Here is a 56,724-nt window from a genome sequence, read left to right on the forward strand (position 1 = left end):
ACGACCGCGTTCCTGAAGGGTCTCAAGCAGGTCGACGGCTGGCGCGACATGCCGCTGACCAAGGCCGCCCAGACCGTCCAGGTGTCGGCCTACCCCGACCACTACGCCCAGTGGGAACAGCAGGCCGCTGACCTGGTCGCCGAGCACTGGAACAAGTAAGACGAACAAACAACGAGAGGCCGGCACCCCGAAACGAGGGGTGCCGGCCTTTCCGCGTACCCGATGGGTCAGGCCGGGGGCAGGACGAACGTCCACGTGGTGGTGGTCGTGCTGGCGGCACCGCCGGTCGCGGTCAGCCCGCCGTAGCTGCCGGTCGGCACGCTGCTCGCCGAGTCGGCGAGCAGGCCGGTCACCCGTCCGCCACCGGTCTGCGAGGAGTTGCTGCGCACCGCCACGCCGGACGGCGGGGTGAGCGCGGTGGAGGTGCTGTCGCCGTGCAGCCAGTACGACACGGCCCAGCTCTGCGCCGCGGTCACCGGCGCGTACGGGGTGATCCGGGTGGTGGTGCTCGCCGGGTCGGTGGCCCTGCTGAAGACCGGTGCTCCCGGTGCGACCCCCCGGTACGCGGCCAGCACCAGGTTGCCCTTCGCCTGGCTGTCCAGTGTCACCCGGACCGCCGTGCCGGCGTCGCCCGCGCTCGCCGTCTTCCACCAGGCCGTGGTGGTGGCGAAGCCACCGTCGAGGCGGTCGAGCCTGCTCCAGCCGGTCACGCCGGTCGGCTCACCGGTGGCGGTGTGCGTGTTCTGGCTGAGCACGAGCAGCAGCGTGTCACCGGCCTGCACGCCCGCCGGGACGGTGACCGTGTGGCTGGTCCAGTTGGCGTTAGCGGTGGCCTGGCCGACGAACGAGATCCGCTCCGCTACGGGCGCGACTGTCACCTCGACTGTCGCGGTGCCGGTGGCACCCCGGTCGTCGGTGACGGTGAGCGTGACCGGGTAGGTGCCGGCCGCCGCGTACGTGTGCGACGTGGTCGGCACGGAGGCCGTGCCGGTGGTGTCCCCGTCGCCGAAGTTCCAGCTGTGGTCCTGGATCGCGCCGTCGGCGTCGGTGGAGCCCGCGCCCGAGAACGTGCACACCAGGCCGGAGCAGGTTGGCGTCAACGCGGCCACCGGCGTCTGGTTGGCCGGGCCGCCCGAGCCCTTCAGGATCTTCACGTAGTCGATGTCGCCGGCGAAGTAGTCGCAGGTGACCTTCGTACCGTCGCACTGGCTCTTGCCGCCGACGGACAGCGGCCATGTGTTCGCGATGGTGCCGGTCGGCCCGTTGAGGCGGCTGGTCCGCACGCCGTCGACGTACATCTCCACGTACGCCGACGTGCGGTTGCAGGTGATCGTGTGCCACTGGCCGTCGGAGATCGGCACGTCCGTGTAGCCGGTACGGGAAGCGCCGTCCGCGCCCCGGAACAGGCACTTCGGCTTGCCGTTCGGCGCCTCGAACTTCCAGTAGCCGCCGGCCGTGTTGCCCTGTCCCTTCTGGAGGATGTTGCCGAAGGAGTACGTGGTCCGGTACCGGATGGTCACCGAGAAGTCCCCGGCGTCCGGGTTGAAGTCGGTGGTGTGCGGCACCAGGTCGACGTGGCCCGGGACGGACTGCTGTTCGCTCGGCAGGTGGGTGGCGAAGCGGTGGCCGGTCGCTCCGGCGTAGAGCGCGCCGGTGACCACCTCACCGCCGATCGTGCCGTGGCGGCCGTTGCCGCTGTAGTCGGTCAGCACCGGCGACGACGTCGGCTCGTCCATGCTGAAGAACGCCACCGTCCGCGTCGCGGTGGCCTGCGCGGGCGCGGCCGAGACCGTCACCCCGGCCGCCGCGACGACAGTCGCCACCCCTAATCGGGCGGCCGTCCGCCGCCATCGTCCCCGCTCGATCATGTGCATGTGTGACCGCCTCCCTGCGCATCGGGGCATCACAGTGACACGCGTGGTGGCGGCGGCTGAATAAGCCGCACGGTGGAGCTGAGTGACCGATGTGGCCGGTACGAACCGTCCGGTGGGGTACGTCCGCAGATCGACCGGCGGCGCCGGTGAGCGGGGAGGGTGACTCTCGGTGGGCGATACTGGGTTTGAACCAGTGACCTCTTCCGTGTCAAGGAAGCGCGCTCCCACTGCGCCAATCGCCCGGGCAATCGCGAGCGGACGACGGGATTCGAACCCGCGACCCTCACCTTGGCAAGGTGATGCGCTACCAGCTGCGCTACGTCCGCGTGCCGCCGGTTCGCGCCGGCGACGGGGTGAACTCTACCCGATGCCAAGATCGCCGTGCGGCAGACCCCCGCCGCGCCGGATGGCTGTGTGGTTGCGCTGCTCGCCGCCGGGGTACAGAGGCCGGTGACAGCACAACCATCCCCCGAAGGAGGCTGTCGTGGGTATCGGTACGAGCATTTTCCTGATCGCGGTCGGCGCGATCCTCACGTTCGCGCTCAACGCCAGCGTCGGCGGGGTCAACCTCGACGTCGTCGGCTGGATCCTGATGGCGGCCGGCGTACTCGGCCTGATCATGACCACGCTGGTGTGGGGTCGCCGTCGCCAGGTGGTCACCACCACCGCCGAGCAGCCGGTGGAGTACCGCCGGGTCGAGGAGCGCCGGGACGTCGCCCCGCCGATGTGACCCCTGCGGGGCCGACGGAGCTGATCGGTCCCGGAGAACCGGACCGGCCGGATCACCCGATCCGGCCGGTCCGATCCGTCACGGGCGCTCGCTGTCGTCGGCGCGCAGCCCGTACCAGCCGATCGCGGCCACCAGCGCCACCTGCACCAGATAGCTCACGACGACCACCGCACGCGCGGCGTCCTGCGGCACCAGCACGAACGCCACGACGTAGATGAGCCCGGCGATGACCAGCGGACGCGGCATGGTCCGGCCGACCAGGGTGCCGGCGAGCGCCAGGACCATGCCGAGCACGATCGCCACCTGGCTGCCGAGGATGGCCGGGAGCAGGCCGTCGAGTTGGTCGTTGAACACCTCGAACAGCGCCCGCCCCTGCGACTCCGGCAGGACCGCCGGGTCGCCGGCGTAGGCGAACGGCAGCACCTCCGCGGTGATCACCAACGCGAACACCACGCCGCCGAGACCGGCCAGGAACGCCCCCACCAGGTTCAACACCCCGGCACGGCCCCGGGCCAGCCGGACGATGAACACCGCGGCGGCGATCCAGGAGACGGCGTACGCGGGCCCGCCGAGGTAGAGGTTCATGGGCCAGTAGGCGGCCCCCAGGTCCCGGACGTCGTCGTAGTGGATCGCGCCGTCGAACGGCGGCTCCCACAGCATGAACAGCGTCCGCCCGGCCAGGGCCACCAGGAGCAGGACGAAGAGGGCGACGAGCGCGGCACGGCGCGACTTCGGTACGGGCACGGTGAGAGCCTCCGTCGATCGGATGATGCTCCACCGTGCCGAGAATCGCCGAAACGGGGCATCGGCCTCAGCACCTATCTTCGGAGAAGCCCTGCTCAGCGCCGCTGCCGCGCGTGCTCCAGCCAGATCCGCGCCGCCCGTACCCGCCGGTTCGTGCCACCGCCGGGGGTCAGGTCGAGCTTGACGAAGATCGCGCGCAGGTGGGCGTCCACAGTGCGCTCGGAGACCACGAGCTGCGCCGCGATGCCCGCGTTGCTGGCGCCCTCGGCGAGCGCGGCGAGTACCTCGCGTTCCCGCGCCGTCAGCCCGCCGACCGGCGCCGGACCGGCTCCGGCCTCGACCCCCGTGCCGGACACCTCCGGCGACGCCGCGGCCTCCACCCCACCGGCCGGGTGCGCCGGCTCGGCGACGTCCGCCGTACCCGCTGTGCCGCCGCCGTCCGCCGTACCCTCTGCGCCGCCTCGCGGCGTCACCGCCGGTGCGGCCGACAGGGTCGGTGCAGCAGGCGGTGTCGGTGCAGCGGGCGGTGTCGGTGCAGCAGGCGGTGCGGCCGGCAGGGTCGGTGCGGCGGTGAGCAGCCGCGCCAGGCGGCCGGTACCGGCCCACGTGCCGCCGCCGACGACGACTGTCAGCGCCGACACGACGAGGGCGACCGAGGTCGGACCGAGGGACGAGTCCGGAGCCGCCACGAGCGTGCCGGCGCCGACGACGAGCAGGGCGGCGGCGGCCAGGCCGGCGGCGCGCACCACGAAGCCGACCCGGCGGGCGTCGATCGTGCCCCGGGCGGCGGTGACCGCGCATGCCACGGCGAACACGGCGGCACCGGACAGGGCTACCAGGAAGGCGACCGAGCCGAGCGACGGCTCGACGTCACCGGGGGCGCGGGCGACGGCGAGGAGCAGGCAGAAGACGACGGTCAGCGGCGCCGCGGTGGTGGCCGCGGCGGCCACGCCGAGGCGGGCCCGCACGGTGTGGTGCGAGCCGAGGGCGGCCCGCCAGAGCGTCACCGGCAGGACGAGCAGCGCCGCCACGCCCAGCACGGTGACCACGGCACCAACCGGCGCGAGCGCGGTACGCCAGGACTCCCCCGCGATCGTCGGGAGCCCGGCGAACGGCTCGGTCGCGGTCGTCAGCAGCGCGTTGACGAGCGCGGCAGCACCGAGGACGAGACCCACGTACCGGTGGGTCCCGGGGGTGGCCGCGCCGGTACGGACGGCGGCCGAGGCGGTCAGTTGCAGCAGCGCGAGCGGTGGGATCCACGCCGAGTTCCACACCGCGACGGCCGGCCCGGCCCACTGGTGCCCGGCCGCGACGGTGGCCACCGCCAGGACGGTGAGCGCGAGGTACGCCAGCAGCGAGGCGGCGAGCCCGGTCGCCAGCCGGCCTGCGGCGCGGTGGCCCGACCGGGCGAGCCGGGACGCGGCGGTGGCCGCTGTCACGGCTGCGGCGGCCGGGGCGACGGCGCCGGCCGGCTCGGTCGTGAACCCGCCGTGACCGGCCGCTCCCAGGGCGACGAGCGCGACGGCACACGCCCCCGCCGTGGCTCCCGCGAGGACGGGCAGGCCCAGCAGCGCGGGCACCGGGCGGGCGGAGGCGGTCATCGGCGCCCCCGCCGGCGCCGGGCGGACGAGTGCCGGCCGGCGGCGGCCCGGGTCAGATGCGCGCCCACCGGCACATTCAACCCGGTAACCCGCCCGGAGGTCGATCCCGTGGCGTGCGGCGCCGGTTTGTCACCACCGCGCGGGCGCGGCGACGGCCGGCGGCGCGGCATTGGACTGATCGCTGACGACGAGAAAGGCCGTGTCGAGTGATCGACACGGCCTTTCCGCTGGTGGGCGATACTGGGTTTGAACCAGTGACCTCTTCCGTGTCAAGGAAGCGCGCTCCCACTGCGCCAATCGCCCTCGTCTAATGCCGAGGTGGAGACGGGATTTGAACCCGTGTACACGGCTTTGCAGGCCGTTGCCTCGCCTCTCGGCCACTCCACCGAGGTTGCCCCCGAACTGCGTGGCGGCATCTCCGAGCGGACGACGGGATTCGAACCCGCGACCCTCACCTTGGCAAGGTGATGCGCTACCAGCTGCGCTACGTCCGCACGCCCCGGTGTTATCCGGTGACGGATGAGAACTTTAGCCGAGCCCGGGAACGGTTGCCAAATCGGGTCCCCTTTCCGGCGCGTCCGGGGTGGCCGGGGCCTCGCCCCGCAGGCTTCCTAGGAGCCTGGGTGGCTGGCTCGAAAGGGTAGTCGCGAAGGCCGCGACCTGCCCGAATCCGGGCGGCGCGTCGAGTGTCCGGCATCCGACTGTCCCATCGACGACCGGCCGCTTCGGTAACTCCTCGTGGTCATTCGGATGGGTTACCGTGACCCGGTGACGAGACGAGCCGCCGAGATCCGCCTGGACGCGCTGCTGCGTACGGCCTGCGAGGTGATCGCGGAACGAGGGCTCGCCAACACCCGCACCGCGGACGTGGCCGAGGCCGCCGGGGTCAGCCAGGCGCTCGTGTTCTACCACTTCGCGACGAAGGACCGGCTGCTCGCGCAGGCCTTCGCGTACGCGGTCGAGCAGGATCTGGCCCGCCTCGACGCGGTGCTGCGCTCCTCCGCCCCGCCGCTTGCCAAGCTGCGCCGGATGCTGCGCCTCTACACACCCACCGGCCGGGCCACCTCGTGGTCGATGTGGATCGACGGGTGGGCGGAGTCGCTGCGTACCCCGGAGTTGGAGAAGCTCTCCCGCCGCCTCGACCTGCGGTGGCGGCAGGACCTGGCCGCGGTGATCACCGCCGGGGTCGCCGAGGGCACGTTCGACTGCCCCGACCCGGCGGGCGCGGCCTGGCGGATCAGCGCGGTGATGGACGGGCTGGCGGTCCAGCTCGCGGTGCACGAGCGGGTGATCACCCGCCGGCAGATCGCCGAATGGATCCGCCTGGTCGCCGCCAGGGAACTGGGCCTGGAACCCAGCCAGCTCGACTGACTGTCCCACCCACCCCGCGCCGGTGATCAAGGAGTTCGTGTCTCCGTCCGGGCCGGCGGAGGACACCAACTCCTTGATCACCGGGAAGACCGCCCGAGGGGGTCAGTGCCAGCGGGGGCGGGGGCGTTCGAAGGGGGGTGCGAGCGTCTCCGGTTCGGCCGGCGCCGACGGGCGCAGGAGGCGGCGCATCCGCAGCAGCAGCCCGGCGCCGAGGAACAGCAGCAATCCGCCGAGCAGGAACGCGGCCTGCACCAGGCCGAAGCCGCCGCTGTCCGCCACCGGCCGCCCGGCCAGGCCACCCGGCGGCGGTGGCTCCACCGCGGCGTCGGTCGGCTCGCCGGTGGGTTCCTCGTCGGGCGCCTCGGACGACGGCTCGTCGCTCGGCGACTCCGAGGGCTCCGCGCTGCTCGGCGAGGGCGTCGGCTCGGCACCCTCCCCCACCACCTGACGGGAGGCGGTCCGCCGGGCCAGCAGGCGCAACTGCGGGTCGTACGCCTCGGCGGCGAAGCTCACCCGCCCGCGCCCGACGTCCTCGGCGAAGGCCACCCGGTAGCGGGCGGTCACGGTACGGCCGGGACAGAGCACCCCGGGGTCGAGTTGCCGGTCGGTGAGCCGGGCGGTGTCTCCCTCGGTGCGGATCTCCAGCGGGAACGATCCGCTGTCCTCCACCCGGTCCACCTTGAGCTGGTCCAGCCGCAGGCCCTGCACCCGCACCAGCATCGACCAGCGCACCTTGACACAGCCGCCCCCGTCGGAGCGGGACACCACGGCGGACAGCGTCTCCACCCGGTTCCCGGCGGTGAACTCGTCCGGCAGGCCGCTCAACTCGGTGGAGAAGGCAGCCGCCGCCCGCGCCGGCAGGGCTCCGCCGTACCCGGTCCCGGCCACGAAGGTCAGCACCAGTCCGATCCGCAGCGCGTGCCGCCAGCCGCTCACCACGCCTCCTCCCCCTCGGTCGTGTTCACAGGCAACGCTAGGAGCACGCCGGGGACGCCGGTAGACGGGCGTGTTCGCATCCAACGCCAAGAGAAGAGGGCTGTTTCACCGAGTGTGGTGAACCGGTCACGACGCCGCCGCGACACGCCCGGGATCGGGCCCGGCCGGGCGGTGGGACACAATTCTCCGGTGTCCGAGCTGTCCGCCGCGTTCGTCCGGCTGCACGCCCGCCTCGCCCCGGTCGCCTTCGTACCCGAGGTGCTGCTGCACCAGGCCGACGAGCCGATCGGCCTGTGGGAGCTGACCGAGGGCGAGTTCCGCAGTTCCCAGCCGCCGCCGTTCTGGGCGTTCGCCTGGGCCGGCGGGCAGGGCCTGGCCCGCTACGTCACCGACCACCCCGAGGTGGTCGCCGGCCGCCGGGTGCTCGACCTGGCCTCCGGCTCCGGCCTGGTCGCCGTCGCCGCCGCCCGCGCCGGCGCCGCCGCCGTCCGGGCGGTCGAGGTGGACGAGCGGGCCGTCGCGGCCGTCGCGCTCAATGCCGAGGCCAACGGGGTACGCGTCGACGCCGAACTCGGCGACATCCTCGATGACGACGCCGGGGACGCCGAGGTGGTGCTGGCCGGGGACGTCTTCTACAGCGAGGCGATGGCCCGCCGGATGCTGCGCTTCCTGCTCCGGGCCGCCCGCGCCGGTGCCCGGGTGCTGGTGGGCGACCCGGGACGGGCGTTCCTGCCGCGCGAGCGTTTCCACGAGCTGGCCGCGTACGAGGTGCCGGTCTCCGAGGCGCTGGAGAGCGTACGGGTGAAGCACACCACCGTCTGGGAGCTGGACCCGAACCCGCCCGGGGCCCGCCGCTAGCGTTACCGGGTGCTGTTCCGGGGCTGGGGCGAGTCCGTCGACGAGCCGTGGCCGGACGCGGCCACAGTCGTCGACCACGTCGGCGTGCCGCACCTCGTGGTGACCCGGCACGCGCTCGTACGCGAACTGCTCACCGACCCGGTGACGTTCCAGCCGGACAACGCGCTCGACGCGGTCACGCCGATCCCGGTCGCCGCGCTGCGGGTGCTCGCCGGGCACCGGTTCCGGCTGCCGCCGACGCTGGCGAACAACGGCAGCGCCAGCCACCCGGAGATCCGCGGCATCGTGGCCGACGCGCTGCACCCGCACCGGGTGGACGCCCAGCGCCGATGGCTGACCGGGCTGGTCCGCGAGCGCGTGGCCACCCTGGCCGCGGCGCTGGATGAGGGCCGCCCGGTCGACCTGTACGCGGGCCTCGCCGCCGACCTGCCGCTGCTGGTGCTGGCCCGGCTGGTCGACCTGCCGGACGCCCCGGTGGGCGCGGTGAAGGACTTCGCCCGCGCCGCGCTGGAGCTGTTCTGGGCGCCCCTCGACGAGCGCCGGCAACTCGCGCTCGCCGCCGAGGTGGGCCGGTTCCACACCGTGCTGCGGGAGTTCGCCGCGACCGGGGGCGGGCTCGCCGCGCGGCTGCGCGACGCCGGGCACTCCCCCGACGTGGTCGTCGGTGCGCTGTTCTTCCTGCTGGTCGCCGGCCAGGAGACCACCTCGCAGTTCCTCACCCTGCTGCTGCACCGGCTGTCCCGCGAACCGGCGGTACGGGCCGGGCTGCGCGCCGGCACGGTGGCGGTGGACGACGTGGTCGAGGAGGGGCTGCGGCTGGAGCCGCCGATCGTCACGTGGCGGCGGGTGGCGGCGGTCGACACCACGCTCGGCGGCCTGCCCGTGGCGGCGGGTACCAGCATCGTGGCCTGGCTGGCCCGCGCCGGGCGCGACCCGGCGGTGGTCGAGGCGCCCGGTGAGTTCCGCCCCGGGCAGCCCGGCTCGCGGCGGCACCTGGCGTTCGGCGCCGGGCCGCACCGCTGCGTCGGCGCGCAGCTGGCCCGGATGGAGGCCGCGGTGGTGGTCGCGGAGGCCACCGCGCTGCTCGACGGCGTGACTGTGGTCCGTCCACCGTGGTGCCCGGACAACCTGACCTTCCGGATGCCCGACGCGTTCGTGGTCAGCCGCGCCTGAGCGCTGCGGGTGTTAGGAAGGGACCCTTTACCTACCGGAGGCGTTAACAGGGGGCCCTGCCTTACTCCTCGGCCCAGGCCCGCCAGTCGTCGAGCACGCCGTACAGGGCGGGGGTGAGCCAGCCCGGCGCGGACCGGCGGAACACGCCCGGGTCCATGCCGCCCGCGCCGGCCGGCACCGCGCCGAGCAGGTTCGGCAGCAGCTCGGACAGGTTGAGCCAGTGCACCAGCTCCGGTTCGGCCGGCCAGGCGCCGATCACCACGCCGGCCGGCACGGCCCGCCGTTCCAGCGCCTCCAGCGTCAGCGCGGTGTGGTTGAGCGTGCCGAGCCCGGCCCGCGCCACCACCACCGCGGGCGCGCCGAGCGACACCGCCAGGTCGGCCACCGTCCACGGCTCGCCGGACGGGCGCAGCCCCATCGGTACGAGCAGACCGCCCGCGCCCTCGACGAGCACCAGGTCGTGCTTGTCCGCCTCCTCGCGGATCGCGTCGACCGCGTTGTACAGCTCCAGCGGCGGCAGCTCCGCCACCCGGGCCGCTGCCAGCGGGGCCAGCGGATCGGGATAGCTGGCGAGCGTCCGGCCGGTCAGCGGGGCGGCCAGCCGGGTCACCGCGTCGACGTCGCCGGGCTCGCCGGTGGCCGTACCCGTCTGGCCGGGCTTGACCACGGCGACCCGCAGCCCGGCCGCCTGCGCTGCGGCGGCGACGGCGGCTGTCACCACCGTCTTGCCGACCTCGGTGTCGGTGCCGGTCACCAGCACCGGCCCGGTCCAGGCGTCGCCGAGGCTCATGGGGCACACTCCACGATCACGTCCAGGGCCCGGTCGAAGTCGGCCCGGTCCACGCCGGCGCTGACGGTGAGCCGCAGCCGGGAGCGGCTGTCCGGGGTGGACGGCGGACGGAAGCAGCCGACGGCGACGCCCCGGTCCCGGCAGGCGGCGGCCCAGGCGGTCGCCTCCTGCGGTCCGGGAGCGGTCACCGAGATCACCGCGCCGTCCGGGGCGGACACGGACAGCCCGGCCGCGCCGAGCCGCCGCACCGCAGCGGCGACCCGGTCGGCCAGGTCGGCGCGCAGCGCGTCCCCGTCGCGGGCCAGCCGCACCGCGGCGCGCACCCCGGCCACCACGGCGGGCGGCGGCGCGGTGTCGAAGATGAACGTGCGGCCGGTCTCCACCAGGTGACGGACGAACTCCGCCGGCCCGGCGACCACGCCACCGGCCCCGCCGAGCGCCTTGGAGAGCGTCGCGGTGACCACCACGTCGGGCGCGCCGGCGAGCCCGGCGGCGGCCACCCCGCCGGCCCCGGCCGGGCCGGTGACGCCGAGCGCGTGCGCGTCGTCGACGAGCAGCAGCGCGCCGTGGCGGCGGGCCACCGCGTGCAGCTCCGCGAGCGGGGCCAGGTCGCCGTCGACGGAGAAGACCGACTCGGTCACCACCACCGCCGGTCGGCCCGGCGCGGCGGCCAGCGCGGCGGCCACCGCGGCGACGTCGGCGTGCGGCGTCACGAGCGTCTCGGCGCCGGAGATCCGGCAGCCGTCGATCAGCGAGGCGTGGTTGTGGGCGTCGGAGACGAGCAGCGTACGCGGCTGCGCCAGCCCCCGGACGGCGGCGAGGTTGGCCAGGTAGCCGGAGGAGAACACGAGCGCCCGGTCGACGCCCAGCCAGCCGGCCAGGTCGTCCTCCAGCGCGTGGTGGGCGTCGGTGGACCCGCGCACCAGACGCGACCCGGTGGCGCCCAGCCCGTACGCGGACAGGGCCTCTGCCGCGGCGGCGGTGACCTCGGGGTGGGTGGCCAGGCCGAGGTAGTCGTTGCCGGCCAGGTCGACCACGGCGTCGTCGGCGGCGCGGGGGCGCAGCGTGCGGGTCAGTCCCGCCCGGGCCCGCAGCTCGGCGCGGCGGTCCAGGGCCGCGAGCCAGTCCGCCACCGTGCCGCTCCTCCCCGCCGACCGTCGCCCTTCCGGGCGCTTCCGCGGGGCGAAGTTACCACCCACGCCGAGGGCCCCGGCGTGGCGCGGTCCCGGCTCGCCGGAGGGCAGGCGGCGGCTGTTTCCCGCGCTCATGGTGGCCTGTTAGGTTACGAGCCATGCCAGAGATCCTCGACCAGGCCCGGGAGCGGGTGCTGGGCAACGGTGTCGGCCTCGACGAGGCCGGTGTCCTCGCGGTGCTGAACCTTCCCGACGAGCACCTGCCCGCCGCGCTCCAGCTCGCGCACGAGGTCCGGATGCGCTGGTGCGGTCCGGAGGTCGAGGTCGAGGGCATCGTCTCGCTGAAGACCGGCGGCTGCCCGGAGGACTGCCACTTCTGCTCGCAGTCCGGCCTGTTCACCTCGCCGGTGCGTTCGGTCTGGCTGGACATCCCGGCGCTGGTCGAGGCCGCGAAGCAGACCGCCGCGACCGGCGCGACCGAGTTCTGCATCGTGGCCGCGGTGCGCGGCCCGGACGCCCGGCTGATGAAGCAGATGCGCGAGGGCGTCGCCGCGATCCGCGCCGCTGTCGACATCCAGGTCGCCGCCTCGCTCGGCATGCTCACCAAGGAGCAGGTCGACGAGCTGGTCGAGATGGGCGTGCACCGCTACAACCACAACCTGGAGACCTGCCGCTCCTACTTCCCGAACGTGGTCACCACGCACTCGTGGGAGGAGCGCTGGGAGACGCTGCGGATGGTCCGCGAGTCCGGCATGGAGGTCTGCTGCGGCGGCATCCTCGGCCTCGGCGAGACGGTCGAGCAGCGGGCCGAGTTCGCCGCGCAGCTCGCCGAGCTGGACCCGCACGAGGTGCCGCTGAACTTCCTCAACCCGCGCCCCGGCACCCCGCTCGGTGACCGCCCGGTGGTGGAGGGCAAGGACGCGCTGCGCGCCATCGCCGCGTTCCGGCTGGCCATGCCGCGCACGATCCTGCGGTACGCGGGGGGCCGCGAACTCACCCTCGGTGACCTCGGCACCCGCGACGGTCTGCTCGGCGGCATCAACGCGGTGATCGTCGGCAACTACCTGACCACGCTGGGGCGGCCGGCGACGGCCGACCTGAAGCTGCTGGAAGACCTGAAGATGCCGGTGAAGGCGCTCTCGGCGACCCTGTGAGGCAGCGGTGACCGAATCCTCCCCCGCCACCACGGCGGCCCCCGCCGCGCTCTGGTGCGACAGGTGCGGCGAGTCGGTGGCGGCCGGGCCGCACCCGGCGTGCGAGACGGCGCGGGCGTGGGAGCCGCCGCGCTGGTGCGCGTCGTGCCGGCGGCGGATGAAGGTGCAGGTCGTACCGGCCGGCTGGTCGGCCGTCTGCGTCGAGCACGGCGAGCGGCGGGGCTGAGGCGTGCTGCGCGGGCGAGCGGTGACACTGCGACCGGTGACCGACGCGGACGTGGCCGCGCTGGCCGCGATCCGGGCCACCCCGGAGGTGCGCCGCTGGTGGCGCGGCGGTGACGACCTGGCCGAGTCGGTGCGGGCCGACCTGGCCGACGACGCGCTGACGATGTACGCCGTCGAGCACGACGGCCGGCTGGTCGGCGCGATCCAGTGGTACGCCGAGACCGACCCGGACTACCGCCACGCCAGCCTGGACGTCTTCCTCGACCCGGCGGTACGCGGCGCCGGGCTGGGCGGGGACGCGATCCGCACGCTGGTCCGGCACCTGGTCGACGAGTACGGCCACCACCGGTTCACCATCGACCCGGCGGCGGCGAACACGGCGGCGATCCGCGCGTACGCGAAGGTGGGGTTCCGTCCGGTGGGCATCATGCGCCGCTACGAGCGCGGCGCGGACGGGCGCTGGCACGACGCGCTGCTGATGGATCTGCTCGCCGAGGACCTGGCCGGCTAAGTCAGCCGGCCCAGAGCAGGTTGCCGTCGGGCAGGCGGCGGGCGCCTTCGGCGGGCCGGTGCGGGCTGAGCCGGCCGTCCGGCATGAGGTGCGACACCGGCACGCCGCGGCCGAGCACGGCGACGTCGGCGATCAGCCGCCGGTGGCAGCGCCACCAGACGCTCTCGCTGCACATCACCGCCGTGGTCCGCAGCGCGGCGTCGGCGAGCACCTCGTCCAGGGCCACGTCGAAGTCGGGCGTGCGGGTGTACGCGGCGTACGCCCGGAAGGCCGCGACCGTCCACCAGGTGTCCGCTTCCGGCTCTCCGGCGCGGACGTGCCGGCGGCCGCCGAGGCGCGGCTCCCAGCGGTAGCCGATGCCCCTTCCGGGCAGCCAGCGTTCCATCGCCTCGCGGCGGACGTCCGGGTTAGTCCGGCTGGCCGGGTAGCGGCGCACGTCCACCACGAATGTGACCTCCGCGCCGGCCAGCAGTTCCCCGAGCTGGTCCCGGCCGGCGGCCCCGTGCCCGACGGTCACCAGCGCGCGCTCCATCGACCCAGCTTGCCCCGGGCCGCCGCGGTCCGCCCACCGGCCGGGCACGGTCCACCCGAAAAGCGTGCCCGGCACCACGCGGTGCCGGGCACGCCTCGGTTGTGCGCGGTGGGGCCTAGCGCTGGAGGGTCAGCACACCCGGCCGCCACGGCAGCAGGTTGTAGTCGCCTCCCGCACTGGGGTTCTTGCCCTGGTACAGGAACTGGAGGTTGCAGGCGTCCACGGTCTTGGTCTGGTCGGGGTTGGTGCGGACCAGGTCACCGTGGCTGATGTCGTTCGTCCACGTCGCGCCGCTGTTGGCCTTGCCGGCGAAGGGGTTGCTCTCGCTGGCGGCCTGCGGGGTCCACGATCCGCTCAGGCTGTTCGACGTGAACGACCGGAAGTAGCGGCCCTGGCTCCCGATCGCCTCGACGATCATGAGGTACTGGTTCTGGCCGGCCACCTTGTAGACCTCGACGCCCTCGAACAGATTGTTCGTCGAGTCGGTCATGATCGTCGTGTAGTTCGAGCCGAAGCTGCCCGGGAAGTTCCCGAGCGGCATGCTCGACCGGTAGATCTTGCCGTTGTCCCCGGCGAAGAACAGGTACATGTTCTGGTCGTCGCCGATGAGCGTCTGGTCGATGACGCCGTACGGGGCGTCGGGCAGGGTGGCGGTGGAGAGCGTCTGCGCCGAGGACCAGCCGTTGGCGTTCGTCGGGTCGCTCGACGTCTTGTAGCTGAACGAGGTCGGTCCCCACTGGTACGCCAGCACCCAGATGTTCTTCGGCGCGAAGTACAGCAGCGTGGGCGCCACGGTGCCCTGGCTCATCCCGGTCTGGCCGGCCGAGGCCATGTCGGACCAGTTCGTGAACGGGGTGAAGTTCATCGAGCTGTACTGGCCGCTGCTGTTGACGTACGACCCGTAGACCAGGTGCTTGCCGTTGTGGACCACGTTGGTGAAGTCCTTGAGCGAGACCCAGCCGTTCTGCGGGTTCGCCAGCGCGCCGGTCGACGACCACCGGTAGGTCGACGGGAGCGCGCAGCCACCCGGCGGCGGCGTCGTGGTCGGCGGCGGCGTGGTCGGGGGCGTGGTGCCGCCGAAGTCGGTCCGCCACTGCTGGTTGGTCTGTCCGTGGCAGTCGTACAACTGGACCTGCTGGCCGTTGCCGGTGCCCCAGACGTCCAGGCAGCGGCCGGACTGCACGCCGCTGATGGTGCCGTTGGAGTTGATGTTCCACTGCTGGTTGGACTGACCGTTGCAGTCCCAGATGATGATTCCGGTGCCGTTCGCGGTGGCCGCGCCGTTCGCGTCGAGGCACTTGCTGCCGTAGACCATCAGCTGCTTGCTCGAGGTGTACGTCCACTGCTGGTTCGACTGGCCGTTGCAGTCGTAGAGCTGGACCCGGGTGCCGTTCGTCTGCGTGGCGTTCGGCACGTCGATGCAGCGGCCCGACTGCACGCCGACGATCCGTCCGGCGCCGCCGCTCGGCGGCGGGGTCGTGGTCGGGGTGGTGGTCGGGGTCGTGGTCGGCCCGGCCGCGTTGAGGGCGTTGAGGACCGAGGTGTACGCGGCCTTCTTGTTGCCGCCGCCGTCGAACAGCAACGGGTTCTCGTTCGAACGCCACGAGTCGCTGTCCCGGACACCCCACACGGTGATGCCGATGCAGCGCGGCACGTTCAGGCACGCCTGGGTCAGCCCGGCGTACTGGCTGGTCGACGAGTTGGTGACGTCGACCTCGGTCAACGCCACGTCGACACCGAGGGCGGCGAAGCTGGACAGCGTGGTCTGGAAGTTGCTCGGCAGGGAGCTGCCGCCGGTGAAGTGGGTCTGCAGGCCGACGCAGTCGATCGGGACGCCCCGGGACTTGAAGTCCTGGATCATCCGGTAGACGCCCTGGGTCTTGCCGTACGACCAGTTCTCGATGTTGTAGTCGTTGTAGCAGAGCTTCACCGACGGGTCGGCCGCCCGCGCGGTCCGGAACGCCACCTCGATCCAGTCGTTTCCGGTGCCCTGAAGGTTCGACTGACGACGGCTGCCGTCCTCGTTGAACGCCTCGTTCACCACGTCCCACGCGGCCAGCTTGCCCTTGTAGTGGGCCATCACCCCGTTGATGTGGTTGATCATCGCGTTGCGCAACGTGCTGCCCTGCATGTTCTGCATCCAGGGCGGCTGCTGGGCGTGCCAGGCCAGCGTGTGGCCGCGGACCTTCAGGCCGCGCTGGGTGGCCCAGTTGTAGATCTGGTCGCCGGAGGAGAAGTTGAACTGCCCCTGGTTGGGCTCCGTCGCGTCCGGCTTCATCTCGTTCTCAGCGGTGATCATGTTGAACTCACGCGCCGCGATGGTGCTGTAGGTCGAGTCGTTCAGCCGGCCCGCCGCGATCGCCGTGCCGAAGTACCGGCCCGACTGCGCGGCGGCCGCGCCCAGCGTGGACGCGGCGGCGTTCGCCGACGGCATCATCACCGCGACGGCGGCCACCGTCACGGCGCTCACCGCGCCGGCGAGCAGTGCCCGGACAGCGGGCGATCGCCGTCGCCGACTCCCGCCGCGATGAAGGGATGGACTCATTGCCATCGTGGCCTCCTTACTGGCCGACACCCAGGCCGTCGGGGCGGGACGACTGGACGTTCCGGTTGGGGTATCTAGCTTTGTCGATGCTTTCACCACGCGTCGGTGGGGACAATGGTGTTTCGGAAACGTTTCGGAAAAGTTCTGGCCGGGCGGGGGCGTGGCCGGTCACCCGGCCACGCCCCGCCGACCGGTCAGGAGACGGTGCAGGCGGAACCGTTCAGGGTGAAGGCGGCGGGCCTCGCGGTGCTGCCGGTGTGCGTGCCGTTGAAGCCGAAGCTCGTCGACGCCCCCGCCGCGATCGTCCCGTTGTAGGACAGGTTCGAGGCGGTCACCGCGGCGCCGGTCTGGGTCACGTTCGCCGACCACGCCTGCCCGACCTTCTGCCCGCTGCTCGGGAACGTGAACGCCAGCGTCCAGCCGTTGATCGCCGTGGTGCCGGTGTTGGCGACCGTGATGTTCGCGGTGAACCCGGTGTCCCAGGTGTTCGCCGTCCAGGTCACCGCGCAGCCGCCGCCGACCGGCGGGGCCGTGGTGGTCACCGTGACGCCGGGCGACGGGGGCGACACGTTTCCGGCCGCGTCCACCGCCACCACGGTGAAGGTGTACGTGGTGGAGGCGGTCAGCCCGGTCACCGCCAGCGTGGTGCCGGTGGCGGTGCCGACCAGGACGTTCCCGCCCCGGTAGACGCGATACCCGGTGACACCCACCGCGTCGGTGGACGGGCCCCAGGTCAGCGTCAGGCCGGTCGGGCCGACCGCCGAGGCGGTGGGCGTACCGGGTGCGGTCGGCGCTGTGGTGTCCGGCGCCGGGCCGGCCGGCGTGGTGACGCTGACCGCCGCCGACGACGCGGACCGGTTGCCGGCGCCATCGAGCGCCCGCACGGTGAACTGGTACGTCCGCTCCGGCGCCAGCCCGGTCACGGCCAGGGTGGTCCCGGTCGCGACGGTGACGACCGGGTCGGCGCCGGCCGAGGTACGGGTCACCTCGTACCCGGCCAGGCCGCTGCCGCCGGTGTCGGTGGAGGCAGCCCAGGTCAGCGTGAGCCCGCTGGACGTGACGGCGGACGCCACGGGCGTGCCGGGCACGCTCGGCGCGGTGGTGTCCGGGGTGACCGGTCCCGGCTCCTCGCCCCAGACGCGCACGCCGCCGGAGTAGAGCGGCACCTTGCGGTTCGGCCCGGCCGTGGCCTGGTACGACGGGTCGTTGGTCGGATCCCAGGTGCCGCCCTCCGGCACGCCGATCTTGAACTGGACCTCCATCCGGTGCTGCGACTGGCCGGCGGGCGCGATGGTGTAGCCGGTGCAGTCGACCTCGACGTACCAGATGTCGCCGGAGAACTGCTTCGCGGTGGACGGGGACGGGCAGCCCTGGGTGTAGCCGGGCGTGACTGTCACCGGGCCGGTGCCGTCGGGCCGGAAGAAGTACCGGAACTTCCCGGTGGTCAGCGCCCGGGCCGGGAACGCCGACTTGTTGTAGATGATCGCCTTCAGCCCGGTGGCGCGCGACTCGGCCTGCATGACAGTGGTCTCCACCGTCATCTCGTCCATGTCGGGCGTCTCGGCGGACGGGAAACCGGCGCGCGGGCTGCCACCGTACTCGTTGGCGAGCCGGGCCAGCGCGGAGGTGAAGCCGGCGTTGTAGTCGGTGGCCACCTCGTTCATCACGTAGTCGGACCGGCTGTCGGTGTACGCGTCGTTGGCCGAGGACGGGCCGCCGACCAGCGCGCCGTAGAGCACGTGGCGGGTCTCGACGGGCACGGTCTGGCTGTCCCACCAGGAGCCGTGCGCGGTGCGGTGGTGCGGGTTGCGCGGCGAGTTGGCGCCGAAGCCGATCTGGTAGCTGGAGTTGCGCGGGTTGTCGCCGAGCGCGTAGTTGATCTGCCGGACGGCGAAGTCGTGGTAGCGCGCCTTACGCGTGGTGTCTGTGGTCTTGTCGCTGTAGACCAGCGCGGCGAACGCCGTGTTCGAGGCGTACCGCAGCGCGCCCCAGGAGTCGAGCACCGCCATCCCGCCGGGCGAGTACGGCACCCGCTGCCCGTTGACGCCCACCGTCCAGTAGTCCAGCCACCGGTTGGCGTCGTCGGCGTACTTCTGCTTGCCGGTCAGGTTCGCCAGCAGCACGTAAGCGCCGAACTGCTTGTTGTCCCAGGCGATGGTCCACTTGTAGGAGCGGGTGGTGGACTGCGGCTCGGTGCCGAGCTTGTCGTACTCGCTCTCGGCCTTGGTCAGGTAGGTGGCGTCGCCGGTGGCCCGGTGCAGCCAGATCGCGCCCCACACCAGCTCGTCCTGGTAGCCGCTCCACGACTTGTAGAAGCTCGTCGCGTCGGTGATGCACTCGTGGTAGCTCTTCCGCACGGTGTCGGCGAACGTGTAGAGCTGCTTGGCGTGGCCGAGCAGCTTGTCCGCATAGGCCGCGTCGGTGGGCCGGAAGACCATGGACGAGGCGGCCATCGCGGCCGCCGTCTCCCCCGCCAGGTCCGCGCCGCCACAGCTCGCGTCGATCTTGTACGCGGGCCGCGCCATCGGCATCACCTCGGCCGGGCCCCACCACTTGTGGTCGTCGTCGCCCTTGCCGACCTGTCCGTAGAGGACGTTCGGGGCGACGTGCGCCTTGACGAAGTAGTCGTTGACGAAGCGCAGGTTGTTCAGCAGGTGGGTGAGCTGGCCGGAGGCGACGTACCCGTCGCGGTACTCGACCGCGCCCCACGCCAGCATAGTGGCGCTGAACGCCATCGGGAAGCCGAACTTCACGTGGTCACCGGCGTCGTACCAGCCGCCGGTGAGGTCGACACCGGCGTCGGCGCCGTCGGTGAGCGCCGAGTCGCCGCGCCAGGAGACGCGGTTCCAGGACGGCTTACGGCCGGACTGCTGCGCCTCGTAGAAGAACAGCGACTTCTGCAACGCCTCGGCGTAGTTGAACGCTGGTGCGGCCTGCGCGGCGGCGGACGCGGGTGGCGGGGCGGCGACGGCCGTGGCCAGGCCGACGGCCAGCGCGGCGCCTGCGGCGAACAGCCGGCGGAGCCGGGACCGGCCTCCGGGCGGCGATATCGGACGGGGCATGGCGAGCTCCTGTGGCTGGCGCCGGGGCGGCAGCCGGAGCGGGACGGGGATTCGGGGCTCCGGCTGCCGCGTGGCGGTGGTGGTGGGTATCCGGGAAGCCTCGGGAGCGCTCCCATGGATAAACGACAATGTAATGCGCCGTTCATCACAGGGGAAGAGCGCACTGATCCGGTACGTCCGGGCGTACTCACGGGTAACCATCGGGAGCTGGATCACACTATCGATAGAAATCGATATAGAGAGTGTTCTTTCCCAGCTCAGGGGCATCGCCGACGTGTCGAACGCACCCCCGAGGGGGTCAGCGGCAGCTCGGCCGTCCTGGCATACGAGCGTACGGTTGCCCGGCCGTTCGGCCCCGCGGGACAGTACGCCTCACCTGCGGTGCCATCGACGCCGCCGCTCCCCGGACGACACTGAGGAGATCGCGATGGCTCTACGACTCGCCGAGGGCACCTCCTGGTCCGACACGCTCGCCCGGGCGGTGGCCGCCACGCCCGAGGCGTTCGGCACCGGCCCCGACGGCGCCACCACGCTGCACAACCTCGTCCAGGGCGACTGGCGCGCGCTCGGCACGCCCACCGCCGTCCGTACCCCGGTGGACAACACCGTGCTGATCGGCCTGGCCCGCCTCGACGCCGACACCGCACGCGCCGCCGTCGCCCACGCCGCCGACGCGCACCGGGAGTGGGCGCAGACCCCGCTGGCCGAGCGCATCGCCCGGGTCACCGACGCGCTCGACGCGCTCACCGCGCACCGCGACCTGCTCGCCCTGCTGCTGGTCTGGGAGATCGGCAAGCCGTGGCGGCTGGCCTGCGCCGACGTGGACCGCGCACTGGACGGCGTGCGCTGGTACGTGCGGGAGATCGAGCGGATGCTCGCCGACGGCCGGGAGCCGCTGCCCGGCCCGGTCAGCAACATCGCCTCCTGGAACTACCCGATGAGCGTGCTGGTGCACGCCGAGCTGGTGCAGTTGCTGGCCGGCAACGCGGTGATCGCCAAGACCCCCTCCCAGGGCGGCGCGGTCTGCCTCACCGTCGCGCACGCGCTGATGCGCCGCGCCGGGCTGCCCGCCACGCTGCTGTCCGGCAGCGGCGAGGAACTGTCCGAGGTGCTCGTCCGCGCACCGGAGATCGGCGCGGTGGCGTTCGTCGGCGGGCGCTCCAACGGCGGCAAGGTCGCCGCCGCGCTGCTCGACTGCGACAAGCGGCACTTCATCGAGCAGGAGGGCCTGAACGCCTGGGGCATCTGGAACTTCTCCCAGTGGGACACGCTCGCCGCGCACCTGCGCAAGGGCTTCGAGTACGGCAAGCAGCGCTGCACCGCGTACCCCCGGTTCGTGGTCCAGCGCGACCTGGTCGACGAGTTCCTCGACATGTACCTGCCGGTGGTTCGCTCGATCCGCTTCGGCCATCCACTCGCGGTGGACGAGACGTGGCGGGCCGGCGACCCGTTGCCGGAGCTGGACTTCGGGCCGCTGATCAGCGGCGCCAAGGCCGACGAGCTGCGGCGCAAGGTCGACGAGGCGGTACGCGGCGGCGCCGTGCCGCTGCACCGCGGCAAGCTCGGCGGGGCGCCGTTCCTGGACGGGCAGGACACGTCCGCGTACGTCGCCCCGGCCGTGCTGCTGGCCCCGCCCGGCCGGTCCCGCCTCATGCACGCCGAGCCGTTCGGCCCGGTCGACACGATCGTCGTGGTGGACACCACAGACGAGCTGCTGGCCCAGATGAACGCCTCCAACGGCGCGCTCGTCGCGTCGCTGGCCTGCGACGACGAGGAGCTCGCCGGCAAGCTGGCGGTGGACCTCCAGGCCTTCAAGGTGGGCATCAACAAGCCGCGCTCCCGGGGCGACCGGGACGAGCCGTTCGGCGGCCGGGGCGCGTCCTGGAAGGGCGCGTTCGTCGGCGGCGACCTGCTCGTGCAGGCGGTCACAGTAGGCGGCGACGGCCGGCTCTACGGCAACTTCCCCGACTACAGCAGCTACCCGGCCACCTGATCGCGAACAGACGGGCGGGGCCCCCGCATCGGGAGCCCCGCCGTGTCACCGTCCTCCGTATCGGAGGTCGGCCCTGGTGGCGCGTGACCGCGCCGGTTGCGGCCGTCCGTCCGTACCCCTCGGGTGTGCCGCGCCGTTGCGGCGCACCTCCGTGGTCCGGCCGGCGGCCGTCAGCTCAACTCGACCGCTGTGCCGGCACCGCGGCCTCGGCGCGCGCGAACTGATCCGTCGGCTGCCGCACGGTCAGCGGCAGCGTCGCGGTCAGCACGGCGCCGTCGCGTTCCATCGCCACCGGCCGGTCCAGCCGGCGCAGCGTCCGCAGCATCGGCGTGTTCTCGGACTGCACGTGCAGCAGCACGGCGGCGTACCCGGCCCGGTCGGCGTGGCCCAGCAGGCGGCGCAGCAGCGCCGAGCCGAGACCCCGGCGCTGCCAGTCGTCGCGGACCAGCAGCGCCGCCTCGGCCTCGTCGCCCTCGCCGAGCAGGTTCGCCATCGCCACGACCGGCTCCGCCGCCCCGCCGGAGCCCGCCGTGGCGAGCAGTGTCACGCCCCGGGCCGGTTCCAGCAGCCGGCGCAGCCGGGCCGGCGACGGGTCCGCCGCACCGCTCAGGTAGCGCCGCTGCCGGCTGCGCGCCGAGCAGGCGGCGTGCAGGTCGCGTACGCCGGGGACGTCCTCGGCGGTCGCGGCCCGCACCGACACCTCGCCGCCGTCCGGCAGCACCAGCGTGATCCGGTCGGCGTCCCGCCGGGCGAGCGTGGCCGCCAGCTCGACCAGGGCCTGCGCGCGGGCGTACTCGGCCGGGGTGAAGCTGGGCTCCCGGCGGTGCAGTTCGTGGGCGCCGCCAGCCGGGTCGGCGAGCACCATCGTGGTGCCGCCCACCCCGCCCGGCGCGGCGGCGGGCGTCGGACGCCAGCTCACCGCGTCCGCGCCGAGCAGCGTCCGCAGCACCGCGCCGGTCGCCTCCGGGTCGCGGACCAGCCGCCCGGCGAGCCCGAGCACCCGGGTCGGCTCGTCGGCCAGCCCGCGCGCCTCGCTGCGCGCGACCCAGCAGTCCCGGCCCCGGCCCCGCTCGACGGCGGCCCGCAGCTCCGCCTCGGTCACCTGCTCGGGCGCGTCGACCAGAAAGTCGTCGACCGCGCCGGCCTCGGTGGTGTGCACCTGCACGCTGAGGATGTTGACCCCGCGCAACGCGAGGCTCGCCGTGAGCACCGACAGATAGCCGGGCCGGTCGTCCACGGTGGCTCGGATCCGCCACAGCGCCATGGTTGTCTCCCTTCCTCGGCACCGACCATGCCGTCCGCCTGTTGCGGGCCCGTTGCCCCGGGGTGACGCGGGCCGTCCGGTCAGGTGACGGTGGTCACGGGCGGCGTGCCGACCAGGTCCAGCCGGTCACCGAGGATCACCGCGCTGGCGCGGACGAGCTGGGCGAGTCGGTCCACCTCGGTGGAGTGGAACCCGGCGGCGGTGAGCGGTTCGCTGTGGTCGCGGGCGACCACGAGCACCAGCCCGGCCCGGCCGAACGGCGCCACCGCGTAGTGGTGGCCCTCCGGGCTGGTCATCGCGCGTGCCCGCAGCGGGGTCACCTCCGGCAGCCGGGGCGGCGCCGGCGCCCGCCAGCTCGCGTGCCCGACGGCGGCGACGCCGGCCCCGCCGCTGCGTGAGGCCCAGTCCAGGGGTACGACGGCGGCCACCGCCCAGTCCGCGGCGAGGAGCCCCGGCACCGCGTCGACGAGCGTGGCCATCCCCTCCACCGGGTTGGCCGCCACCTGGGCCAGCAGTTCGGCGTCCTGCCCGGTGGTGGTGGGCGCGCCGATCGCACGCCACACGCCGTCCACCCGGACGCCGGGGATCGCGGCCAGCCCGGCGAGCATCCGCTCCACCCGCGCCGCACCGGGCCAGACCACTGTGAAGTCGTCCACCGCCCGGCCGCCGAGCCGTTCCAGCACGACCACCTGCACGATGTCCGCGCCGGAGACGCCGAGTGTGCGGGCCACCTGGCCGAGCGTGCCCGGACGGTCCGGCAGGGTCACCCGAACTCTCAGCAGCATGTCTGATCCCCTCCGCTCGGCGGGCCGGCGGCGCGCCGGCAGGCTGGGGCCCAGCCTGCCGGTTGACCATTTCGCCCCTGTTGCAAGGGCATGTCCCGCCGGGAAAACCCGACCTTGACAACAAAGCTGAGCTGCCATCAACTAATCGGATGACCGATCCGGCCGCCGATGTCGCCGCGCCCTCGACCGGTCCCGCCCCGCGCGGGCTCGACCTCGACCGGCTCGCCGCCCATCTGGCCGTCCACCGGCCGGACCTGAGCGGGCCGCTGTCGGCCCGGCTGATCGCCGGCGGCAAGTCCAACCTCACCTACCTGCTGCGCGCCGGCGACCGCGAGGTGGTGCTGCGCCGGCCGCCGCTGGGGCACGTGCTGGCCACCGCGCACGACATGGTCCGCGAGCACCGGGTGATCTCGGCGCTCGCGCCGACCGGCGTACCGGTGCCGGAAGCGCTGCTGCTCTGCGCCGACGACCATGTCATCGGCGCGCCGTTCTACCTGATGGCGAAGGTCGACGGCGAGGTCTACCGGCGGCGGGAGCAGACCGACACGCTCACCGACGCGCAGCGGCGCGACCTCGCGATGGCGATGATGGACACGCTCGCCACGCTGCACCGGGTCGAGCCGGCCGAGGTGGGGCTCGCCGACTTCGGCCGCCCGGCGGGCTACCTGGCCCGGCAGGTACGCCGCTGGGCCGGCCAGCTCGACCGGTCCCGCAGCCGGCCACTGCCCGGCATCGACCAGCTGCGCGACGCGCTGGCCGCCAGCGTGCCCGAGGGCGCCAACGCCGGCCGGATCGTGCACGGCGACTACCGGCTGGACAACCTCCTCGCCACCGTCGACCCGGTGGCCGTGCGGGCCGTGCTCGACTGGGAGATGGCCACCCTCGGCGACCCGCTGGCCGACCTCGGCCTGCTGCTGACGTACTGGGACGTGCTCGGCGACAGCGACCACGGCGAGGGCAACCCGGTGGCCGACGGCATCGGGCCGCGCGCCGGCTTCCCCACCGGCGCCGAACTGATCGAGCGGTACGCCGGGCGCAGCGACGTCGACGTCGGCCCGCTGCACTGGCACGTGGCACTCGGCTGTTTCAAGCTCGCGGTGATCTGCGAGGGCATCCACTACCGGCACACGCTCGGGCAGACGCTGGGCGAGGGTTTCGACCGGATCGGCGACATGGTGGCGCCGCTCGTGGCACACGGGCTGCGCGCGGTGAGGGAGAGCTGATGGAGTTCGCGTACGACGACCGCACTGTCGAACTGCGGCAGCGGCTGGAGGCGTTCCTCACCGAGTGCGTCTACCCGGCCGAGCCGGTGCACCACGAGCAGGTGCTCGCGGCCGGCGACCCGTGGGCCCGCCCGCCGGTGATGGAGGAGCTGAAGGCGCAGGCGCGGGAGCGCGGGCTGTGGAACCTGTTCCTGCCGGACGCCCGCTACGGCGCCGGGCTGACCAACCTGCAGTACGCGCCGCTGGCCGAGCTGACCGGCCGCAGCCCGCACCTGGCCCCGGAGGCGCTCAACTGCGCCGCGCCGGACACCGGCAACATGGAACTGCTGGCCGAGTTCGGCTCGGAGGAGCAGCGCGAGCAGTGGCTCATGCCGCTGCTCGCCGGCGAGATCCGGTCCGCGTTCTGCATGACCGAGCCGGACGTGGCCTCCTCCGACGCGACGAACATCGGCACCCGGATCACCCGCGACGGCGACCACTACGTGATCAACGGCCGCAAGTGGTGGTCGTCCGGAGCGATGGACCCGCGCTGCGAGATCTTCATCGTGATGGGCAAGACCGACCCGGACGCCGAGCGGCACCGCCAGCAGAGCATGATCCTGGTCCCCCGGGACACCCCCGGCGTGACGGTACGGCGCGGGATGCGGGTCTTCGGCTACAGCGACGCCCCGCACGGCGGCCATGCCGAGATCGACTTCACCGACGTGCGGGTGCCGGCGGAGAACCTCGTCGGCGAGGAGGGCACCGGGTTCGCCATCGCCCAGGCCCGGCTCGGCCCCGGCCGCATCCACCACTGCATGCGCCTGGTCGGCATGGCCGAGCGGGCCCTGGAACTGCTCTGCCGCCGGGTGCTCGACCGGGTCGCGTTCGGCCGCCCGCTCGCCGAGCAGGGCGTGGTACGCGAGTGGATCGCCGAGTCGCGGGTCCGGATCGAGCAGGCCCGCCTGCTGGTGCTGAAGACCGCGTGGCTGATGGACACCGTCGGCAACAAGGGCGCGCACACCGAGATCCAGGCCATCAAGATCGCTACGCCGCTGATGGCCGAGTGGGTGATCGACAAGGCGATACAGGCGTACGGCGGGGCCGGGGTCAGCCAGGACACCCCGCTGGCCGAGCTGTGGGCGCAGGCCCGCACGCTGCGCCTGGCCGACGGTCCGGACGAGGTCCACCGCGCGTCGCTGGCCCGGCGCGAGCTGCGCCGCTGGGCCTGACCGGCTCAGCCGAGGGGGTTTGTCAGGCGGAGGCCCGGTGGATCAGTTCGGTGTCCAGCAGCACGTGCGGGGAGGGGACCTCCTCGCCGCGGATGCGGGAGACCAGCAGCCGGGCCATCTGCCGGCCCATCTCCTCCACCGGCTGGAACACGGTGGTCAGCGGCGGCTCGGCCTGGCGCGCGATCGGGGCGTCGTCGAAACCGATCACCGCCACGTCCTCGGGCACCCGGCGGCCGGCCTCGCGCAACGCGCGCAGCGCGCCGAAGGCCATCAGGTCGGAGGCGACGAACACGGCGTCCAGTTCCGGGCAGACGTCGAGCAGCCGGCGCATGGCCGCGGTGCCGCTGCCCTCGCTGAAGTCGCCGTACGCGATCAGACTCGGATCGACCCGGCCGCCGGCCGCGCGCACGGCCTCCTGGTAGCCGGAGAGCCGGGCCAGGCCGGCGCCCATGTCCTGCGGGCCGGCGATGGTCGCGACCCGCCGGCGGCCCTTGCGGAACAGGTGCTCCACCGCCTGCCGCGCGCCACCGACGTTGTCCATGTCGACGAACCACGCCGGCTGCGCGTTCGGGTGCAGCATCCGGGCCGGGCGGCCGCCGAGCACCGTCGGCAGGCCGCGCTCCTCCAGCAGCGTGGGCAGCGGGTCGGAGTCGTGCAGGGAGAGCAGGAGTACGCCGTCCACGTGCTGGTTGGTCAGGTGGTGCTCGACCCGTTCCCGCTCGATCGGCGACTGCACCATGGCCAGCCAGAGCTGCATCGGCGTCTCCACCAGCCCGGAGCTGACACCCCGGACGATGGCCGCGAAGAACGGCTCGGTGAAGACCCGCTCCCCCGACTCGGACACGACCAGGGCGACCGAGTCGGTCCGCTGGGTGACCAGCGCACGGGCGGCGCGGTTCGGCACGTACCCCAGCTCGGCGATGGCCTGCTGGACCGCGGCCCGAGCCTCCGGGCTGACCTGCGGCGACCCGTTGACCACGCGGGAGACCGTGCCGCGCCCGACGCCGGCGCGGGCCGCGACCGCGTCGAGGGTCGGACGCCCGAGCGAGCGGGTGCGCTGCGTTGTCATCGTCTGTGCTCCTCCGACGGTCGGGCGGGCCCGGCACCGATTGGGGCGTCGGCGCCGGGCCGCCCGTTACTGGCTGGCCCAGCTTATTGTGCGGGCAGTCCGTTGCGTCGGATCACGTCGGCGTACCACCTGGCGCTGGACTTCGCGATCCGGGCCTGGCTGTCGTAGTCGACATAGACCATGCCGAACCGCTTCGTGTAGCCCCAGGCCCACTCGAAGTTGTCCATCAGCGACCAGGCGAAGTAGCCCTTGAGCGGCACACCGGCCTCGATCGCGGCGTGCGACGCGCGCAGGTGCGCGGCGAAGTAGGCCAGCCGGTCCGGGTCGTCCACCCGGCCGTCGACCACCTCGTCGACGAACGCCGAGCCGTTCTCGGTGACGTAGATCGGCAGGTCGGTGTACTCCCGGTGGACCCGCTCCAGCGTCTCCACCAGGCCCGGTGCGTCGATCTCCCAGTCCATGTCCGTCACCGGGACACCCCGGGTGACGAACCGGACGTCCTCGCTGCCCGGCCAGCAGGACGGCGCCCGCCAGTAGGGCTCCGGCTCCGCGCCCTCGACCGGCGCGGCGACCACGTGCCGGCTGTAGTAGTTGACGCCGACCATGTCCAGCGGCGTGGAGATGGTGGCCAGGTCGCCGTCGCGCACGTGCCCCATGTCGGTGACACCGCGCAGGTCCGCCACGAGGTCCGCCGGGTACGCGCCGCGCAGCACCGGGTCGAGGAAGAACCGGTTCGCCAGCGCGTCGATCCGCCGGGCCGCGTCGGCGTCCGCCGCCGACTCGCTCGCCGGGGTGACCGGGTAGAGGTTGACGGTGATGCCGAGCTGCGCCTCCGGGCGGGCCGCGCGTACCGCCTGCACGGCCAGGCCGTGACCGAGCATCAGGTGGTGCCCGGCCCGGACCGCGTCCGCGCCGTTCCGGCGGCCCGGCGCGTGCACGCCGGAGCCGTAGCCGAGGAACGCCGAGCACCACGGCTCGTTCAGCGTGGTGAAGTACTTCACCCGGTCACCGAGCGCCTCGGCGACCAGGTGGGCGTACTCGGCGAAGCGGCCGGCGGTGTCCCGGGCCGGCCAGCCGCCCGCGTCCTCCAGCGGCTGCGGCAGATCCCAGTGGTAGAGCGTCAGCCACGGCTCGATGCCGTGGCCGAGCAGCTCGTCGATCAACCGGCGGTAGAAGTCCATGCCCTCCTGGTTGATCCCGCCCGTGCCGCCCGGCTGCACCCGCGGCCAGCTCACCGAGAAGCGGTACGACCGCAGGCCCAGGTCGGCCATCAGCCGCACGTCGTCAGGCATCCGGTGGTAGTGGTCGCACGCCACGTCGCCGGTGTGCCCGGCCACCGTCCGGCCCTCGGTGTGGCTGAAGGTGTCCCAGATCGACGGGGCACGGCCGCCCTCCGTCGCCGCGCCCTCGATCTGGTACGCGGCGGTGGCCGCGCCCCAGAGGAAGTCGGGCGGGAAGGTGAGGGCCGGACCGGCGTCGAGGACGCCGACGGCGGGTGGGCTTGCTGGGTTGCTCACGACTTGACGGCGCCTTCCATGATGCCGCCGATGATCTGGCGGCCGAACAGAACGAACACGACGAACAGGGGCAGGGTCGCGATCAACGTACCGGCGAAGATCTGCGAGTTGTCGGCGAAGTAGGCGGTGTTGAGGCTGCGCAGCGAGATCTGGACGGTCGGGTTGGACGGGTCCGCCAGCACCACGAACGGCCAGAAGAACTGGTTCCACTGCTCCATGAAGGTCAGCAGACCCAGCACCGCGGCGGCCGGACGCAGCGCGGGCGCCACCACGTGCCAGTACACCCGCCAGGTGGAACAGCCGTCCACCCGGGCCGCCTCGATCAACTCGTTCGGTACCGCCTGCTCGGCGTACTGGCGCATCATGAAGATGCCGAAGCCGCCGATCAGGAACGGAACGGTCACCGACGGCATGGTGTTCAGCCAGTCGAGCTTGGCCATCAGGATGTACAGCGGCAGCACGCCGAGCTGGATCGGCACCATCATCGAGGTGAGGATGATCAGCAGCAGCGCGTTCTTGCCCCGGAAGCGCAGCTTGGCGAACGCGAAGCCGGCCAGCGAGCCGAAGAACACCGTCGCGACGGTGATCGTCCCGGAGACCAGGAACGAGTTCATCAGGCCCTTGACGATGTTGGCGTCGCTGTTGGCGAGCACCCGCTCGATGTTCTCGCCGAGCTTGCCGCCGGGCAGGAACGGCGGCGGCCAGGAGTTGGCCGCGTCGTTCGTCCGGCTGGCGATCACGATCATCCAGTAGAACGGGAACAGGGAGAGCAGCACGCCGAAGATCAGGCCGATCATGGTGAGCGGGCTGGCCTTCCAGAGCCGCTCGGCCCGGTGGGTGGTCTTCACCGGCGGGTTCTGCCGGGTGGGCGGGCGGACGGCGGTGGTCGTCATCTCGTCACCTCACTTGTCGGAGCTGATGCGGCGGGCGAGCAGGTAGTTGATCGCCGACATCAACGCGATGAGCACGAAGAGCACGAGCGCGACCGCCCCGGCGTACCCCCACCGGAAGCGCTGGTTCATCACGTCGAGCAGGTACATCGTGATGGTCTGGAACTGGCCCTCCGAACCGCCGGAGAGACCACCCGAGCCGCTGGTGAACAGCAGGGGCTCGGTGAACAGCTGCAGGCCGCCGATGGTGGAGATGATCAGCGTGAAGATGATCGTGGGGCGCAGCTGCGGGACCGTGATGGACCAGAACTGACGCCGCCGGGAGGCGCCGTCCAGCGCCGCGGCCTCGTACATGTCCTTGCTGATCGACTGCATGGCGGCCAGGTAGATCAGCGCGTTGTAGCCGACCCAGCGCCAGTCCACCATGGTGGAGATGGCGAACCAGGAGGCGAAGCGGTTCGCCCGCCAGTCGATCGGGTCCAGGCCGACGCTGTCGAGCAGCCAGTTGACCAGGCCGAAGTCCTTGGCGTAGATCATCGAGAAGATCAGCGCGACCACGGCGGTCGAGGTGATGATCGGCATCGCGATCGCCATCCGGAAGAACGTCTGCGCGCGCAGCTTCCGGTTCAGCGCGTTGGCGAGCATCAGCGCCAGCAGCAACTGCGGCACCGTGGAGAGCAGGAACATGCCGAAGGTGTTGACCACCGCGTTCCAGAACTGCGGGTCCTGGGTGATCAGTTCGACGAAGTTGTCCATCCCGACGAAGGAGATGGTCGAGTTCAGCGGCGACCGGTCGGTCAGCGCGATCCAGACCGTGTACGCGATCGGGTACACGCCGAACACGGCGAAGATCACGAAGAACGGCAGGACGTACAGGTACGGCGAGTACTTCAGGTCCAGGCGCGTCAGTGAGGCGGAACGGCGGCGCGTGTGACGAGCGGCGCGCGGCGGGCCGGGTTCGGGCGGCGCCGCGGCGTGCAGGTCGAGGCTCATGGGGAGTCCTTCTCCTCGGCCGGCGTCACCCGCCACACGGGCGACGCCGGACTCTGCGGGCACCGCGGGTGGCGCCGGCAGCCGGGGCTGCCGACGCCACCCGCGGGCGGCTCAACCGGTCACTTACCGGCGGCCGCACCGTTCTTCAGGGCCGCCTGCCACTGCTCGCCGGCCGACTTGCCCTGCTCCACGGCGCGCAGGCTGTTCTCCACAGCGGTGCGGACCGCGTTGTTCTTCGGGCCGAGGTAGACCGGCTTCAGCTCGGTGGCGCCGGCGGCGAAGATCTTGCCGACCGGGGCCTTGCTGAAGTAGTCGTTGGTCGAGTCGGCCACGGCCGGGTCGGTGAGCGCCTGCGGGTTCGAGGGCAGGTTGCCGACCGCCTTGTACGCGCCGATCTGACCCTTGGCGCTGGTCAGGAACTTGGCCAGCTCCGCGGCCTCCTTCTGGTGCTTGCTCGACTTCGGCACGCCGAGGAAGGAGCCGCCCCAGTTGCCACCGGCGCCCGGCGCCTTGGCGATGTCCCACTTGCCGGCCGCCGCGTCACCGGCCTGGCCCTTGATGACACCGGTCATCCAGGCGGGGCAGGCGATGGTGGCGAAGGTGCCGTTCTTGAAGCCGGCGTTCCACTCGTTGGAGAACGACTGGAGGTTGTTGGACAGCCCCGCGGCGATCATCTTGGTGGTGAGGTCGTACGCGGTCTTCACGTCCGGGTTCTGGTCGATGACCATCTTGTTGCTCTTGTCGTAGTACGTGTAGCCGCTGCCCTGGCCCGCGATCTGCATCAGCACGACGTTGTAGAAGTTGGTCGCCGAGTCGACGAACTTGTGCTTCTTGTCGGCGGCGGCGAACGTCTGGCCGGCCTCGATGAACTTGTCCCAGGTGGGCCAGAGCGCGCCGACCTGCTCGCGGTCGGTGGGCAGCCCGGCGGCCTTGAACAGGTCGCTGCGGTAGCACAGCGCCATCGAGCCGACGTCGGTGCCGAGGCCCAGCACCTTGCCGTCGGGGGTGGTGCCCTGCTCCCACTTCCACGGCAGGAAGTTGCCCTTGAGGTCGTTCGCGCCGTGGTCGGCCAGGTTCACGAACTTGTCGGCCTGGGCGTAGAACTGGACGATGGTGCCCTCTTCCAGGGCCACCACGTCACCGGCGCCCGAACCCGCGGTGATCTGCTGGGTCAGGCGGGTGTTGTAGTCACCGAGGCCGAGGCCCTTGCCCCGCTCCTGGATCTTGACGTTCGGGTGCTCCGACTCGTACTGCTTGTACAGCTCTTCGTAGCCGAAGCCCTGGTCGCCGAAGACGTCGACGACCAGCGTGACCGGGCCGCTGCCGCTGCCGCTGTCGCCGCTGTCCGAGTCGTCGCCGCAGGCGGCGGTGGTGCCGAGCACGACGACGGACGCGAGCGCGATGGCCGCGAACCGCCGACGACGGATTGGGACGCTCATCCGAGACCCCTCTTTCGGTGGTGAGGCGATATCTGCTGTGTGGTGGGGGGTGCGTGTCGCGCGGGCCGGAGCGGGCAGGAGGGAGATCCGCACCACTCTCGGGAGCGCTCCCATGAGGTTGCCGGGAGGTGACAGGGGTGTCAATAGACCGTTGGGAGCGTTCCCATTTCGTTACCGCGTGGACGCCCGGGCCCTCGGCGGAGGCCGCTGTCAGCGGCACTGCCTGCCCCGTCGTCAGCGGCGGGCGGCGCCGCGGGTCAGCAACGGCCGGCGCTGCGGCGGCTCGGCGGCGCTGCGTTCAGCGACTCGGCGGCTCGGCGGCGCTGCGGTCAGCAGCAGCGGCGCAGCAGGACTGTGGCGCGGGCCGGATCGAATGCGGCCGGGTCGAACGCCGAGCCGGCCCACTCGCGCATGGTCAGGTGCTCCGGATGCCCCGGATCGGCGAGCGCGGCCAGCATGACCGCGTAACCGGCCGGACCGCCCACGTCCTCGGGCGGGCACGCGCGCTCGCCGTCCAGGCAGACCGGGTAGCTCTCGTCCGGGTCGGCGGCGCAGGCGTCCTCCACCACCAGGTCGTGCTCCCACCAGTCGCCGAAGTCGTAGGTGTAGCGGAACCGGTCGCCCTTGCCGACCAGCGCGTCCAGCCGGACGTCCAGCTCGTCGCGCAGCGCCGGTTCGCCGTCCGGGTCGGGCTCGCCGTACTGCCGGCCGCCGACGTCGAACGAGTGCAGGTGACAGTCGCGCCAGCCCATCGCGTGCTGGATCACCCGGTGCAGCCGGTCCAGGGTGTAGCCGCCGGGCACCAGAACCCGCCGCCACACCGGCGGCCGGACACCGGCCAGCGACACCGTGAGCTGGAAGATCTGACGCGACACGACGTCCCGTCCTTCCTGGGCATAGGCTGCCTGCATGATCTGCCGAGCCTGCCGGGAACGGCGGCACGACGACTGTCCCGGCCGGAAGTGGTGCGACTGCCAGCACCGTACCCCCGAACCCACCCCTCCGGTCACCGGTCCGGCCGGCGAATGAGCGTCGGAACCCCGATCGAACGGATCTGGCCCGCACCCGCCACCGGCGCGCTCACCGATCCGCAGCTCACCGCGCTCTACGACCGGGCGGACCACCCGCACCTACGGGTCAACTTCGTCGCCAGCGCCGACGGCGCGGTCACTCTGGACGGCTACTCCGCCGGGCTCTCCGGCGAGCCGGACAAGCGGGTCTTCGGGCTGTTGCGGATGCTCTGCGACGCCCTCGTGGTGGCCGCCGGCACGCTACGGCACGAGGGCTACCGGGCGGTGCGGCTGAGCCCGGACCGCCGGGCCTGGCGCCGCGAGCGAGGACTGGCCGAGTACCCGACGCTCGTGGTCGTCTCCGGCTCGCTCGACCTCGACCCGGCGCAGGCCGCCTTCGCCGACGCCCCGGTCCGGCCGATCGTGCTCACCCACGCCGACGCCGTACCGCCGCCCGGCCTGACCGACGTGGCCGACGTCATCCGCTGCGGCACCGACGAGACCGGCCGAGGCGACAGCTCCGGCCGGACTGGCGGTGCCGCCCGGCCGGACGCCAGCGGCCGCGCCGACAGCTCCGGACGGACGGGCGGCTCCGGACGGACGGGCGGCTCCGGGCAGGGCGACGACGCCGGGCGGGCCAGCGGCTCCGGGCGGGTCGATCTCGTCGCCGGGCTGGCCGAGTTGCGCCGGCGCGGGCTCGACCAGCTGCTCTGCGAGGGCGGCCCGCACCTGTTCGGCGCGCTCACCGCCGCCGGCCTGGTGGACGAGCTGTGCCTGACCGTGGCGCCGCTGCTCGCCGGCGCCGGCCCGGGCCGGATCACCGCCGGTGACGCCAGCGTCCCGCGCCACCTGCCGCTGCGGCACGTGCTGGCCGCCGCCGACGGCGTGCTGATGCTGCGCTACGCACGCGACCCCGCCCAGACACCACCCGCAGGCGCCGCCCCCGCCGCCTGATGGCAGACGGCACGCGGGACACGACTCCCGCTCTTCAGGAAGATGCGGGCGGAAGCGGTGCATGCCGGGTGGGCGGGCGACGGGTGGAACGCGATGGGTGTCATGGGCCGGCGGAGACACCCCTGTGTTCCACCCGCGCGACTGGATCTGACCGCGCGACGCCCGACGCCCTCTCGGTGGACCCGGCGGCACTGCTGACCGTCAGCGGGCGGGCCGTCCGGGAGCCGGCGGCGACGGCGGCGGCCGGCCGGCGACGGAGGGGCGAACGTGGAGGAAACGCACGCACTGTGGTCGGGCGGATTCGGGCGGCTACCGTTCGGCGCACGGGTGGCGTGGCGTCCGCCGCGTCGCGTGGCAACCTGTCGCATCCCTCGGGCAGGATGCACGACGTGCACCGCCAACGGTACGACCAGCCGACCGGAGACCGCCGATGACCGACGACCAGCTCGACGGGCCCGGCGAGGGTGTCGGCCGGGTGCTCGGCACCGCCGACGCCACCCCGCTCACCTTCTGGACCGCTGTCGCGCCGGGCAGCTACCTGCAACTGGACGACGTGGTCGTGACCCGCCGCGACCTGCCCGACCGTGAGCCGGTGACGATCGCCGGGGTGGTGACCCAGGTGCGTGCCCGGCACGAGGGGGCGCAGTTCGACTCCGACGTCTTCGCCATCGCCGACGGCACGCTGCCGGCGCAGGTGCAGGAGGCGGCCGAGGTGACCACGACGCGGGTCGACCCGGAGTTCTACGTGCCGCCCACGCCGGGCGCGGTGGTGCACCGGGCCGAGGGCGACGCGCGGGCCCGGGCGCTGCACTTCGACCGGATGGAGCGGCGGATCCCGATGGGGATGGGCCGCGACGGCGTGCCGGTCTACCTCAACGCCGACTTCCTCGACGGCACCCGGGGCGCGCACGTGTCGATCTCCGGCATCTCCGGTGTCGCCACCAAGACCAGCTTCGCCACGTTCCTGCTCTACTCGGTGTTCCGCTCCGGCGTGCTGGGCGGCGACGCGGTCAACGCCAAGGCGCTGATCTTCAACGTCAAGGGCGAGGACCTGCTCTTCCTCGACCACCCGAACAGCCGGCTCGACGATCCGACCCGGGCGGCGTACGCGAAGCTGGGCCTGGACGCCGGGGCGTTCCCGGACGTGCGGGTCTACGCCCCGCCGCGGGTCGGCGACTCCTCGGGCACGCCGGATGTGAGCAGCCGGCTCACCGGGGTGGACAGCTTCTACTGGACGCTGTCCGAGTTCTGCGCCGATAGGCTGCTGCCGTACGTGTTCGCCGACGCCGACGACGAGCGCCAGCAGTACACGATGGTGGTCCACTCGGTGGCCGCGCACCTGGCCCGCTACGCCCAGCCCGCCGACGGCGGGGTGAGCATCGACGGGGTGCGGCTCGGTTCGTACGCGGATCTGGTCGACCACGTGGTCGAGCAGCTCAACGACGACGAGACGCGCGGCGAGTGGGCCGGCAGCGCGGTCGGGCTGGGCACCGTGAACGCGTTCGCCCGCCGGCTCATCGGCAGCAAGAAGGACCTGGGCCGGCTGATCCGGGGCGACCTCGCGACCCGTCGCCCGCACTCGATCAACACGGCGGAGAGCGCCCAGGTCACTGTCGTCGACCTGCACAACCTGCCGGACCGCGCGCAGCGGTTCGTGGTCGGCGTGACGCTCAAGAGCGAGTTCGAGCGCAAGGAGAAGGCCGGCACCGCCAAGCCGCTGCTGTTCGTCGTGCTCGACGAGCTGAACAAGTACGCGCCGCGCGAGGGCTCGTCGCCGATCAAGGAGGTGCTGCTCGACATCGCCGAGCGGGGCCGCTCGCTGGGCGTGATCCTGGTCGGCGCGCAGCAGACCGCGAGCGAGGTGGAACGGCGGATCGTCACCAACTCGGCGATCCGGGTGGTCGGCCGGCTCGACCCGGCCGAGGCGTCCCGCCCGGAGTACGGCTTCCTGCCGCCCGCCCAGCGGCAGCGGGCGCTGCTGGCCAAGCCGGGCACCATGTTCGTCAACCAGCCGGACATCCCGGTGCCGCTGTGCCTGGAGTTCCCGTTCCCGGCGTGGGCCACCCGGGTCTCGGAGGCGGGCCGCGCGCCCTCGGAGACGCTACGGTCGATCACCCAGGCCGCCGACCCGTTCGCGGTGGTCGGTTCCGGCTCCTCCGACGACGACATCCCGTTCTAGGCGGCACCCACCATGAAGATCCTGCACACCTCCGACTGGCACGTCGGCAAGGTCCTCAAGGGGCAGTCCCGGGCCGAGGAGCACAAGCAGGTCCTCGCCCAGGTGATCGAGATCGCCCAGCGTGAGCGGCCCGACCTGGTGATCGTGGCCGGTGACCTGTACGACACCGCCGCGCCCACCCCGGAGGCGACCCGGCTGGTCACGCGGGCGCTCACCGCGCTGCGGCGGACCGGCGCGGACGTGGTGGCGATCGGCGGCAACCACGACAACGGCGCGGCGCTGGACGCGCTGCGGCCGTGGGCCGAGGCCGCCGGGATCACGCTGCGCGGCAGCGTACGGGAGAATCCGGACGAGCACGTCGTCGACGGGGTCACCGCCGGCGGGGAGCGCTGGCGGATCGCCGCGCTGCCGTTCCTGTCCCAGCGGTACGCGGTGCGCGCGGTGGAGATGTACACGCTCACCCCGGCCGAGGCCAACCAGACGTACGCCGACCACCTGGGCCGGGTGCTGGACCGCCTCGCCGAGGGCTTCACCGAGCCGGACCGCGTGCACCTGGTGACCGCGCACCTCACAGTGGTCGGGGCGAGCACCGGCGGCGGCGAGCGGGACGCGCACACCGTGCTGGGGTACGCGGTGCCGGCCACCGTCTTCCCCGGCAACGCGCACTACGTGGCGCTGGGCCACCTGCACCGCTCGCAGCGGGTCATCGGCCCGTGCCCGATCCGCTACAGCGGCAGCCCGCTCGCTGTCGACTTCGGCGAGCAGGAGAACGTCGGCTCGGTGACGATCGTGGAGGTCACCGCCACCACCGCCGCCCGCGTCCGGGAGGTGCCGGTGCCGGGCGCGGTGCCGCTGCGCACGGTGCGCGGCACGCTCGCGCAGCTCGCCGAGATCGAGGCGCCGGAGGGCTGGCTGCGCGTCTACGTCCGGGAGCAGCCCCGGGCCGGGCTGCGCGAGGAGGTGCAGGAGCTGCTGCCCCGGGCGCTGGAGATCCGGATCGACCCGGAGCTGGTGCCCGCGCCGGGCAGCGGGACCCGGACGGCTCAGCGGGCCGGCCGGTCGCCGGGCGAGTTGTTCGGCGACTACCTGGACAGCCGGGGGCACGCCGACGAGGGTGTCCGGGAGCTCTTCGACGAGCTGCTCGAGGAGGTGGAGCACTGATGCGGCCGATGCGGCTGGACATGGCCGGGTTCACGGTGTTCCGCGACGAGACGACTGTCGACTTCACCGACGCGGATTTCTTCGCGCTGGTCGGGCCGACCGGTTCGGGCAAGTCGACGGTGCTGGACGCGATCTGTTTCGCGCTCTACGGCACGGTGCCGCGCTGGGGCGGCACCCGGGGGCTGGCCAACGCGCTGGCACCGTCGGCGACCGAGGCGCGGGTGCGGCTGGTCTTCGAGTCCGCCGGTGACCGCTACGTGGCGACACGGGTGGTGCGCCGCGACGGCCGGGGCACTGTGAAGACGGCGAACGCCGGCCTCCAGCTCATGCCGCCGGGATTCGACATCACCAAGCTCGACACCGGGCTCAGCCCGGAGGACCTGGGCGAGGTGGTGGCGGGCACCCCGGCCGAGATGGAGCAGGCGGTGCTGGACGCGGTGGGGCTGCCGTACGAGCAGTTCACCTCGTGCGTGGTGCTGCCGCAGGGGCAGTTCGCCGACTTCCTGCACGCCAAGCCGGCCACCCGCCAGCAGATCCTGGTGAACCTGCTCGGGCTGGGCGTCTACGAGTCGGTGCAGAAGAAGGCCGTCGAGCGGGCCGGGCAGGCCGAGGCGAAGCTGGAGACCGTCGACAAGATGCTCGGCGGGCTCGCCGACGTCGACGACGACAGCCTGACCGCCGCCCGGGAGCGGGTGGACGCGATGCGGGAACTGGCCGCCGCTGTCGCTGCCGCCGTACCCGAATGGGAGCTGGCCCGGGCCACGGCGGGTGAGCGGGCCGCGGCGCTGGCCGCCCTCGACGCCGAGCTGGGTGTGCTGGCCGGGGTGCGGCCGCCGGACGGCACGGCCGAGCTGGCGCGGGCGGTGGCGCAGGCCCGGGTGGCCGCCGACGAGGCGGCGGGCGCGGTCGGGCTGGCCGAGGAGCGCGAGGAGAAGCTGCGCGGGGAGCTGGCCGCCGCCGGTGACGAGAGCGCGCTGCGGCTGCACCTGAAGGCGTACGCGGACCGGGACCGGCTGACCGCGGAGGCGGCGACGGTCCGGGCGGCGGTGGACGCGGCGCGCGCCGAGCACGACGCGGCGGTGGCGGCGCTGGCGGCGGCGCGGGCGGACGCGCAACGGGCCGAGACGGAGCTGGACTCGGCGTTCCGCGCGCACGAGGAGGCGAAGGCCGCCGACCAGGCGGTGGCGCTGCGGGCGCACCTGGTCGGCGGCGCGCCCTGCCCGGTGTGCGAGCAGACAGTCACCACAGTGCCGGCGGTGCCGGAGGGCTCGGCGGTGAGCCGGGCGATCGAGGCGGGCAAGACGGCGCGGGCGGCGAGCGAGGCAGCCAAGCGGGTCGTGCAGGAACGCGACACCGCGGCCCGTGACTCCGACCGGGTGCTGCTGCGCGCCCGCACCCAGCACGACCAGCTCGGCACGCGCCTGGCCGAGCTGGACGAGCAGCTCGCGGACGCGCCCGCGCCGGAGCGGCTGCGCGAGTCGCTGGCCGAGCACGCGCGGCTGCGGACCGCGCTGGAGGAGGCGGCGGGCGCGGTGCGGGCGGGCCGGGAGGCGGCCCGGCGGGCGCGGGGCGCGCTCGACGCGGCGCAGGAGCGGCTGCGCCGGGCCTGGCGCGACTTCGACGCGGTACGCGACGGGCTGGCCCGGTTCGGGCCGCCCGCCGCCGACCGGGACGACGTGGCGGCGGCGTGGGCGGCGCTGGCCGGCTGGGCCGGCGAGCAGGCGCGGGCGCGGCGCGCGGAGCGGGACGGGCTGGCCGACTCGGTGGAGGCGGCGCAGCGGGCCGCGGCCGAGGTGGCCGACGGGATCGCCGCGTTGTTCACCGCGGCCGGGCTGGACGCCCCGCGGGACGCGCCGCGCGACGTGGCGGTGGCGGTGGAGCGGGCCGAGGCGGAGTTGCGCCGCCTGGACGAGCGCCGCGAGCAGGCCGCCGGGCTGCGGGAACAGCGGGCCGGGCACGAGCACGAGGCGCGGGTGGCGCGGGCGCTCGCCTCGCACCTGCGGGCCAACAACTTCGAGCGCTGGCTGCTCACCGAGGCGCTGGACCTGCTCGTGGACGGCGCGTCGGGGATCCTGCGGGAGCTGTCCGGCGGGCAGTACGACCTGGTCCACGACAAGGGCGAGTTCTTCGTGGTCGACCACCACGACGCCGGGCTGCGGCGCGGGGTGCGGACGCTGTCCGGCGGGGAGACGTTCCAGGCGTCGCTGGCGCTCGCGCTGGCGCTGTCCGAGCAGCTCGCCGGCATGTCCACCACCGCCGCGAGCCTGGAGTCGATCGTGCTGGACGAGGGCTTCGGCACGCTCGACGCGGCGACGCTGGACACGGTCGCGGCGACGCTGGAGAACCTGGCCGCCCGGGGCGACCGGATGGTCGGCGTGGTCACCCACGTGCCGGCGCTGGCCGAGCGCATCCCGGTCCGGTTCGAGGTCCGCAAGGACGCGCGGACGGCCCGCGTGGAACGGACCGGCCTGTGACCGGCACGTCCCGGCGGAGCGCCGCGTGACCGGGCCGTCGCCGGCGTTCTACGTCGACGCCTGGGATCCGTCGTACGGCGCGTCGTTCGAGGCGGCGGGCGGGTCCGGGCCGGCCGCGCCGAGCAGCGCCCAGGTCGAGGCCGACGTCGAGCTGCCGGCCACCGACTGGCGGGCGATCGGCCCCCGCGCGGACGTGCGGTCGCCGGACGTGGTGCTGCTCGTCGACGGGGTACGCCGGATCGACGCCAGCGTCTGGACGGCTGAGGAGGACGGCGGCTCGTTCCCCGGCATCGCCGCCTCGTACGCGGCCGGTGTGGTGCGCTGCGACCTGGACCGGGGCGCCGCCGAGCTGGCCGGCGCCCGGGTGGGCCGGGGCCTGTTCACGGCGAGCCCGTCGGCGCAGGACGTGGTCGCCGGGACGGTCCGCTACCCGGTGCACCGGGTCAGCGGCACCGGTGAGCTGAGCAAGCTGCCCGCGGCGGTGCAGGCGCCGCTGACCGCGCTGGAGGTGGCCGTCTCCGACGCGGTACGCACCGACGGCGACCTGCTGGTGGTGGACGGCCCGCTGCGCAGCCGGCGAAACCTGCCGCGCACGCTCGGGTACATCAAGACGCAGCACAGCCAGTATCTCGACGCCCGGCTCACCGCCGTGGTGACCGGGCTGGCGCCGGGTGAGCGCTGCCCGGTGTTCCGGCTGGGCACGGCGTGGGGCGGCTGGTCGTGGTATCTGCGCCTGCCGGTGCGCGCCGGAGCGCCGTGGGCGGGCATCGTGCGGGTGGAGTGCTCGGCCGACCTCACAGTGCCGGAGGCGGTGGCGCTGGCCGACCTGTCGCTGGTGACGCTGCCCCGGTTCGCCTCCACCCCGTACAAGGATCCGCGTGCCCCGCAGAACCTGGTGCCGATCGCCGGGCTGGAACGGCGGCTGCGCGGGATGCTCGGCGACGCGCGTCTGCTGCACCGGGTGCTCACCGGCGCGGCGCGCGGGATGCGGCGCTGATGGGCCGGCGACGCGACGCCGACCGGGTGGTCGCCGACGTCGACACCGGGCGGGCCGAGCTGGTGCCGGACCCCGACCGTCCGGGCTCGTGGACGCTGCTGCTGGACGGCGCGCCGCAGTCGCACGTGGACCTGACCGACCCGGCGCACCTGGAGTTCGAGTACGTCCGGCGGCTGGCCGCCGCACTGGACCTGGTGGCGCCGGCCGGTGCGCCGCTGCGGGTGCTGCATCTGGGCGGCGGCGCGCTGACCCTGCCCCGGTACGTGCGCGCCACCCGGCCGGGCTCGTCGCAGCGGGTGTCCGAGGTGGACGGCGCACTGGTGGAGCTGGTCCGCCGCGAGCTGCCCTGGCCGTCGGATCCGCGCCTGAGGGTCCGGGTGGCCGACGCGCGGGCGACGCTGACGTCGAGCCGGGACGGCGCGTACGACGTGATCGTCGCGGACGTGTTCGCCGGCGCCCGTACCCCCGCGCATCTGACCTCGGTGGAGTACGCCGCCGAGGTGGCCCGGGTGCTCGCGCCCGGCGGCAGCTATCTGGCGAACGTGGCCGACGGCCCGCCGCTGCGGCACGCCCGGGCGCAGGTCGCCACCGTGCGGACCGTGTTGCCCCGGGCCTGCCTGGTCGGCGACGCGGCGGTGCTGCGCGGCCGGCGCTACGGCAACCTGGTGCTGGTGGCGTCCCGGGTGGAGCCGCCGGTGCCGGAGCTGACCCGGCGGGCGGCGGGCGACTGGTTCCCCGGCCGGGTGCTGGCCGGCGCCGAGCTGGACCGGTTCGCCGGGGGCGCGCCGGTGGTCCACGACGCGGACGCCGTCGACTCCACTCCCCCGCCGCCGGGAATTTTCTCGGTCAAACGTTGATCCGATCGGCTGGCCGCTGCGTATCACCGGGCGGCCATGCCCGTGGGGGGCCGGCTGATGTCATTGGACAGCGGAGGTCTGCATGCATGCGGTGGCGGCCGGCTGGCACGGCGAGGTGGCGCGGCCCGAGTGGATGTTCGCCCGGGCACAACCACACTCGCGCGCCTCGCGTTCGGGCCGGGGGGTCGACGCCCGGTCCGCCGATCGCCAGAATGACCCGGTGCCGCCGCGACCCGCCCCCGGACGCCACCAGGCGACCTCGGCCGAGGCCAGCCACTCCGACCAGCTGATCCGCCTGCTGTACGCCGAGCACGCCGGCCCGCTGCTGATGTTCGTGATGCGGCTGACCGGCGGGGACCGGCAGCGCGCCGAGGACATCGTGCAGGAGACGCTGCTGCGGGCGTGGCGCAACGCGCACCGCCTCGGCGTGCAGGGCCAGGGCTCGCTGCGTCCGTGGCTGGTCACTGTGGCCCGGCGGATCGCCATCGACGAGCACCGCAGCGAGCAGGCCCGCCCGCCCGAGACGTACGACCGGGATCTGACCATGTTCGCCGAGTCGGACAGCACCGACCGGGTGCTGCGCACGATGACCGTCGCGGACGCGCTGCGTACGCTGAGCCAGTCGCACCGGGAGATCCTGGTGGCGACGTACTTCCGGGGGCGCACCGTGCCGGAGGCGGCCGAGGAGCTGGGGCTTCCGCTCGGCACCGCCAAGTCGCGGGTCTACTACGCGCTGCGCGCGCTGCGCACGGCTCTGCAGGAGAGGGGGGTGACCGAATGAGCCGGGCCGATCACATGGACGTCGCCGCGTACGCGCTCGGCGTGCTGGATCCGCAGGACACAGAGCGCTTCGAGGAGCATCTGGCCACCTGCTGGGCCTGCGCGGCGGAACTGGAGACGATGGTCCCGGTGGTGGGGCTGCTCTCCGGCATCGACGGCGAGGCGATGGCCGCGCTGGAGCAGACGCACACCGATCCGGCGCTGCTGGACCGGACGCTGATGGCGGTGCGGCGGGACCGCCGTCGTACCCGGGTGCGGCAGTTGCTGGCGACCGCGGCGGCAGTGGTGGTGTTCGGCGGCGCGAGCGCGGCGGCGGCCGGGATGCTGGGCGACGATCCGGCGCCGCCGCAGGCGGTGCCGACGCAGGCCGCGCCGACTGTGGCGTCCAGCGGCGAGCCGGGCAACCCGAACGACCCGGGCGTCGGCGGGCCACAGGACATCGAGGGCGACAAGCACAACGCGACCGATCCGGCGACCGGCGTGCAGACCACCATGTGGCTGGCCCGCAAGGAGTACGGCACGCAGATCGCGGTGCAGCTGAGCCGCCTGCCGGGGCCGCGCACGTGCCGGCTGGTGGTGGTCCGCAAGAACGCCACCAGCGAGGTGATCAGCACCTGGTCGGTGCCGGTCGGCGGCTACGGGACGAACCAGAACCAGCTTCCGCTGGAGCTGAACGCGTCCACCTCGGCCCCGGTGCGCGACATCGACAAGCTCCAGGTGCAGTCGGTCGACGCGAACGGGGTGGCCAGTCCGCTGGTGACTGTGGACGACATCTGATCGAACGCTGAGCGGCGCCGGGTGGCTGAGCCACCCGGCGCCGTCGCGTCGTGCCCGGCCGGCGGACCCCCTCGTGCTGACGCACGCGCGGCGACGCCTGTCGGTTCAATCGGTCCACTGTGAAATGTGCCACCCGTACGGGTTCAACCTTGACAGCGCAGCGCCCGTACTACTCGGCGAACTGCCAAGAACGAGGAGGGCACGTGGCACACCACATGCGGACGACCGTCATCGTCGCGAGCGCGATGGTCGCACTTACGGCCTGCGCCCCAGCAGGCTACAACGGGGCGAACTCGGGCGCGGCCGAGCCGGTCGCCGTGGCCGCGGCCGAACCCACAGCGGCGGCCGAACCGGAGGCGTCGGCGGCTCCCGAGGAGGAGCCGGTCGCGGACAAGGCGCCCCCGTCCAACGTGAAGATCACCGACGAGTTGGTCGGCAAGAAGCTGCCCCGGATGGGCCGCGTCGTCACCGACCAGGACGGCTGGGTGCTGTACCGGTTCGACAAGGACTCCGACGACCCGCCGCAGTCCAACTGCGTGGACAAGTGCGCCGAGGTCTGGCCGCCGTCGCTCACCGACGGCAACCCGAAGCTGCGGGGCGTCTCCGACGACAAGGTCGGCACCATCACCCGCCAGGACGGCACCCGGCAGCTCACCATCGGCGGCTGGCCGGTCTACCGCTACATCGGCGACAAGAAGCCGGGCCAGTGGAAGGGCCAGGGCGTCGGCGGCACCTGGTTCGTGGTCGACCCGAACGGCAAGAAGAACCTGACCTGCCTGCCGACCGGCACGCCCAAGCCGGTCGCGCCGCCCGCGGCGGGCAGCTCGAACAGCTCCGGCGGCGGCTCGGACTACTCGTACTGAGCCGCCAGGACACGGTGACCGGTCGCCGCCGGGGAGGGCGCGGCCGGTCACCGTCGCGGACCCGGGAGGCGGGGCGTACCGGCATCGGCCCGCCTCCCGGCACGCGGGGCGTGCCCGGCGTCACGGCCGGGTCGCGTGGCAGAGTGGCCGGGTGACCTCGCCCGACGCCCGCCGTACGCTGCGCCCGCCGGCCGGCTACCGGCTGGCCGCGTCGGTGCGGGCGCTCACGTTCAGCCCGTACGACCCGTGCGCGCGGATCGCCGCCGGCACGTTCTGGTGGGCCACCCGCACCCCGGACGGCCCGGCCACGCTGGCGCTGCGCCCGGAGGCCGGCGAGCTGACCGCCGAGGGGTACGGCCCGGGCGCCGGCTGGGTCGTCGAGCGGGCCGACCGGATCGCCGGGCTGTGCGACGACCTGACCGGGTTCGCCGCGCTCGCCGCCGTGCACCCGCTGGTGGCCCGCCTCGCCCACACGCACCACGGGCTGCGGATGCCGGCCACCGGGCAGATCTTCCCCCGGCTGCTGCGGGCGGTCTTCGAGCAGAAGGTCACCGGCAAGGAGGCGTACCGGGCGTACGCCGCGACGGTGCGGCACTTCCGGGAGCCCGCGCCCGGCCCGCTGCAACCACTGCTGCTGCCGCCGGAGCCGGGCGCGGTGGCGGCCACGCCGTACTGGGTGTTCCACCCGTTCGGGGTGGAACAGCGGCGCGCCGACACGCTGCGCCGCGCGGCTGCCGTCGCGGACCGGCTGGAACGCTGCGCCGACTCGGCGGAGGCGACCCGGCGGCTCACCGCGATCCCCGGGATCGGGCCGTGGACCGCCGCCGAGGTGGTGCGGATCGCGTACGGGGACCCGGACGCGGTGAGCGTCGGCGACTACCACGTGCCGAACACAGTGGCGTGGGCGCTGGCCGGTGAGCCGCGCGGCGACGACGCCCGGATGCTGGCGCTGCTGGAGCCGTTCCGGGGGCACCGGGGCCGGGTGTGCGTGCTGCTGGAGGCGGCGGGCGTCCAGGCACCGAAGTACGGCCCGCGCGCCCCGATCCGCTCCTTCGCCCGCTACTGACCGTCTCAGCTCCGCCGGCACAGCCGCCGCAGCGTCCGCCCCAGCCACCAGGCGTACAACCGCTGGAATCCCAGCACGACGGGCCCGCCGGCCCGCACGTACCAGTGGGCGGGGCGGCTGAACGCGGTCACCTCGAACCAGACGCCGTCAGCGCCCCGGGTCACCAGGAACGCCTCCTCGCCGACCTCCGGGTGCCCGGGCAGCGTGCCGTAGCCGAACCCGGCCCGGTCCGGCTCGTCCACCGTCCAGACCACCTCGGTCGGGCCCCACAGCCGCACCGGGCCGACACCGACGCCCGGCGTGACCCGCACCCCGGGGGCGGCGCGCGGCGCGTCCGCGCGCATCACCACGCCGGCCGCGCGGTGCAGCCGCCAGCCCAGCACGGCGTCCGCCGCCAGCGGGAATCCGCCGTCCGGCAGCCGGACCCGGTGGCGCAGGTGGTGGTAGCCGGCCGGCAGGCCGCCGTCGCGGGTCGCGCCCACCTCCGGGTACGTCAGCTCCGGCACGCCGGTCACCCCCTCGCTCGTGGAGAACACCCCGCCAGGGTACGGCCGCCCCGGCGGGCTGTGGTGAGCTGAGCCGGTGACCGACGTGACCATCGCCCCCGCCGGCCTCGCCGACGCCGGGGAGATCCTCACCGTGCAGCGTGCCGCGTACCTGGTGGAGGCGCAGCGCTACCGCGACGTCTTCCTGCCCCCGCTGACCGAGACGCTGGACGAGGTGCGGGCCGCGCTCACCGGCCCGGACGTGGTGCTCGCCGCCCGGTGCGGCACCCGCCTGGTCGGCTCGGTACGCGCCCGCGTCGACGGCGGCACCGCACACGTCGGCCGCCTCTCGGTCGCGCCCGACCAGCAGGGCCGGGGCGTCGGCGGGCGGCTGCTGGACGCCGTCGAGCACGCCTGCGCCGGCCGGGTGACCCGGTTCGCGCTGTTCACCGGCGCGGACAGCGCGGCGAACCTGTCCCTGTACGCGGGCCGTGGCTACCGGGTGGTGGCGCACCGGCCGGACGAGAACGGCAACCGCCTCGCCGTGCTGGAGAAGACGGTCAGTCCTGCTCGCAGCGGCGTCTGAGGCCGTCCGCCTCCTGGCGCAGGTAGCGGCGCATGGTCGAGCCGCCGAGCAGCCCGACGAGCCAGGCCAGCGGACCGGTCTGTACAAGCACCAGCTCGGCCCGGGTCCGCCCGTCCTCCAGCGGTATCAGCCGGTGCTCACCACGGGTGCGCACGCCGGGACTCGCCGACTCCCACGCGAACGAGTACGGCGGATAGATCTCCACGACCCGCCACACCGCCGGGCGCAGTCGTGGCTGCTCCAGCCGGGCTGTCGAGCCGAGGATCAGCGGACCGGGCTCCAGCCGGCGCGCGGCGGTGACCGAGGGCGTCCACTCCGGCCAGCGCTCGACGTCGCTCTGCACGTCCCAGACCCGCTCGACGTCGGCGGCGATCTCGACGGACTCGGCGAACCGCATGGGCTTTCCCTCCCCCGTGGACGGTCCCCTCAGCCTATGCCCGAGCCCCACCCCGCGCCGCCCTGCTCCGGGCGACCCCGGCCGACGGGGAGCGGGTGGGGGTCAGGCGGCCTCGTGGGGGTCAGGCGGCCTCGTGGAGGTCGGCCAGGGTGACCGGGGCGTACCGCGTCAGCAGGCGTTCCAGCTCGGTGACCGAGCCGACCTCGCCCAGGACATTGACGCCGCCGCCGCGTTCGGGCGGGTAGCGGTGCGCCAGCCGGTAGCGGTAGCGGCCACGGATCAACTCGACGCTGACCCGCCAGCGCCCGCAGCATCCGCAACTCCACTCCGGCACGCCGCGACGGTAGCTCTGACCTGCGGTTTCACCATTCGGGCGGCGGTGACGAACACGGCCGGGACGGGACACGCCGCCCGACGACCGGCGGTGATCTGCCTCACCACTGTCGGTGGGGTCTGGTTGACTGGTCGCCGTGGACCTGCCGATCAACCCTCCGGTCGAGCCGATGCTGGCGAAGAGCGTGGCCGAGCTGCCCACCGACCACGGCCTCACCTACGAGCCGAAGTGGGACGGCTTCCGCTGCATCGTGTTCCGCGACGGCGACGAGGTCGAGCTGGCGAGCCGGGGCGGCAAGTCGATGACGCGCTACTTCCCCGAGGTGGTCGAGCAGGCCCGCCGGCAGCTCCCGCCCCGGTGCGCGGTCGACGGCGAGCTGATCGTGATCCGGCGGGACGGGCCGGGCGGGCAGCCGCGGCTCGACTTCGAGCTGCTGGCCCAGCGCATCCATCCGGCCGCCTCCCGGGTGAAGCTGCTGGCCGAGACGACCCCGGCCGACTTCGTCGCGTTCGACCTGCTGGCGATCGACGACGAGCTGCTCACCGAGCAGCCCTACCCCCGCCGCCGGGAGCGGCTGGAGCAGGCGCTGTCCGGGGTGCGCCCACCGGTGCACGTGACCCAGGTGACCACCGACCCGGAGACGGCCCGCCGCTGGTTCGACGTGTTCGAGGGCGCCGGGCTGGACGGGCTGATCGTCAAGCCGGCCGACCTGCCGTACGAGCCGGGCAAGCGGCTCATGTTCAAGGTCAAGCACGCGCGCACCATGGACGCGGTGGTGGCCGGTTTCCGCTGGCACAAGTCCGGGCCGGTGGTCGGCTCGCTGCTTCTCGGTCTCTACGACGACGACGGCGTGCTGCACCACATCGGCGTCAGCTCCTCGTTCACCATGGCCCGCCGCAAGGAGCTGCTCGACGAGCTGGAGCCCTGCCGCGACGTCGGCGACGAGCACCCGTGGGTGCACGGCGACCACGAGCGGGGCCAGCGGATCCCGGGCGGGGTCAGCCGGTGGACCGGCGGCAAGAACCTGGAGTGGGAGCCGCTGCGCCCGGCGCTGGTGGTCGAGGTGGCGTACGACGCGATGGAGGGCGACCGGCTGCGGCACACCGCCCGCTTCCTGCGGTGGCGCCCCGACCGCGATCCCCGCTCCTGCGACTACGGCCAGCTCGACCGCCCGATCCGCTACGACGTCGACGAGGTGCTGCGCGGCGATCCGGCGGCGACGGTCGGTGACGCCCGCGGCCGGGCGTAGCCTGACCGTCGACACGATCATGGAAGGCGCCGACGTGACACGCTTCCCCGACCGGACCCGCCGGTTCCGGCCCGTCCTGGCCGCGTTCGTCGCGGCGGTGGTGCTCACCGCCGGATGCACGCTGCCGGCGTTCGCTCCGCGCGCCGAGAGCGAGGGCGAGGCCGCCCCGCCGGGGGCCGCCGCGAACTGGCGGGCCTGCCCGGAGGTGCCCGACGAGCTGGTCGGCCGGGGCGCGACGGACATGCGCTACGAGTGTGCCCGGATCGCCGTGCCGCGCAACTGGGGCACCGGGGCCACCACCGGCGCGACCGCCGGGCCGGGCGCGGGCGAGACGTTCGAGATCGCGCTGATCCGGGCACGCTCGACCAAGCAACGCGACCGGATCGGGTCGCTTGTGGTCAACCCCGGCGGTCCCGGGGCCTCCGGTGTCGACACCGCCGTCTACCTCTCCTTCGGTCCGGCGTTCGGCGGCCTGCCGACGGCGATCACGGACCGGTTCGACATCGTCGGCTTCGACCCGCGCGGTGTGGCCCGGTCCAGCCCGGTCAAGTGCATCTCCGACGCCGACCTCGATGCGAGCTTCGGCTACGACCCCGACCCGCGGAGCCAGTCGTCGTTCGACGGCTTCGTCGACCTCAACCGGCGCATCGGCCAGCGGTGCGGCGCGAAGTACGGCGACCAGCTCCCGCTCTACGGCACCGAGCAGGCCGCGCGGGACATGGACGCGGTCCGCGCGGCGGTCGGCGACGACAAACTGACCTACCTGGGCTACTCCTACGGCACGCTGCTCGGCGCCACCTACGCGCAGCTCTACCCGCAGCGCGTGCGCGCCCTGGTGCTCGACGGCGCGGTCGACCCGCAGCAGAAGCTGATCGCCGGGTCGGAGAGCCAGGCGAAGGGCTTCGAGCGGGCGTTCGACAACTTCACCAAGTGGTGCGCGACGAACGCCGGCGGCTGCCCGATCGCCCCGGACGCCCGGGGCGCGATCACCGCCGAGATCGACAAGGCGAGGACCTCTCCGGTACGCGGTCAGGGCGGCCGGGAGGCCACCGCCGGCTGGATCTTCTACGCGGTGATCTCCTCCCTCTACACCGAGCAGGGCTGGCAGGAGCTGGCCCGGGCGATCGACGACCTGCAGGGCGGCGACCCGGACGGCGTGTTCAAGCTGGCCGACTCGTACGCGGGCCGCGAGCCCGACGGGCACTACTCCAACCTGTTCGACGCCAACCTGGCGGTCAACTGCGCGGACGAGACCGAGAAGCCGACCCTCGATCAGGTCCGCCAGTTGCAGTCGCAGTGGCGGCAGAAATACCCGCTGTTCGGCGCCGCCCTGGCGATGGGCATGCTGGGCTGCGTGGAGTGGCCCGGCGAACGGGACCCGTACCCGACCGGCCGGGCGAACGGCGCCCCGCCGATCCTCGTGGTCGGCACCACAGGCGACCCGGCGACGCCGTACGAGCAGACGCCCGCGCTCGCGTCGATGCTCGGTGTGGGACGGGTGCTCACCTGGGAGGGCGAGGGGCACACCGCCTACCCGCAGACCTCGTGCGTGACGGCTGCCGTCGACGCGTACCTGATCTCGCTCACCGTCCCCCGGGAGGGGCTGCGCTGCCCCGCCCGGTGACGGCGCGGCCGGCGGCGTGAGCGAGCCGGCGGCCACGGGCGTGATCAGCCGGCGGCCGGGGGCGTCCAGCCCTGCGGGATGTGCCCGACGCGCACGCGCTGGGGGTGGTCGCCGACCGGCACGCTGGCGACCTTCTGCCCGGTTGCGAAGTTGATCGCGGTGACCTGGTCCGCGCCGGATTCGGAGATCACGCAGTCCCGGCCGTCCCCGCTGACGGTGGCCCAGTACGGCTTGCTCGCGGGCACCAGCGGGCCCTCGCGCAGCGTGGCCCGGTCGAGCACCGTGGCGTAGTCGTCCATGGTGCCGGCGACGCAGATCCGGGTGCCGTCGGGGCTCATCGACAGGCCGTGGTGCCGGGAGTCGTTTACCCAGGTGGTGCGGTCCTCGCTGGTGGCCGGGTTCTTCGGCAGCGTGGCGACGCGGGTGACCCGGTCGGTGGCCACGTCGTACTCGACCACGCCGTTGAAGAAGGACACCTGGAAGTAGAGCCGGCTGCCGTCCGGGGTGAACACGGCGGGACGGACCGCGTCGGAGAGGTCCTTGCGGCCGGCGGCGTCCAACCGGTCGCGCATGTCGATCACCTTGACCACCTGGTACGTGCTGGTGTCGGCGACGGTGATCCGGCGGTCGCCCTTTGTCCAGTCGAGCCACGGCGCGTCCAGGTCGGTGTTGACCTCCCCGATGGACATGTTCCACAGCCGGGTGCCGCCGTCGGTGTAGATGTTCTCGTGCGGCTTGTCACCGGCGCCGAACGAGCCCAGTTGCGCGCCGGTGCGGATGTCGAGGACGTGCACCGTGTTGGAGGTGGAGGCGGAGACCGCGACGCGGGTGCCGTCGGGTGAGACGGCCATGTGGTCGGCGCGGTAGCCGGAGACCGGGAACCGCCAGCGCAGCGCGCCGGTGGCCAGGTCGATCGAGACGACGTCGGCGAAGCTGGGCCGGGACACCACGAGCGCGGTGCCGTCCGGTGTGGTGTACATGTCGTCGATGAGCTGGTCGTGGCCCTCTCCGGGGCCCTGCCGGATGCCGAGGAAGAACGCCAGCTTGACCGGGTTGAGGTAGATCTCGCGCAGTCGGGCGGCGCGGTCCGGGATCACGTTGATCCGGCCGAGCCTGGCGTAGTCGCCGCGGGACCTGATGACGTCGGCGGTGCCGTCCCAGTTGTTGCCGACGAACATCACCTCCTGGAGCGTGACCGCGGCGGCGGCCGGCGCGGGCACCGTCACCAGGGGCGCCGGTGCGATCAGGGCGAGCGCGGCCAGCACGGCCAGGCCGGCGCGGCGGCGGGTACGGGACGGGTGCTGTGGCACGGGGGTCATGGACGCCTCCTGGCAGCCGGTACGGCATCGACGTTTCTCAGTGGCGCGAGCGGTGTTACCTTGCGGTAACAACCAGGAGAGCAACCGGCCGCCCGCCGGGGCTAGGGATCCGACGCCAACGTCCGCGCGGCCCGGTTGTGCCGCGTCGACAACGGAGGGCGGCGGGGTGCCGATGACCCGGACCGGACAGGCCCCGACGTTCGGGGCCTTGCTGCGCGACCTGTCCGCCGATCCGGCCGCCGTCGACGAGGTGGCGCGGGCGGCCCGCGCCGACTCCCCCGAGGTGGCCCGGCTTCCCGCCGAGGAGGTACGCCGCCAGGTCGTGCTGCTGCTGACAAGCGGCCTGGGCGCGCTGGAACGCCGCGAGGACCCGGCCGGACGCGACTTCACCGAGGCCCGTCGGCTGGGCGCGGAACGGGCCGCGCAGGGCGTCTCGGTGGCCGGCCTGCTGAGCGGCGTGCAGGCCGGGCGGGACCGGGCGGTGGAGCTGGTGGTCCGGCACGGGCGGGCCGCCGGCATCCCGGACGAGGTGCTGCTGGAAGGGCTGCTCACCATCGGCCGGTACGCCGCGGCCGTGGAGCGGGCCGTGGTCGACGGGCACCGCGGCGCGGAGCGGGAACTGGTACGCACCGGCGCGGCGGCCCGGACACACCTGCTGCGGCGGCTGCTGCGCGACGGACCGGCGGGACTGTCCACGGCCGAGCTGACCCGGTTCGGGCTGCGGCCGGACGGGCGCTACCACTGCCTGGTCGCCGCGCCACCCGACCCGGTCCGGGCGTACACGCTGCACCGGCAGCTCACCACGCGGGGCGGCCTGCTCGGCACGGTCGAGGACCGGCTGGCCGGGTTGCTGCCGCGACCGCCCGACGCCGTACCGGCCGACGTGCTGACACTTGTGGCGCCCGCGCAACCGCTGGCGCGGGCCCCCGACATGTACGCGCTCTGCCTGGCGGCGCTGGCCACGGCGACCGACCGCCGGCTGCGCGGGCTGCGTCAGGTCACCGACCTGGCCGGGGAGACCGCGCTCGCCGCCCAGCCGCTGCTCGCCGAGCTGCTGCGGGCGAGCCTGCTCGGCGCGCTCGACCCGGCCGACGACTTCCACCGGGAGCTGGCAGTCACCGCGCTCGCCTGGCTGCACCACGGCCAGCGGCTCGACCAGACCGCCGCCGAGCTGCACGTCCACCCGAACACGGTGCGCTACCGGCTGCGGCGGCTGCGGGAGCTGACCGGCGGGCCACCGGTCGAGGAGGGGGCCCGGTGCACAGTGCCGGAGACCGTGCACTGGTGGTGGGCGCTGCGGAGCTGGCTGGACGTCGGCTGACGCCGCCCGGGCCGTACCGGGGCGCGGCGCTGTGCCAGGCTGGCCCGGTGACCGAGGTGATCTTCCGGGAGGCGGTCCGCGCCGACCTGCCCGCCGTGCTCGCGCTGCTCGCCGATGACGTGCTGGGCCGCACCCGCGACCTGCCCGAGGTGGACGAGGCGTACGAGCGGGCCTTCGCCGACCTCGACGCCGACCCGCGTAACCACCTGATCGTCGCCGACGACGGCGGGGAGCTGGTGGGCTGCTTCCAGCTCACGTACATCCCGGGGCTGGGCCGGCACGGCGCGCAGCGGTGCCTGATCGAGTCGGTGCGGGTCCGCTCCGACCGGCGCGGCCGTGGGCTGGGCCGGACGATGATGCGCTGGGCGATCGACCGGGCCCGGGAGCACGGCTGCGCGCTGGTGCAGCTCACCACCGACAAGCAGCGCGCCGACGCGCACCGGTTCTATCGTGACCTGGGCTTCGTGGCCAGCCACGAGGGCATGAAGCTGGCGCTCTGATCCGGCACCGGGCCGCCACCCGAAGGCGAGCGGCCCGGCACCCCGGGTCAGTCCTCCGGCACCAGCCGGCCGTCGCGCAGCGTGAGCGTACGGTCGGCCAGCTCGATCAGCGCCGGGTCGTGCGTGGCCACGAGCGCGGTCATGCCCCGGGCGTGCACCACCGCCCGGAGCAGGTCCATGATCGACCGGCCGGTCTCGGAGTCGAGCTGACCGGTCGGCTCGTCGGCGATCAGCAGGTCCGGCTCGTTCGCCAGCGCCCGCGCCACCGCCACCCGCTGCTGCTGCCCGCCGGACAGCTCGTACGGGCGCTGCGCGGCGTGCCCGCCCAGCCCGACCAGTTCCAGCAGGACCGCCACCCGCTGCTCCCGTTCGGCCGCCGGCACCTTCGCCAGCCGCAGCGGCACCCCGACGTTCTCCGCGGCGGACAGGATCGGCACCAGCCCGAACGTCTGGAACACGAACCCGACGGTGCCCCGGCGCAACGCCAGCAGTTCCCGCTCGCCGGCCCCCGTGACGTCGTGCCCGGCCACCCGGATCCGCCCGGCGTCCGGCCGGTCCAGGCCGCCGACGAGGTTCAGCAGCGTGGTCTTGCCGGCGCCGGAACGGCCCCGGACGGCGACCAGCTCGCCGCGTCCCGCCGTGAACGAGACGTCCCGCACGGCGTGCACGGCGTGTTCCCCCTTGCCGAAGGTGCGGCTCACCCCCTCGACCCGGACCACGTCCTCGACGGCGCTCACCGGCGCCGCCGGCAGCACCTCGGTCTGGTCGGTCATCACTCACTCTCCTCGGCGTGCGCCCGGTCGCCGGGGCGCACCTCGACGTGGTCGGGTTCCAGGTTGAGCCGAACCCGGTCGCGCAGGGACAGCGCCTCCACGAACTGCGCGGGCAGCTGCATCCGGCCGGTGCGGTCCAGCACCGCGTACTCCTCGCTGACCATCTCGGTGCCGCCGTCGGCGGTGACGCGCGCGGTCCGGCGTACCTCGGAGGCGGTCCGGCCGTCGCGGATCGCGACGGTACGGCGGACCTGGCCGGCCACGGCGTGGTCGTGGGTGACCACCACGATGGTGACGCCAAGTTCGGCGTTTATGGTGCGCAGCGCGGCGAAGACCTCCGCGCCGGTGGCCTCGTCCAGCTCGCCGGTCGGCTCGTCGGCGAACAGGATCTCCGGGTCGTTCGCCACCGCCACGGCGACCGCGCAGCGCTGCTGCTCGCCGCCGCTCATCTGGCCCGGCCGCCGGTCCGCGCAGTAGCCGACGCCCACCATCTCCAGCAGCTCACGGGCCCGCTCCCGCCGTTTGCGCCGCCCGCCGGCCCGCCCGGCCAGCTTCATCGGCAGCTCGACGTTCTCCAGCGCGGTCAGGTACGGCAGCAGGTTGCGGCCGGTCTGCTGCCAGATGAACCCGACCACGTCCCGCCGGTACGCCAGCCTCCGCTTGTTCGACAGCGACAGCAGGTCGTAGTCGGCGACCCGGGCGATGCCGGCGGTCGGGGTGTCCAGGCCGGACAGGATGTTCAGCAGCGTCGACTTGCCGGAGCCGGAGGCACCGACGATCGCGACCAGTTCACCCCTGTCGATCACCAGGTCGAGGCCCTGGAGGGCGAAGACCTCGACGCCCTCGGTCTTGAAGATGCGCACCAAACCGTCGCAGACGATGTGCCCGCGCAGCCGGTCCCGCCCGCCGGCCCGTTCGGCGGCACGCTCGGCGGCACGCTGTTGCAGGGACGCCAGATCCGGTACGGACGCCTCGGCGGTCGCGGTCATCTCAGCTCTCCTCTCCGAGCCGCAGCACCTCACCGAGGCGCAACCGGCGGTTGTTCACGGCTTCCACGGCGATCGCGAAACCGAGGGCCAGCATGGCCAGCACCGACACCCCGGCCACCAGGCCGGGTTCGAAACCCGGGCGCACGTCCACGCCGCCGGTGAAGGCGGGCAGTCCGAGCACCGGTGTGAGCAGCAGCGGCAGCAACGCGCCGACCACCGCTCCGGTGAGCACCGACACCAGCACCAGCGGGGTCAGCTCCACCATGAGCAGTCCGCGCCACTGCCGGCGGGACAGGCCCATGGTGCGCAGCCGGGACAGCACCTGCCCGCGCGAACGGGCCCCGGCGAGCACCGCGAGCGCGAGCCCGAGCAGCCCCAGCACGGCGCCGCCCCCGGCCCCGAGGGCGAAGCCGAACACCAGCAGGCCGTTCACGCCGGTGCCGCCCAGGTCGGCGCGGACCGCCGACCTGGTCGTCACCTCCGGCGCGCGGGCCTGGTCCCCGGCGTCGACGCCGCCGATGCGCAGGTAGCGTCGCTGTCCCTCGCCCGCGACCCGGTCCACCTCGGCCGGGTCCACGCCGGAGCCGGCGAGCACGAAACCGGTCGGCGCGAGCTGGTGCGGGGCGTCGGCCGGCAACGCCGGCCACGGCAGCACCACGAACCGGCGTACGCCCTCGCCCACGAGCGCGAACCCGTCGACAGTGGCGGCGGTGCGCACCGGCAGCCGGTTACCCTGCACGTCCAGCCAGGCGGGTCGCTCGCCCCGGGCGTCGGCGAGCCCGGCGTCGGCCAGGTCCCCGGCCACCGCCGGGGACACCAGCGCCGGCAGCGGCGTGCTCCCGTCGGCGCGGGCCCGCACCGGGTCGGGCACGTCCACCGGTACGCCGGCCTGCCGCGCCACCTCGGCGAACCGCTCCCCGTCCACGAGCACCACGCGCAGCTCGGTGACCGGGGCGGGACGCCCGGCCTGGTCGGCGTAGGGGCGTTCGGCCGGGATGGTCAGCACCGGCGCGACAGCGCGTACCCCGGGCAGCGCGGCCAGCTCCCCGGCCGTGTCCGGCGTGAAGCGCTCCCCGCGTACCAGCAGGTCACCGGGCACGGCCTGGGCGGCGGCGGTGTCCCGGCCGGTCTCGATGCCGGTCGCCACCACGCCGCAGAACGCGGCGGTGGCGACGGCCAGCACCACCACGACCAGCGGCCCGGTGGTCGCGGCCCGGCCCGCGCGGGCGGTGCCGAGGAAGGCGACGCTGCCGCGCGCCCGGGCGGCGACGCGGCTGGCCAGCCGTAACGGCCAGGGGTACGCGCGCAGCGCCAGCAGCGCCGCCGCGATCGCCAGCAGCACCGGTACGGACACCAGCAGCGGGTCCACCGACCCGGCGGTGAGCCCACGGCGGCGCAGCAGGAACGCGCCGAGCACGGCGAGCCCGAGCACCGCCACCTCGACGGTGAGCCGGACGGCGGGCGACCGGCCGCCCAGGTCGGCGCGGCCACCGGCCCGGCGGCCCACGGCGAGCGCGGCGAGCGGCGGCAGCAGCGTGGCCAGGAGCCCGGCGATCACCACCCAGTACCACGACGCCCCGGCGCCGGGCAGCAGCCCGCCGAGCAGCCAGCCGATCCCGGCGGCGGCCGGCAGCACCAGCAGCGATTCGGCCAGGCCGCGGCGCAGCACCGCGCCGGTCGAGCCGCCGCGCGCCCGGATCAGGTGGAACTCGGCGCGGCGGCGGCGCGCGGCCAGCCGGGCGGCGAGCAGCGTCAGCCCGGCCAGCGTGGCGAGCAGCCCGGCGGCGATGACAGCGAGCAGGGTACGCGCGGCGGCCAGCGAGTCGGCGAAGCGCCGCAGCGGGATGTCCACGCCCTGGCTGAGCGTCACGGTGACCTCGGTGGGCAGGGCGCGGTTCAGCCCGTCGACCCCGGCGATCAGCTCGTCGAGGCGGCCCGGTTCGAGCCGTTCCGGGGCGATCCGGTAGCGCCAGCCGAAGCTCACCGGCCAGCCGGTCGCGGCGGCCTCGTCGACGCCGCCGTCGGCGGTGTAGGCGACGCCCACGAACGGTTTGCCGTCGCCTTCCGGCGGCGTGAGCTTCAGCATCGACGGCAGCGTGTCCCAGACGCCGTCGGCCGGGTCGTTCGGCCGCCACACGCCGACCAGCTGGACCGGGAGGGACTTCAGCACGTTGCCGTCCGGATCGAGGATCAGGAGCAGGAACCGGTCGCCGGTCGTCACGCCGAGCGTGCCGGCGATCGTCTCGGCGAGCGTCACCTCGACGGTACGGGCCGGGGCGACGGGACGTTCCGGCCACCGCCCGTCGACAAGGGTGGCCGCCTCCCTGATCCCGGTGCCGGCGCGCAGATGCACGTCGATCAGTCCCTTGTCGGCGCTGAGCGTCGGGCCGCGCAGCCGTCCGGGCA

Annotated in this window: 49 protein-coding genes and 5 tRNA genes (1 of these 54 only partly in view); 25 read left to right on the plus strand and 29 right to left on the minus strand. The window is 73.7% G+C overall.

Translation table 11 applies throughout. The features are described 5' to 3' along the window. Positions 1-227: 227 nt before the first annotated feature. The 3 genes from AB0C17_RS00005 to AB0C17_RS00015 all read right to left on the minus strand — a co-directional run bounded on the left by AB0C17_RS00005 (position 228) and on the right by AB0C17_RS00015 (position 2,200). Positions 228-1,874, minus strand: coding sequence for a PKD domain-containing protein (locus AB0C17_RS00005; RefSeq protein WP_357389939.1), 1,647 nt, complete (start codon positions 1,872-1,874; stop codon positions 228-230). Between the two features lie 170 nt (positions 1,875-2,044). Next, positions 2,045-2,116: transfer RNA gene (locus tag AB0C17_RS00010), tRNA-Val, on the minus strand. Between the two features lie 11 nt (positions 2,117-2,127). Continuing rightward, positions 2,128-2,200: transfer RNA gene (locus AB0C17_RS00015), tRNA-Gly, on the minus strand. A 158-nt stretch (positions 2,201-2,358) separates the two neighbouring features. Here AB0C17_RS00015 and AB0C17_RS00020 point away from each other — a divergent pair. Next, positions 2,359-2,604 carry a DUF6458 family protein gene (locus AB0C17_RS00020; protein ID WP_357389941.1) on the plus strand — a complete coding sequence of 82 codons (246 nt, stop codon included), beginning with the start codon at positions 2,359-2,361 and terminating at the stop codon, positions 2,602-2,604. Positions 2,605-2,682: 78 nt separating this feature from the next. Here the strand turns inward: AB0C17_RS00020 and AB0C17_RS00025 are convergent, their stop codons facing one another. The 5 genes from AB0C17_RS00025 to AB0C17_RS00045 form a co-directional block, all read right to left on the minus strand. After that, a complete protein-coding gene (locus tag AB0C17_RS00025; RefSeq protein ID WP_357476074.1) occupies positions 2,683-3,348 on the minus strand; it encodes a hypothetical protein in 666 nt (221 codons plus the stop codon). A gap of 95 nt (positions 3,349-3,443) precedes the next feature. Further along, positions 3,444-4,949 carry a helix-turn-helix transcriptional regulator gene (locus AB0C17_RS00030; protein ID WP_357476076.1) on the minus strand — a complete coding sequence of 502 codons (1,506 nt, stop codon included), beginning with the start codon at positions 4,947-4,949 and terminating at the stop codon, positions 3,444-3,446. A 228-nt stretch (positions 4,950-5,177) separates the two neighbouring features. Continuing rightward, positions 5,178-5,252 (minus strand) — tRNA-Val (locus AB0C17_RS00035). Between the two features lie 13 nt (positions 5,253-5,265). Next, a tRNA-Cys gene (locus AB0C17_RS00040) sits at positions 5,266-5,336 on the minus strand. Positions 5,337-5,370: 34 nt separating this feature from the next. Next, a tRNA-Gly gene (locus tag AB0C17_RS00045) sits at positions 5,371-5,443 on the minus strand. 274 nt (positions 5,444-5,717) lie between these two features. Here AB0C17_RS00045 and AB0C17_RS00050 point away from each other — a divergent pair. Then, positions 5,718-6,320 (plus strand): TetR/AcrR family transcriptional regulator, encoded by a 603-nt coding sequence (locus tag AB0C17_RS00050; protein ID WP_357389947.1) that lies wholly within the window; start codon positions 5,718-5,720, stop codon positions 6,318-6,320. A 102-nt stretch (positions 6,321-6,422) separates the two neighbouring features. On the opposite strand, the gene AB0C17_RS00055 is transcribed toward AB0C17_RS00050, so the two are convergent. After that, positions 6,423-7,256: a hypothetical protein gene (locus AB0C17_RS00055; RefSeq protein ID WP_357389949.1), complete on the minus strand. Its 834-nt coding sequence runs from the start codon at positions 7,254-7,256 to the stop codon at positions 6,423-6,425. Positions 7,257-7,445: 189 nt separating this feature from the next. Between AB0C17_RS00055 and AB0C17_RS00060 the strand changes: the two genes are divergently transcribed. Together AB0C17_RS00060 and AB0C17_RS00065 are read left to right on the plus strand one after the other, a co-directional pair. Then, on the plus strand, positions 7,446-8,114 hold the full coding sequence (locus AB0C17_RS00060; RefSeq protein ID WP_357389951.1) for a 50S ribosomal protein L11 methyltransferase: 669 nt from the start codon (positions 7,446-7,448) through the stop codon (positions 8,112-8,114). 9 nt (positions 8,115-8,123) lie between these two features. Next, positions 8,124-9,287: a cytochrome P450 gene (locus tag AB0C17_RS00065; protein ID WP_357389952.1), complete on the plus strand. Its 1,164-nt coding sequence runs from the start codon at positions 8,124-8,126 to the stop codon at positions 9,285-9,287. Positions 9,288-9,348: 61 nt separating this feature from the next. Here AB0C17_RS00065 and bioD read toward each other — a convergent pair whose 3' ends face one another. Further along, a complete protein-coding gene (gene bioD, locus AB0C17_RS00070) occupies positions 9,349-10,077 on the minus strand; it encodes a dethiobiotin synthase (RefSeq protein WP_357389954.1) in 729 nt (242 codons plus the stop codon). Beyond that, the gene (locus tag AB0C17_RS00075) at positions 10,074-11,210 is read right to left on the minus strand and encodes an 8-amino-7-oxononanoate synthase (RefSeq protein WP_357476078.1); all 1,137 of its coding nucleotides are present in this window, start codon (positions 11,208-11,210) and stop codon (positions 10,074-10,076) included. The genes bioD and AB0C17_RS00075 overlap by 4 nt, the downstream gene beginning before the upstream one ends. 158 nt (positions 11,211-11,368) lie before the next feature. Here AB0C17_RS00075 and bioB point away from each other — a divergent pair, with 158 nt between their 5' ends. From bioB to AB0C17_RS00090, 3 genes are read left to right on the plus strand one after another with little or no spacing between them, the layout of a single operon-like run. Then, complete coding sequence (bioB, locus tag AB0C17_RS00080) at positions 11,369-12,364, plus strand: biotin synthase BioB (RefSeq protein ID WP_013284870.1); 996 nt, start codon at positions 11,369-11,371, stop codon at positions 12,362-12,364. A gap of 7 nt (positions 12,365-12,371) precedes the next feature. Beyond that, positions 12,372-12,590, plus strand: a complete 219-nt coding sequence (locus AB0C17_RS00085; protein ID WP_357389959.1) for a hypothetical protein — start codon at positions 12,372-12,374, stop codon at positions 12,588-12,590. A 3-nt stretch (positions 12,591-12,593) separates the two neighbouring features. After that, positions 12,594-13,100 (plus strand): GNAT family protein, encoded by a 507-nt coding sequence (locus tag AB0C17_RS00090; protein WP_357389961.1) that lies wholly within the window; start codon positions 12,594-12,596, stop codon positions 13,098-13,100. Position 13,101: 1 nt separating this feature from the next. Here AB0C17_RS00090 and AB0C17_RS00095 read toward each other — a convergent pair whose 3' ends face one another. The 3 genes from AB0C17_RS00095 to AB0C17_RS00105 all read right to left on the minus strand — a co-directional run bounded on the left by AB0C17_RS00095 (position 13,102) and on the right by AB0C17_RS00105 (position 19,239). Further along, positions 13,102-13,632 carry a DUF488 domain-containing protein gene (locus AB0C17_RS00095; RefSeq protein ID WP_357389963.1) on the minus strand — a complete coding sequence of 177 codons (531 nt, stop codon included), beginning with the start codon at positions 13,630-13,632 and terminating at the stop codon, positions 13,102-13,104. A gap of 115 nt (positions 13,633-13,747) precedes the next feature. Continuing rightward, complete coding sequence (locus tag AB0C17_RS00100; protein WP_357476080.1) at positions 13,748-16,183, minus strand: non-reducing end alpha-L-arabinofuranosidase family hydrolase; 2,436 nt, start codon at positions 16,181-16,183, stop codon at positions 13,748-13,750. A 188-nt stretch (positions 16,184-16,371) separates the two neighbouring features. Beyond that, positions 16,372-19,239, minus strand: coding sequence for a glycoside hydrolase family 9 protein (locus AB0C17_RS00105; RefSeq protein ID WP_357476082.1), 2,868 nt, complete (start codon positions 19,237-19,239; stop codon positions 16,372-16,374). A gap of 427 nt (positions 19,240-19,666) precedes the next feature. Between AB0C17_RS00105 and AB0C17_RS00110 the strand changes: the two genes are divergently transcribed. Continuing rightward, the gene (locus AB0C17_RS00110) at positions 19,667-21,232 is read left to right on the plus strand and encodes an aldehyde dehydrogenase family protein (RefSeq protein WP_357467539.1); all 1,566 of its coding nucleotides are present in this window, start codon (positions 19,667-19,669) and stop codon (positions 21,230-21,232) included. A 175-nt stretch (positions 21,233-21,407) separates the two neighbouring features. On the opposite strand, the gene AB0C17_RS00115 is transcribed toward AB0C17_RS00110, so the two are convergent. Further along, positions 21,408-22,496, minus strand: coding sequence for a GNAT family N-acetyltransferase (locus AB0C17_RS00115; RefSeq protein ID WP_357389971.1), 1,089 nt, complete (start codon positions 22,494-22,496; stop codon positions 21,408-21,410). Between the two features lie 80 nt (positions 22,497-22,576). Next, a complete protein-coding gene (locus AB0C17_RS00120; RefSeq protein ID WP_357389973.1) occupies positions 22,577-23,281 on the minus strand; it encodes an amino acid-binding protein in 705 nt (234 codons plus the stop codon). A gap of 149 nt (positions 23,282-23,430) precedes the next feature. Between AB0C17_RS00120 and AB0C17_RS00125 the strand changes: the two genes are divergently transcribed. Both AB0C17_RS00125 and AB0C17_RS00130 read left to right on the plus strand, forming a co-directional pair. Then, positions 23,431-24,504: a phosphotransferase family protein gene (locus tag AB0C17_RS00125; RefSeq protein WP_357476084.1), complete on the plus strand. Its 1,074-nt coding sequence runs from the start codon at positions 23,431-23,433 to the stop codon at positions 24,502-24,504. Beyond that, positions 24,504-25,715 (plus strand): acyl-CoA dehydrogenase family protein, encoded by a 1,212-nt coding sequence (locus AB0C17_RS00130; RefSeq protein ID WP_357476086.1) that lies wholly within the window; start codon positions 24,504-24,506, stop codon positions 25,713-25,715. The genes AB0C17_RS00125 and AB0C17_RS00130 overlap by 1 nt, the downstream gene beginning before the upstream one ends. Positions 25,716-25,737: 22 nt before the next feature. Here AB0C17_RS00130 and AB0C17_RS00135 read toward each other — a convergent pair whose 3' ends face one another. The 6 genes from AB0C17_RS00135 to AB0C17_RS00160 all read right to left on the minus strand — a co-directional run bounded on the left by AB0C17_RS00135 (position 25,738) and on the right by AB0C17_RS00160 (position 32,498). After that, positions 25,738-26,784, minus strand: coding sequence for a LacI family DNA-binding transcriptional regulator (locus AB0C17_RS00135; protein ID WP_357389979.1), 1,047 nt, complete (start codon positions 26,782-26,784; stop codon positions 25,738-25,740). Between the two features lie 83 nt (positions 26,785-26,867). Next, complete coding sequence (locus tag AB0C17_RS00140) at positions 26,868-28,301, minus strand: GH1 family beta-glucosidase (protein ID WP_357389981.1); 1,434 nt, start codon at positions 28,299-28,301, stop codon at positions 26,868-26,870. Next, positions 28,298-29,098, minus strand: coding sequence for a carbohydrate ABC transporter permease (locus AB0C17_RS00145; RefSeq protein ID WP_030274682.1), 801 nt, complete (start codon positions 29,096-29,098; stop codon positions 28,298-28,300). The genes AB0C17_RS00140 and AB0C17_RS00145 overlap by 4 nt, the downstream gene beginning before the upstream one ends. 105 nt (positions 29,099-29,203) lie before the next feature. Then, positions 29,204-30,184, minus strand: coding sequence for a sugar ABC transporter permease (locus tag AB0C17_RS00150; RefSeq protein ID WP_357389983.1), 981 nt, complete (start codon positions 30,182-30,184; stop codon positions 29,204-29,206). Positions 30,185-30,303: 119 nt separating this feature from the next. Further along, entirely contained in the window at positions 30,304-31,623 is a 1,320-nt protein-coding gene (locus AB0C17_RS00155; RefSeq protein WP_357389985.1) for an extracellular solute-binding protein, read from the minus strand. Between the two features lie 329 nt (positions 31,624-31,952). Continuing rightward, a complete protein-coding gene (locus AB0C17_RS00160; RefSeq protein WP_357467528.1) occupies positions 31,953-32,498 on the minus strand; it encodes a plasmid pRiA4b ORF-3 family protein in 546 nt (181 codons plus the stop codon). A 150-nt stretch (positions 32,499-32,648) separates the two neighbouring features. Between AB0C17_RS00160 and AB0C17_RS00165 the strand changes: the two genes are divergently transcribed. The 10 genes from AB0C17_RS00165 (at position 32,649) to AB0C17_RS00210 (ending at position 44,741) form a co-directional block, all read left to right on the plus strand. Further along, positions 32,649-33,587: a pyrimidine reductase family protein gene (locus AB0C17_RS00165; RefSeq protein ID WP_357476088.1), complete on the plus strand. Its 939-nt coding sequence runs from the start codon at positions 32,649-32,651 to the stop codon at positions 33,585-33,587. 430 nt (positions 33,588-34,017) lie between these two features. Then, complete coding sequence (locus AB0C17_RS00170) at positions 34,018-35,766, plus strand: ATP-binding protein (protein ID WP_043325613.1); 1,749 nt, start codon at positions 34,018-34,020, stop codon at positions 35,764-35,766. A 12-nt stretch (positions 35,767-35,778) separates the two neighbouring features. Further along, positions 35,779-36,927, plus strand: a complete 1,149-nt coding sequence (locus AB0C17_RS00175) for an exonuclease SbcCD subunit D (RefSeq protein ID WP_357389991.1) — start codon at positions 35,779-35,781, stop codon at positions 36,925-36,927. After that, positions 36,927-39,401 (plus strand): SMC family ATPase, encoded by a 2,475-nt coding sequence (locus AB0C17_RS00180; protein WP_357467521.1) that lies wholly within the window; start codon positions 36,927-36,929, stop codon positions 39,399-39,401. The genes AB0C17_RS00175 and AB0C17_RS00180 overlap by 1 nt, the downstream gene beginning before the upstream one ends. A 25-nt stretch (positions 39,402-39,426) precedes the next feature. Continuing rightward, positions 39,427-40,398 (plus strand): hypothetical protein, encoded by a 972-nt coding sequence (locus AB0C17_RS00185; RefSeq protein ID WP_357382756.1) that lies wholly within the window; start codon positions 39,427-39,429, stop codon positions 40,396-40,398. After that, positions 40,398-41,255: a fused MFS/spermidine synthase gene (locus tag AB0C17_RS00190; protein ID WP_357382754.1), complete on the plus strand. Its 858-nt coding sequence runs from the start codon at positions 40,398-40,400 to the stop codon at positions 41,253-41,255. Before AB0C17_RS00185 ends, AB0C17_RS00190 begins: the two co-directional genes overlap by 1 nt. An 82-nt stretch (positions 41,256-41,337) precedes the next feature. Beyond that, positions 41,338-42,036, plus strand: a complete 699-nt coding sequence (locus tag AB0C17_RS00195; protein WP_047893132.1) for a sigma-70 family RNA polymerase sigma factor — start codon at positions 41,338-41,340, stop codon at positions 42,034-42,036. Continuing rightward, complete coding sequence (locus AB0C17_RS00200; protein ID WP_357382752.1) at positions 42,033-42,812, plus strand: zf-HC2 domain-containing protein; 780 nt, start codon at positions 42,033-42,035, stop codon at positions 42,810-42,812. The genes AB0C17_RS00195 and AB0C17_RS00200 overlap by 4 nt, the downstream gene beginning before the upstream one ends. A 203-nt stretch (positions 42,813-43,015) precedes the next feature. Then, on the plus strand, positions 43,016-43,675 hold the full coding sequence (locus AB0C17_RS00205) for a hypothetical protein (protein WP_357382750.1): 660 nt from the start codon (positions 43,016-43,018) through the stop codon (positions 43,673-43,675). Positions 43,676-43,826: 151 nt separating this feature from the next. Beyond that, complete coding sequence (locus AB0C17_RS00210) at positions 43,827-44,741, plus strand: DNA-3-methyladenine glycosylase 2 family protein (RefSeq protein WP_357382748.1); 915 nt, start codon at positions 43,827-43,829, stop codon at positions 44,739-44,741. A gap of 5 nt (positions 44,742-44,746) precedes the next feature. Here AB0C17_RS00210 and AB0C17_RS00215 read toward each other — a convergent pair whose 3' ends face one another. Next, positions 44,747-45,277: a DUF1990 domain-containing protein gene (locus AB0C17_RS00215; protein ID WP_357382746.1), complete on the minus strand. Its 531-nt coding sequence runs from the start codon at positions 45,275-45,277 to the stop codon at positions 44,747-44,749. Between the two features lie 46 nt (positions 45,278-45,323). Here AB0C17_RS00215 and AB0C17_RS00220 point away from each other — a divergent pair, with 46 nt between their 5' ends. Beyond that, the gene (locus AB0C17_RS00220) at positions 45,324-45,812 is read left to right on the plus strand and encodes a GNAT family N-acetyltransferase (protein ID WP_357382743.1); all 489 of its coding nucleotides are present in this window, start codon (positions 45,324-45,326) and stop codon (positions 45,810-45,812) included. Here the strand turns inward: AB0C17_RS00220 and AB0C17_RS00225 are convergent. Both AB0C17_RS00225 and AB0C17_RS00230 read right to left on the minus strand, forming a co-directional pair. After that, complete coding sequence (locus AB0C17_RS00225) at positions 45,787-46,209, minus strand: SRPBCC family protein (RefSeq protein WP_357382741.1); 423 nt, start codon at positions 46,207-46,209, stop codon at positions 45,787-45,789. The genes AB0C17_RS00220 and AB0C17_RS00225 overlap by 26 nt on opposite strands. A 121-nt stretch (positions 46,210-46,330) precedes the next feature. Beyond that, positions 46,331-46,543 carry a hypothetical protein gene (locus tag AB0C17_RS00230; RefSeq protein WP_357382739.1) on the minus strand — a complete coding sequence of 71 codons (213 nt, stop codon included), beginning with the start codon at positions 46,541-46,543 and terminating at the stop codon, positions 46,331-46,333. Positions 46,544-46,679: 136 nt separating this feature from the next. On the opposite strand from AB0C17_RS00230, the gene AB0C17_RS00235 reads away from it, so the two are divergent. Both AB0C17_RS00235 and AB0C17_RS00240 read left to right on the plus strand, forming a co-directional pair. Then, positions 46,680-47,792: an ATP-dependent DNA ligase gene (locus AB0C17_RS00235; protein ID WP_357382737.1), complete on the plus strand. Its 1,113-nt coding sequence runs from the start codon at positions 46,680-46,682 to the stop codon at positions 47,790-47,792. 19 nt (positions 47,793-47,811) lie between these two features. Next, a complete protein-coding gene (locus tag AB0C17_RS00240) occupies positions 47,812-49,416 on the plus strand; it encodes an alpha/beta hydrolase (protein WP_357476090.1) in 1,605 nt (534 codons plus the stop codon). Positions 49,417-49,460: 44 nt separating this feature from the next. Here AB0C17_RS00240 and AB0C17_RS00245 read toward each other — a convergent pair whose 3' ends face one another. Continuing rightward, entirely contained in the window at positions 49,461-50,735 is a 1,275-nt protein-coding gene (locus AB0C17_RS00245; RefSeq protein ID WP_357382733.1) for a YncE family protein, read from the minus strand. Positions 50,736-50,907: 172 nt separating this feature from the next. On the opposite strand from AB0C17_RS00245, the gene AB0C17_RS00250 reads away from it, so the two are divergent. Together AB0C17_RS00250 and AB0C17_RS00255 are read left to right on the plus strand one after the other, a co-directional pair. Beyond that, the gene (locus AB0C17_RS00250; RefSeq protein ID WP_357382731.1) at positions 50,908-52,056 is read left to right on the plus strand and encodes a helix-turn-helix domain-containing protein; all 1,149 of its coding nucleotides are present in this window, start codon (positions 50,908-50,910) and stop codon (positions 52,054-52,056) included. Positions 52,057-52,103: 47 nt separating this feature from the next. Beyond that, on the plus strand, positions 52,104-52,556 hold the full coding sequence (locus tag AB0C17_RS00255; protein ID WP_357382729.1) for a GNAT family N-acetyltransferase: 453 nt from the start codon (positions 52,104-52,106) through the stop codon (positions 52,554-52,556). Between the two features lie 47 nt (positions 52,557-52,603). Here AB0C17_RS00255 and AB0C17_RS00260 read toward each other — a convergent pair whose 3' ends face one another. The 3 genes in view from AB0C17_RS00260 to AB0C17_RS00270 are tightly spaced (at most 1 nt apart) and all read right to left on the minus strand, a layout consistent with a single transcriptional unit that may run on beyond the window. After that, positions 52,604-53,329 (minus strand): ABC transporter ATP-binding protein, encoded by a 726-nt coding sequence (locus tag AB0C17_RS00260; RefSeq protein WP_357382727.1) that lies wholly within the window; start codon positions 53,327-53,329, stop codon positions 52,604-52,606. Then, entirely contained in the window at positions 53,329-54,318 is a 990-nt protein-coding gene (locus tag AB0C17_RS00265) for an ABC transporter ATP-binding protein (RefSeq protein ID WP_357382725.1), read from the minus strand. The genes AB0C17_RS00260 and AB0C17_RS00265 overlap by 1 nt, the downstream gene beginning before the upstream one ends. A gap of 1 nt (position 54,319) precedes the next feature. Then, positions 54,320-56,724, minus strand: partial view of an FtsX-like permease family protein gene (locus tag AB0C17_RS00270; RefSeq protein ID WP_357476093.1) — the 3' portion only. Its footprint extends 325 nt past the window's final position; 2,405 of the gene's 2,730 nt are visible here — the last part of the coding sequence; its start codon lies beyond the right edge, outside the window; it ends in the stop codon at positions 54,320-54,322.

Source organism: Micromonospora sp. NPDC048887 (genome assembly GCF_040649715.1).
GTDB lineage: Bacteria > Actinomycetota > Actinomycetes > Mycobacteriales > Micromonosporaceae > Micromonospora.

Coding starts and splice junctions, on each gene's coding strand:
- AB0C17_RS00005 (WP_357389939.1), bottom strand. CDS start 1,874: ATGCACATGATCGAGCGGGGACGATGGCGGCGGACGGCCGCCCGATTA.
- AB0C17_RS00030 (WP_357476076.1), bottom strand. CDS start 4,949: ATGACCGCCTCCGCCCGCCCGGTGCCCGCGCTGCTGGGCCTGCCCGTC.
- bioD (WP_357389954.1), bottom strand. CDS start 10,077: ATGAGCCTCGGCGACGCCTGGACCGGGCCGGTGCTGGTGACCGGCACC.
- bioB (WP_013284870.1), top strand. CDS start 11,369: ATGCCAGAGATCCTCGACCAGGCCCGGGAGCGGGTGCTGGGCAACGGT.
- AB0C17_RS00095 (WP_357389963.1), bottom strand. CDS start 13,632: ATGGAGCGCGCGCTGGTGACCGTCGGGCACGGGGCCGCCGGCCGGGAC.
- AB0C17_RS00100 (WP_357476080.1), bottom strand. CDS start 16,183: ATGGCAATGAGTCCATCCCTTCATCGCGGCGGGAGTCGGCGACGGCGA.
- AB0C17_RS00105 (WP_357476082.1), bottom strand. CDS start 19,239: ATGCCCCGTCCGATATCGCCGCCCGGAGGCCGGTCCCGGCTCCGCCGG.
- AB0C17_RS00110 (WP_357467539.1), top strand. CDS start 19,667: ATGGCTCTACGACTCGCCGAGGGCACCTCCTGGTCCGACACGCTCGCC.
- AB0C17_RS00115 (WP_357389971.1), bottom strand. CDS start 22,496: ATGGCGCTGTGGCGGATCCGAGCCACCGTGGACGACCGGCCCGGCTAT.
- AB0C17_RS00120 (WP_357389973.1), bottom strand. CDS start 23,281: ATGCTGCTGAGAGTTCGGGTGACCCTGCCGGACCGTCCGGGCACGCTC.
- AB0C17_RS00125 (WP_357476084.1), top strand. CDS start 23,431: ATGACCGATCCGGCCGCCGATGTCGCCGCGCCCTCGACCGGTCCCGCC.
- AB0C17_RS00130 (WP_357476086.1), top strand. CDS start 24,504: ATGGAGTTCGCGTACGACGACCGCACTGTCGAACTGCGGCAGCGGCTG.
- AB0C17_RS00135 (WP_357389979.1), bottom strand. CDS start 26,784: ATGACAACGCAGCGCACCCGCTCGCTCGGGCGTCCGACCCTCGACGCG.
- AB0C17_RS00145 (WP_030274682.1), bottom strand. CDS start 29,098: ATGATCGGCCTGATCTTCGGCGTGCTGCTCTCCCTGTTCCCGTTCTAC.
- AB0C17_RS00150 (WP_357389983.1), bottom strand. CDS start 30,184: ATGAGCCTCGACCTGCACGCCGCGGCGCCGCCCGAACCCGGCCCGCCG.
- AB0C17_RS00155 (WP_357389985.1), bottom strand. CDS start 31,623: ATGAGCGTCCCAATCCGTCGTCGGCGGTTCGCGGCCATCGCGCTCGCG.
- AB0C17_RS00165 (WP_357476088.1), top strand. CDS start 32,649: ATGAGCGTCGGAACCCCGATCGAACGGATCTGGCCCGCACCCGCCACC.
- AB0C17_RS00170 (WP_043325613.1), top strand. CDS start 34,018: ATGACCGACGACCAGCTCGACGGGCCCGGCGAGGGTGTCGGCCGGGTG.
- AB0C17_RS00175 (WP_357389991.1), top strand. CDS start 35,779: ATGAAGATCCTGCACACCTCCGACTGGCACGTCGGCAAGGTCCTCAAG.
- AB0C17_RS00180 (WP_357467521.1), top strand. CDS start 36,927: ATGCGGCCGATGCGGCTGGACATGGCCGGGTTCACGGTGTTCCGCGAC.
- AB0C17_RS00190 (WP_357382754.1), top strand. CDS start 40,398: ATGGGCCGGCGACGCGACGCCGACCGGGTGGTCGCCGACGTCGACACC.
- AB0C17_RS00195 (WP_047893132.1), top strand. CDS start 41,338: ATGCATGCGGTGGCGGCCGGCTGGCACGGCGAGGTGGCGCGGCCCGAG.
- AB0C17_RS00200 (WP_357382752.1), top strand. CDS start 42,033: ATGAGCCGGGCCGATCACATGGACGTCGCCGCGTACGCGCTCGGCGTG.
- AB0C17_RS00225 (WP_357382741.1), bottom strand. CDS start 46,209: ATGCGGTTCGCCGAGTCCGTCGAGATCGCCGCCGACGTCGAGCGGGTC.
- AB0C17_RS00240 (WP_357476090.1), top strand. CDS start 47,812: ATGGAAGGCGCCGACGTGACACGCTTCCCCGACCGGACCCGCCGGTTC.
- AB0C17_RS00245 (WP_357382733.1), bottom strand. CDS start 50,735: ATGACCCCCGTGCCACAGCACCCGTCCCGTACCCGCCGCCGCGCCGGC.
- AB0C17_RS00250 (WP_357382731.1), top strand. CDS start 50,908: ATGACCCGGACCGGACAGGCCCCGACGTTCGGGGCCTTGCTGCGCGAC.
- AB0C17_RS00260 (WP_357382727.1), bottom strand. CDS start 53,329: ATGACCGACCAGACCGAGGTGCTGCCGGCGGCGCCGGTGAGCGCCGTC.
- AB0C17_RS00265 (WP_357382725.1), bottom strand. CDS start 54,318: ATGACCGCGACCGCCGAGGCGTCCGTACCGGATCTGGCGTCCCTGCAA.